Source organism: Olsenella sp. HMSC062G07 (assembly GCF_001811895.1).
GTDB lineage: Bacteria > Actinomycetota > Coriobacteriia > Coriobacteriales > Atopobiaceae > Olsenella_F > Olsenella_F massiliensis.
This window is the reverse complement of record NZ_KV806951.1, coordinates 774,877-832,547: the sequence shown is the minus strand read 5'-3', so window position 1 is coordinate 832,547 and position 57,671 is coordinate 774,877. Positions and strand designations below refer to the sequence as shown.

Genomic DNA, 57,671 nt, shown 5'->3' with positions numbered 1-57,671 from the left:
CTCGAGAGAGGCCTGTCGAGGCCGGGGGACGACACCTCGAGCGTGAACGGGCCCTCGATGGGGTCCGCCGCGTCGAGCGCGTCCGAAATCCAGCGGGTCTGCTGGGCCACCTCGTCCAGCGTGATGGCGGGCGACCCCTCGTCGGAGTGGTCAATGCGCACGCGCACGCAGGGCGCCTTGCGCGAGGCGGTCACCTCGAGGTCGACGAGGTCGACGCCATGCTCGGCGGCCAGCGGCTCGAGCAGTTCCAGCAGCCGCATCTCCAACTCGGACGAAGCCATGCAGTCCCCTTCCCGGCACAACGTACCTGCATACTAAAAGGAAGCGGGGCAAAGGTTCTGCCCCACTTCCTCGAACGATCACGATTAAGCTCCACATACTATACGTCAGCCGGACGACGAAGGCAAGCCGGGCGCGGCGCACACAGCTCCTGCACGTCCGCTGCGATTGGCGTCAGGGCGTCATACCGCGACGACGTTCACGAGCCTGCCCGGGACGACGATGACCTTCTTCACGTCCTTGCCCTCGATCTGGGCGGCCACGGCCTCGCGCGCCAGGAGCTCGAGCTCTTCCTTCGAGATGTCCGCAGGCACGGTGATGCGCGCGCGGTTCTTGCCCTTGACCTGGACGACGATCTCGACGCTGTCGCTCTTTGCCGCCTGTTCGTCAAACGCGGGCCACGGCTCGTCGTAGACGGAGCCCTCCCTGCCCAGCGCCGCGTGAAACAGCTCCTCGGCCCAGTGTGGGCAGATGGGGGCGAGCATGCACACGATGTCGTGGGCGACGCGGCGGCACACGGCGGCGTCGCGACCCGACGCATCGACCGCGAGGAGGTACTTGCTCGCGGCGTTCACGAGCTCCATGCAGGCCGAGATGGCGGTGTTGAACTGCCCGCGGTCAAAGTCGGCCGTGCAGCGCAGGCCGAGCGCGTGCAGGGTCCGGTAGAGCTCAGCCGCTCCGTCGTCGAGGGAGGAGGGGTCCACCTCGCCCGTAGCGCCTGCGGCGCTCAGCTCCCACACGACGCGCCAGGCGCGCTTGATGAAGCGGTTGGCGCCGGCGACGGCCTCCACGTCCCAGTCGAAGTCCTTCTCGGGAGGGGCGATGAAGAGGATGGCCAGGCGCATCGTGTCGGCGCCGTAGGGCTCGATGACGCTCGCCGGGGGCACGACGTTGCCCTTGGACTTGCTCATGACGTCGCCGTGCTCGTCCTTGACCATGCCCTGACAGAGCAGGTTGGTGAACGGCTCGTCAAAGCCGACCATGCCCTGGTCGCGCAGGACTTTGGTCCAGAAGCGCGAGTAGAGCAGATGCAGGATGGCGTGCTCGATGCCGCCGATGTAGTTGTCCACGGGCATCCAGCGGTCTGCGGCCTCGCGCGAGAAGGGCGCCGCGTCGTTGTGCGGGTCGCAGTAGCGCAGGTAGTACCAGCTCGAGCAGGTGAAGGTGTCCATCGTGTCCGTGACGCGACGCGCGGGCCTGCCGCAGCGCGGGCAGGTGGTCTCATAGAACGGCGCGTACTGGGCGAGGGTCTCCCCCGCGCCCAGGTCGAGGCCGTCAGGGAGCAGGACGGGCAGATCCTCGAGCGGCACGGGGACGTCGCCGCAGTCGTCGCAGTGAATCATGGGGATGGGGTTGCCCCAGTAGCGCTGGCGGCTGATGAGCCAGTCGCGCAGGCGGAACTGAACCTTCGCGCGTCCGCAGCCATGCTCGTCCATCCATGCGACGATGGCATCGACCGCCTCGGAGTGCTTGCCGCCCTTAAGTCCCGTGAACTCCCCCGACTGCACGAGGAACCCCTCGGCGCTCATGGCGCGCTCCCAGCTCACGGAGCGCACGCGCAGCTCGCGCTCGTCCTTGAGCTCGTCGTAGAGAGGGTCGTCCTTCTCGCAGATGATCGGGGCGATCTCCAGGCCGTACTTGCGGGCGAATTCAAAGTCGCGCTGGTCGCCGCAAGGGACGCCCATGACGGCGCCCGTCCCGTAGTCCATGAGCACGTAGTCCGCGACCCAGACGGGCACGGGGCGCCCGTTCACGGGGTTGATGACGAAGCGACCGGTGGGGACGCCGTGCTTCTCGCGGTCGGACCCCTGGCGCTCCACGGAGCTGACCTTCTCAGTGGCCTCCCTGAGCTTGCGGTAGGCCGGCTCGTACGCGGTGCCGGCCACGAGCTCGGCGGCGAGGTCGCTCTCGGGCGGCAGGACCATGAACGACACCCCGAAGATTGTGTCGGCGCGCGTGGTGAACACCGATACGACGCGGTCCGTGGGCGTCACGCCGTCCGACGCGGCCAGCCTGAAGTCGATCTCGGCGCCCTCGGAGCGCCCGATCCAGTTGCGCTGCTGCGCCTTGACGTTCTCGGGCCAGCCGTCCAGCTGGTCGAGGTCGTCCAGCAGCTCCTGGGCGTAGTCGGTGATCTTGAGGTACCACTGCGAGAGCTTGCGCTTCTCGGGGACGGAGCCGCACCTCCAGCACCTGCCGTCGACGACCTGCTCGTTGGCAAGCACGGTCTGGCAGGTGGGGCACCAGTTGACCGGGGAGGTGTCGCGGTAGGCCAGGCCCCTCTCCCACATCTTGATGAACATCCACTGGCCCCAGCGATAGTACTCGGGGTCGCAGGTGTTGAACATGCGGTCGTAGTCATACGAGAAGCCCATGCGCCGCATGGTCTTGACGGCCTGAGCGATGTTCTCACGCGTCCAGGCGCCCGCCTGAGTGCGGTGCTTGATGGCGGCGTTCTCGGCCGGCAGGCCGAAGGCGTCGAAGCCCATGGGATGCAGCACGTCATAGCCCCTCATGCGGGCCTGGCGTGCCATGGCGTCGCCGATGGTGTAGTTGCGGGCGTGGCCCATGTGCAGGTCGCCCGAGGGGTACGGGAACATCTCCAAGACGTACTTCTTGGGCTTGGAGGGGTCCTCGTCGGTCGCGTAGCGGCCCTCCCGGTCCCAGACCTCCTGCCACGTGGCCTCGATGGCCTGGGCGTCGTAGGTCGGACAGCCCGTGCTTTCGCTTACGCTCTCACTCATAGGGAAGACCTTTCCTACACGCGGACATACGCTGGTTGATTCTAGCAGGTATGCGCCGCGGGAGCGCCTGTGCGCGGCGGGACGAGAAAGACGGGCGCCGGCGGCTGCGACACGGGGCGACGCCCCGCGCGTGAGACGAGCGGGCTGAGAGCCCGTCCGCGGCGGGCATGGGGACCATAGGTAAGCGGATCGTCAGGCATCGGTACGGGTTTGGGCAAATGCGCTCATTTGACCCGAGTTTACCGACGGTACGCACGCAGTGCGCCTCCCCACCGCTACACTGATGTCACAAAAGCACGCGAGGTGCCCGTCGGCACCCGTCATCGGGAGGAACACATGTCAGACGCCTTTGAAGACATCAAGCTTGACGTCCCGGAGCCCGAGCTCGAGTTTGGCTCGCCGGCCGCGACGCCCTCCGAGCCCTCAGGCGCGGCGCCGACACGCGATGAGGCCCTCGTCTCGTCCCTCACACCAGAGGAGCGCGCCAAGATCAGCGAGTTCGCCCGTAAGATCGACGTCACCGACACGGCGGGCGTCCTCGCCTATGGGGTGGGGTCCCAGCGCAAGGTCTCGGAGTTCTCGGAGCGCGCGCTCGCAGGCGTTCGCGGACATGACCTGGGCGAGGTCGGCGACGACATCAACGCGCTCGTCGTGACGCTCAAGAACTTCGACCCCAACCAGAAGGACACGGGCCTCTTGGGGCTTTTCCACAAGGCCAAGAACAACCTCGAGGCGCTCAAGGCCCGCTACAGCGAGGTCGAGAAGAACGTCGACGGCATCTCGGGCATCCTCGAGACCCACCAGAGGACGCTCCTCAAGGACATCGCCCTCCTCGACCAGCTCTACGACCTCAACGAGGCCTATTTCAAGGAGCTGACGATGTACGTGGCAGCCGGCAAGGAGAAGCTCGCCACCGTGCGCAGCGAGGACCTCGCGGCGCTTCAGGCCAAGGCCGCCCAAAGCGGCCTCGCCGAGGACGCCCAGGCCGCCCGCGACCTCTCCCAGAAGTGCGACCGCTTCGAGAAGCGCATCTATGACCTCGAGCTCACGCGGCAGGTGGCGCTCCAGACGGCTCCCCAGATCCGTCTCGTCCAAAGCTCCGACGCCGTTATGGCCGAGAAGATCCAATCCACCGTGGTGAACACCATCCCCCTGTGGAAGAACCAGATGGTCATCGCCCTGGGCGTCGAGCACGCGAACCAGGCAGCCCGCGCTCAGCGCGCCGTGGCCGACATGACAAACGAGCTCCTCAGGAAGAACGCCGACCAGCTCAAGATCGCCTCCGCCGAGGCCGCCCGGGAGGCGGAGCGCGGCGTCGTTGACATCGAGACGCTGCAGCACACCAACGAGCAGCTCATCTCCACCCTCGACGAGGTGTCGCGCATCCAGACGGAGGGTCGCGAGAAGCGGCGTCTTGCCGAAGCTGAGCTCGCCAAGATAGAGGGCGAGCTCAAGACGAAGCTCCTTGAGGCGTCACGACACTAGCCTCGCCGCCGCCAAGGCGGCCACAAGCAACGGACCGGGCAGCAGGCCCGAAAGGCGTCGGCGACGCTCTAGGGCCGGGGCCTCAGGGCGCCGCCGTCATCGACGAGGCCGTCCTGCTCGAGCATCGTGCGCATGACGCTCATGTCACCGGCGAGATCCCACGACTGCTCGGTGAGAAGCTCGTCCGACAGCTTGGAGAGCCCGGCACCCACCTGTTTGAACGTGCCCTTGAGCTCGCCTAGGATCGTTCGCGCCGTCACGCTCTGGGCGCCGTGCGACTCCAGCTCGGCGAAGGAGTCCGCCAGCTTGAGCGTCGTGGGCAGGTAGTACGAGGCGACGCGACGCATTCGCGAGGCGGTCTGGGGATGCGCCCTCACGTAGGCGGTGATGCCCTCGACCCTGGCGGCTATCTGCCCCAGAAGCGCCCGTGCCTCCATGTCCTCGATGCGCTCGCCCACGGCCCGGACGCTTCGCACGAAGGAGGCGCACGCGCCCAGCACGTCCTCTGTGCCGCACGACTCGTCCCTGACGACATGAGCCTCGTCCCATGAGCGCGAGCTCAGGAAGAGGGTCTCAGCGCCCTGAAGCATGCCCAGGTGGCCCTGCGGGATGAAGCCGCGGTCGATGGCGTCGCTCACGAGCGGGCGCAGACGGTCCTGGGTGACCTCCACCCGTCCCGCCAGCTCCCTCAGCGTGATGAGCTCCGTGTCGCCGAGCTCGTCCGACATCGCCTTCAGCAGCTTGGTCATGCGGCGTCGGCCGACGCCGCGCCCGACGAGGGTCTTTGCCCCCCACCCGGCCAAGGCTCCGAGAACGATCGCCACGATCCCGGGGCCCCGCAGGCCGGCGGCAGCGAAGGAGATGCCCAGGGTCAGCAGGGGAAGCGCCACCAGACCCGCCATGAGGCCGCCCGCAATCTCACCGGTGCCGCGCAAGAGCGCGTCTCGCTCGCAGATGATGTAGGGAGAGGGGTCGCGCCTTGCCAGGCCCAGCTCCTGGGCGACGTCCGCCGCCGTCCTCGCGAGCGAGGCGGCCATGCCCTTGAAGTCGATCTGGGCGAGGGCGGCGTCAACCTCGTGGAGCAGGTCGACTTCCTCGTCGTCGTCCCAGCCGTTCGTGTCAGCCATCCCCACCGCCTCCCCCGTGACGTCGCCTGACCAAGGGCGCGCTAGGACCTGAACTGGACGTTGGAGTCGGCGTCCTTGAGAATCACATCGTGGGCGCCGCCCTCGACGAGCGAGGTGGCGGACACGAGGGTGATCTTGGCCTTCTCGCGAAGCTCTGGCAGGGTCAGCGCGCCGCAGTTGCACATGGTGGAGCGAACCTTCGTGAGCGAGGTGTCAACGTTGTCCTTGAGCGGGCCGGCGTAGGGAACGTAGGAGTCAACGCCCTCCACGAACGAGAGGCCCCGCTTCTCGTCCCCAAGGTCATAGCGCTGCCAGTTGCGCGCGCGGGCCGAGCCCTCGCCCCAGTACTCCTTCACGTAGGAGCCGTTGACGTTAAGGCGGCGCGTGGGCGACTCGTCAAAGCGCGCGAAGTAGCGTCCCAGCATGAGGAAGTCGGCGCCCATGGCAAGCGCGAGCGTCATGTGATAGTCGTAGACGATGCCGCCGTCCGAGCACACGGGCACGTAGATGCCGGTCTCCTCAAAGTACTCGTCACGCGCGCGGCACACGTCGATGAGGGCGGACGCCTGGCCGCGGCCGATGCCCTTCTGCTCGCGCGTGATGCAGATGGAGCCGCCGCCGATGCCCACCTTCACGAAGTCGGCGCCGCAGTCGGCGAGGTAGCGAAAGCCCTCAGCGTCCACGACGTTGCCGGCGCCCACCTTGACGCTCTCGCCATAGCGCTCGCGCACCCAGCCGAGCGTGAGCTTCTGCCACTCCGAGAAGCCCTCGGACGAGTCGATGCACAGCACGTCCGCGCCGGCCTCGACCAGCTTGGGGACGCGCTCGGCGTAGTCGCGGGTGTTGATGCCCGCGCCCACGACATAGCGCTTGCGTTCGTCGATGAGCTCGTCGGGGCGGGACTTGTGCGCGTCATAGTCCTTGCGAAACACGAGGGACGAGAGCCTGCCCTCGTCGTCGATGACGGGCAGCGAGTTGAGCTTGTTGTCCCAGATGATGTCGTTGCAAGTCTTGAGCGTGCTTTTTACGTTGGTCGTGATGCACTCCGCCGCGGGGGTCATGAACTCGCGCACGAGCTTGTTGCGGTCGTCGCGGGAGACCCGGTAGTCGCGGCTCGTGACGATGCCCGCGAAGCGGCCGTGGGGCCTCCCGTCGTCGGTGACGGGCATGGTGGAGTGTCCCGTGCGGTCGCGGATGTCCAGCACGTCCTGAAGCGTCATGTCGGGGGCGAGCGTGGAGTCGGACACCACGAACCCGGCCTTGTACGTCTTGACCTCGCGGACCATGGCGGCCTCGTCATCGGGCGACTGGGAGCCATAGATGAACGAGACGCCGCCCTCCTGGGCGAGGGCGATCGCAAGGCGCGGTCCCGAGACGGCCTGCATGATGGCCGAGACGAGCGGCACGTGCATGGTGAGGGCGGGCTTCTCGCCCTTGCGGAAGCGCACGAGCGGGGTGTCGAGCGACACGTTGGCGGGGACGTTCTCATGCGAGGAGTAGCCAGGGACCAACAGATACTCAGAGAAGGTGTGGGACTCTCCCTCGAAGAAAACCGCCATGGACGACTCCTTTGCCAGTCGGATGCAGGGGTGGGCTAGAGAGGATTCTAGCATCTATGGCTGGCGTGGGTCATGCCCCCGGGCTGCCGGAAGCTGACAACTTGAAAACCCGGTGCGCGACGACTGGCGCGCCCGCGCGGGCGCACGCCCTCCTTCGGACGAGGCCGCCCGGCGCCCTCCCCTACTTGGCGCCCTCCCCCACGACGTCATCAAAGTTCACGGCGATGTCGTGCTTGGTGGGGACCCACTCGACCTTCTTGAAGAGAGCGGCGATCGTGATGGGGATGTACGTCATCATGAAGATCGGGAAGGTGAAAAGGTTCGTGACGACGCGCCAGCGCTTGGTGACGTGAATGTGCTTGCGCTCGCTGATGGTCGTGATGAGGGCCAGGATGAAGAAGACAACGTACATGGAGGCAAATGTCATCACCAGCGACGCGACGCACATGGCGAGCTCGGCGTTCGTGGCGATGAAGCCGTGGCTGAGCGAGCCGATGACGAGGTAGGTGGCGTTGACGATGGCAGAGACCAGCGTGAGGATCATGCCGGGCGCCACGGTCATGAGCATGTCGTAGGAGGCAAACTGGCCTGAGCGAATGCCGTGCACAAGGTTGCCGCAGTATGAGAAGAACACCTGATAGAACCCCTTCGTCCATCTCATGCGCTGCGTCCAGGACGCGCGGAAGGTGACCGGCTGCTCGTCAAAGAACTCCGCGGGGGCATATCCGATGCGAATGCCGTGGGCGCAGCAGAAGGCGGAGAACTGGATGTCCTCGGTGAGGGTGTGGAAGCGCCAGCCGTGCATGCCGCGCACGATGCTCGCGGCCACCATCCAGCCCGACCCCGATATGGCGCAGCTCGTGCCCATGAGCATGCGCGCGTTGTTGAGGTATTTGGCCTCGCGCAAAAACCAGGTGGCATACGCGGAGCTGATCCAGCTGGAGTCGAAGTTCTTTGAGTTGCGGTAGCTCGTGCAGACCAGGTAGCCGGCGTCAAACGCCTGATTCATGATCTTGACGTAGTCGGGGGCGACGATGTTGTCGGCGTCCATGACGAAGAACGCCTCGTACTTGTCGCCGTACTCGTTGAGGATGCGGTCGAACGCATAGTCGAGCACCCAGCTCTTGCCCTTGCGCGCGAGGTCGTTGCGCTCCCAGGTGATGGCGCCCGCCTCCTTGGCCATCTGCGCCGTCTTGTCCGTGCAGGCGTCTGCGATGACGAAGCAGTCGATGAGCCCGTCGTAGCGCTGGGTGAGGATGGACCTCACGAGGTTGCCGATGACCGGCTCCTCGTTGTGCGCGGCGATCACGAACGCGTAGGAGTGGTCAATCTCGGCCTCGGGAAGGCGCACCTCGCCGTGCAGCCAGACGCGAATGATGTAGACGACCTGGTAGAAGTACGCAAAGGTGAAAAACACCCACATGACGGCGTTGAAGATGACGATGGGCGTGACGCCGACCTTGAGCATGTCCACAACGAGCCTCTTTCGCGAGCGGGCGCTACAAGACGCGTCTCGCGAGCCGGGGACAGATGTCCTGTCCCGCCCGGGTGCGCCCCATGGAACGTTCTGTCAGTGATTCTAGTACAGCGAGCAGGTCGTCGGGGAGCCGGTCGGCAAAGACCAGGTCCTTGCCCGTGACGGGGTGGGTGAAGGCGAGATGCCAGGAGTGCAGGAACTGTCGGGTCAGACCCAGGTTCCGGAAGGCGTTGCCCATGCCGTAGAGCGAGTCTCCCACCACGGGATGGCCGACGTGACGCATGTGCACACGAATCTGGTGGGTGCGCCCCGTGTACAGGTGGCACTCCAGCAGCGAGAAGCCCTCGTCGCGCCGGGTCGCCTCAAAGCGCTCGAGCGTCCTGAATGTGGTGATCGCCTGGCGGGCCAGCGGGTCGTCCGTGACCGCCATGCGCAGGCGGTCCCGCGTGGAGCGGGCGATGCCGGTGGTGATGGTCGCCTCCTCGACGGCCACGTAGCCCTGCACGAGCGTCACGTAGCGACGGTCGAGCGTGCGCAGACGTATGAGGTCCTGCAGGGCACGCTGGGTCGCGTCGTCCTTTGCTGCCACCATGAGCCCGGAGGTGTCCATGTCGAGCCTGTGGACGATGCCCGGGCGCTCGTCACCCTGGAGAAGCCCGAGCCTGCCGTAGCCGCAGCGGGCGACGAGGGCGTTGGCGAGGGTGTCGTCCACATGCCCCGGGCTCGGGTGGCACACGAGGCCAGCCTGCTTGGACAGGACGAGGAGATGATCGTCCTCAAGGCGGACGTCCAGGGCGATGTCCGGGTTGGGGGCGAGGGGGCCCGTGGTCTCGAGCACCGGCACGCGCGCCCGGACGCGGTCGCCCAGAAGCAGGCGTTCCGACTTTGACGCCGCGGCCGTGCCGTTGATGCTCACGTCGCCGGACTCGATGAGGCGAACGCAGGCCGAGCGCGAGGGAGCCCCCTCGAGCGTCGCAAGAAACGCGTCAAGGCGCAGGCCGTCCCCCTCGGGCCCCACCAGGCCCTCGACGAGCCTCTCTGCCATGGTTCACCTCCTGCAGCGTCGCGCAAGGGTCGGGCATGCGCCTGCGGGCGCGCCCTCACGCCTCGTCAGCCGCGCTCGTCCTGTCGGGCACGCCGCACGTCCCAGACCCACCAGCCCACGAGCGCGCAGCCGACGCCCAGCGTCACGAAGACGTCCGCGACGTTGAAGACCGGAAACGATACGAACGAGAGGGAGAGAAAGTCCGTCACGGCCCCCAGCGCAAGCCGGTCGATCATGTTTCCCAGGCCGCCGCCGGACACGAAGCCCAGGGCGATCGCGAGCGTCAGGGGCAGCTCCTGCGTCCAGACCAGATAGCAGCAGACGACCACCGTAAAAAGCGCGATGGCGACGAACAGCAGCCCCTTGCCCTCCCCCACGCTGAATGCGGCGCCTGTGTTCTGCACCCTCGTGAGGTCCACGACGCCGGGGATGAGCCGCGCGTGCGCGCCCTCGGGCACACGGGCGCGCACGGCAGCCTTCGTGGCCTGGTCGACGAGGACGGCCACGATGATGACGAGCCAGAAGCTGACGGCGCGCAGCCCCCGGACCGAGGCAGGACCGTGTCCCATGACCTCACTCACCCCCCTGCGCCCGGACGTCCGGGCAAACGCGACGCGGCACGGCGCTACTGCGCGCTGATGACATCGTGACACCTCTCGCACAGGCCGTCCTCGCCAAGCTCGTGCCAGGTCCAGCAGCGGGGGCACTTCTCGCCGCGGGCGGGCAGCACCTCGCAGGCGAGCTCCTCGCCCTCGCTCACGTTGACCTCGGAGCACACGAAGGCCTCGGCGAGGTCGGGCGCGGCGTCGCCACTCAGCAGCTCGAACATGTCATGCGGCAGCACGAGCTCGGCGCGTGTGGCGGAGCTGCTCTTCTCGGTGACGACGCCGGACTCGAGCGCCCGGTCGTACGCCTTCGTGAAGGCCGAGCGAGCCTGGCCGAGTGCCTCGTAGGCAGGCAGCAGCGCCTCGTATGCGTCCCTGCCGAGAGGCGCCTGGAACCAGTCGAGCAGGGCGGCGAACTCCTGCCCGTCCTTGAGCGAGGGGGGCAGGTAGGCCATGACCTCGTCGGTGGTGTAGGCGAGGATGGGCTGGAAGTCGTGGACGAGCATGGAGAGGATGTACGACCAGGCCGTCTGGGCGCTCCTGCGGCCGCGGGATCCGACGGCGTCACAGTAGGTGCGGTCCTTGGTCGCGTTGAGGTAGTCGTTGGAGAGCTCGGTGATGATGTAGTCGTAGAGCGTGCGGAAGACCACGTTGAAGCGATAGCCCTCGTAGGCGGCGGACACCTCGTCGTGCACCTGGCACAGGCGCGCCACGGCAAGCTTGTCCAGAGCAAGCAGCTCCTCCACCGCAAGGCCGTCCGCCGCGAGGTCAAACTGGCCCTCAAGCTCGCCCAGCAGGAAGCGGAAGGTGTTGCGGACCTTGCGGTAGGCGTCGCCCACATGCGAGAGGATCGCGTCGTCGCAGGGGACGTCGGCGGAGGTGTCCACGGAGGCCACCCACAGGCGCAGCACGTCCGCCCCGCGGGTGTCGCACTCCTTGTTGGGGTCGATGACGTTGCCCAGGGACTTTGACATCTTGCGCCCCTGGCCGTCGAGGGTGAAGCCCTGGCTCACGACGGCCTTGTAGGGAGCGACGCCGTAGGCGCCCACCGACGTCATGAGCGAGCTCATGAACCAGCCGCGATGCTGGTCGGAGCCCTCGAGGTACAAGTCGGCGGGGAAGGCGAGGTTGGGTCGGTGGCGGCACACGGCGGTGTGCGAGACGCCCGAGTCCCACCAGACGTCGAGGATGTCGCGGTTGGGCTTGAGGCGGTGCCCGCCGCAGGAGGGGCAGACGCAGGCATCTCCCAGGTAGTCCTTGGGGTCGTCCGTGAACCAGGCGTCCGAGCCCTTCTCGCGAAAGAGCGTCACGACCCTGTCGAGCGTAGCGTCGCTCATGACCGTCTCGCCGCAGTCCTCGCAGGTGTAGGCCGGGATGGGCACGCCCCAGTTGCGCTGGCGCGAGATGCACCAGTCCGGCCTGCCCTCGACCATGGAGCCGATGCGCTTGACGGCGTGCGCCGGATAGAAGGCGACGTGGGAGAGGGCCTCGAGGGCCTCGGCGCGCAGGTTGGTCTTGTCCATCGAGACGAACCATTGGCTCGTAGCGCGGAAGATGACCGGTCGCTTGCAGCGCCAGCAGTGCGGATAGCTGTGCGTGATGTCCTCGTGCAGGATGAGCGTGCCGCGCTCCTCGAGCCACGCGATGATCTTGGGGTTGGCCTCGTTGACCTCCATGGCGCCCCAGGGGCCTCCGCTGCCGATGGCGTCGCCCTTGAAGAAGACGCCATCGTCGTCCACGGGCATAATCACCGGGATGCCAAACTTGACACCGGCGACGTAGTCATCCACGCCGTGGCCGGGCGCGGAGTGGACGATGCCCGTACCGTCGTCGAGGGTGACGTAGTCGGCGAAGATGAACTCGCCCGTCTCGCCCGCGTCGCCGAAGACGGGCTGACGATAGCGATTGTGGGCGAGCTCCGCCCCGCTCATGCTCCAGACCTCGCCCGCCGCGTCGCGCGCGAGCTCAAAGCGCTCGTAGCCAAACTTGGCGCAGCAGCGCTCATGGAGGGCCTCTGCCATGATCTCGGCGCGGCCGTCCACCACGACGGCCACGTAGCGGGCCTCGGGATGGAGGATGACGGCGGCGTCGGCGGGCAGGGTCCAGGGCGTCGTCGTCCAGATGTCAACCCAGAGCCGGCCCGCCCAGCCCTCGAGCCCCTCGGGCACCGTCGTCATCTCGAAGCGCACGAATATGGCCGGTGAGACCTCGTCCGCATACTCTATCTCGGCCTCGGAGAGGGCGGTGTGGCAGTGGCTGCACCAGTGGACCGGCTTGCGTCCGCGATAGATGGCGCCCTTGTCGAAGATGGCCTTGAAGATCTCGACGTCCGTCGCGTCATAGTCGTTGACGTAGGTGAGATAGGGGTTGTCCCACTCGCCGAGGACGCCCAGGCGCTTGAAGCCCTGGCGCTGCGTGTCCACCTGCTCGACGGCCATCGTGCGGCAGAGCTCGCGAATCTTCTCGGTGGGAAGCTCGTTGAACTTCGCAGTGCCGAGCGTCTCCTCCACCTTGTGCTCGATGGGCTGGCCGTGGCAGTCCCAGCCGGGCACGTAGGGGGTCTGGAAGCCGCGCATCGCCCAGTAGCGGTTGATGATGTCCTTGGAGATCTTGTTCTGGGCATGACCCAGGTGGATGGGGCCGTTGGCATAGGGGGGACCGTCGTGCAGGACGAACTTGTCATGCCCCTCGTTCTTGGCCATGAGCTGCTCGTAGACCTTGTTGCGCTCCCAGTCCCGCAGCCGCGCCGGCTCGTTCTGGGCGAGGTTCGCCCTCATGGGAAACTTCGTCTTGGGAAGGTTGGTCGTGTCCTTGTACCTGTTTGCCACCGCGCGCATCCCTTCTGCCTGGGCGCCAAAAAGGCGCCCGTCCCTTGTTGCTGGGACGAAGCGCCCTGACGGTCGGACTTCGTTGAAACCACCCAGCAAGCGGCCATGTGCCGCAACTCGGCTGGCCTGTCTCGGCGGCCACTCCGTCGGCGCCTACTGACGTCGCCGGCGCCTGGGTGGGCGCGCTGACGCGTTGGGGCCGCAGCTCCGGGGTGATCTTCCTCGGGGGCCGCTGGCGGGATCTCACCCTCCCCGCTCTCTGTGCAACGGCCGGTCCCTCGTACTGTCCCCTTCACAGCATTGGGGAGCATGATAGCACGGCGGCGGGCTTCGTGCCTTGCTCCGACTTCCTGTTCCGACCTCTGCCGCGCCGACACATGCCACGCCGTGCGCCCCGCACTAGGCCCTGGCGCCCACTCCCCTCGGCGCTCGTCGGGACCCCTGGCACCTTTCTCAGCACTCATCTTGTGTTATTGCTCACTTTTGCGTCGATTCGGCCCCGATTGTGTGTCAAAAGGCAAGATGGGCATGGCAATTTGTTGTGACCTGCAACATCAAGACATGACGGCACGAGGACATCAAGGCAGTACGACATGACGCGCGCCTCGGGAGAGTGGCAAGGAGCGTGGGAGTCGCGACAGCTGCGCTCGCACGTGCCCACTATGATCGAGCCTGTCTCCAAGCACTTTTTTCGAAGTCTCTGTCATTGGGTCAGCGCAGCACAATGTGCCTGTTGAGCCAGTCAGACGCCAGCTTGCCGCATGTCACGCATGACGAATGTTCGCGTTCGTCGCCAGTTGATGTCGAGATGGTCCCATACTGAGAGGCCACATGGGCACGTAGGGGAGCATGTGCCAGAACGGAGGAGAAGCCGTCATGTCAAAAGTCGCTGATGCACGAGCCGAGGCCCTTCTTGACGAGGCGGAGGGCTCGAGAAGGGCTTGCATGCCTGCAAGCAGGGCTGACAGGGAGAAGATGCGGCGGCTGCGTGCCATGGGGACGGTCATCTCGCCTGCAAGAGGCATGTACGCACGGCTCGGCACTTGGCAGGGGCTTGACTGGCGCGATCAGGCGCTATGGCTGATGCGCGCCCTTTCGCTCAAGCATCCGTCCTGGGTGTTCTGCGAGGCGAGCGCGGCCATCGTGCACGGGCTCTCCGTGTCAGTCAGGGAGGGGAAGAGGCTCCATGTTGCCACGCCTCCCCGGCGTCCCGCGCAGAGCACGAGCCTGGTCTGCCGCCATCGCGTACCGGCACGTCACAACAACCAGCGGATAGATGGGGTCACGGTCACGAGCCTCGAGAGGACCGCATTTGACTGCCTGAGGCGGATGAGGCTGCCCGAGGGGTTGGCCCTGGCAGACTCCACGCTTCGCGCAATGGGACACGTAAGCCCCGGAAGCCTCATCGACCGCATGTGCGCGCTCCACGCAGGAGAGCGGGGGCTCAAGGGGGCGCTGGCAACGCTTCAGTTTGCTGACGGCAGAGCGGAGAGCGGTGGCGAGTCCATCGCGCGGGCGACCATGCTTGAGCTGGGCTTTTCTCCTCCCAGGCTGCAAGTTCCCCTACGCGACCCCTTTGTCCCAGGAGCGGTCTACAGGGCGGACTTCCTCTGGGACCTTCCCGACGGGAGTCGCGTCGTCGGCGAGCTGGACGGGCGCGAGAAGTACGTCAACCCCGCCATGACAGGTGGTCGTAGCAGCATAGACATCCTCGCGGACGAACGGCTCCGCGAGTCTCGGATCAGCGCCACAGGCGCCCGCGTCATGCGCTTCTCGTTCATGGATGTCCTTGACAGGGACTTCTTCTCTCGTCTTCTTGCCAGCTACGGCATCGAGCGCACGAGGGACGTCCGTGGCTATAGATGCGAAGCTCTCCGCATGACGTTGGGGGCGTGGCACCTCGAATGGGGTCGGGTGAGACCTCCCTATCGCCTGCGATAACGATGAGCGCTTGCCCTCGCGCCTTCTCACACGCTTGCCCTCCACGCTCATCTTGCCTTTTTACTCACATTAGGGGCGATTCGGCACTGATTCTGAGTCAAAAGACAAGATGAGCGCCTGCGGGCGGGCAGACGGGCGTCCGGGACTACAGGCGAACGTGCGAGCCTGCGCCGCCAGGATGGCCGCCAGCGGCCGCACGATGGGCACCTGCGATCGTGCCGTACGCCACCTTGCTACCACGCACGGAAATTCACAGCTTGCGCATTGAGACGGGAGGCCCGCTCTGTCACAAGTGGAAATTAGATAACGTGACGCATAGATAGACTCGTAGATAACGTGACGCATGGATAGACTCGTAGGTAACGTGACGCACGGGAATGACGCGTCCCGCCCCGCGCAAGGAGGACCACATGTCGCAGCATCCTCAGCACGACGACCCCGACCAGCTACGGTACCTACGGCTGCTCTCCCAGAGCTTCCCCACGCGCCAGGCCGCCTTCACCGAGATCATCAACCTTGAGGCCATCCTCAACCTTCCCAAGGGCACCGAGCACTTCCTGAGCGACGTGCACGGCGAGTACGAGGCCTTCGAGCACATCCTCAACAACTGCTCGGGCGTCATTCGCGAGCGCGTTGACGCGCTGTTCGCCGGCGAACTCGACGCCGCCGAGCGCGCCGACCTGTGCACCCTCATCTACTATCCCAGGCAGAAGCTGCGCCAGCTCCACGCACGACAGACGCTTGACGGCAACTGGTACGAGGCCCAGCTGCTGCTGCTCGTGCGCCTGGCGCGCACGCTCTCGGGCCTCTATACCCGCTCCAAGGTGCGCTGCGCCATGCCCGTGGACTATGCCTACATCATCGACGAACTCCTGCACGCCTCCGCGGCCGGCGAGACGAGCCGCCATGAGTACCACGTGCAAATCATTCGCTCCGTCGTGGGGACGGGCGCCGCAGACCACTTCATTCGATCGCTCGCCGCCCTCATCAAGCGCCTTGCCGTTGACCATCTCCACCTGATCGGAGACATCTTCGACCGCGGGGCGCATGCCGACAAGATCATGGACCGCCTCATGGAGTACCACTCCCTTGACATCCAGTGGGGCAACCATGACATCTGCTGGATGGGAGCGGCCGCGGGATCGCAGGCCTGCATCGCGGCGGTGGTCCGGACCAACGTGCGCTACCGCAGCTTCGACATGCTTGAGAGGGCCTATGGCATCTCCCTGCGCAATCTCGCCCTCTTTGCCGAGCGCACCTATCGGCCGGACGGGGGCATCTCCCCCATGGAGAAGGCCATCTCGGTCATCCTCTTCAAGGTCGAGGGCCAGCTCATCCTGCGCCATCCCGACTTTGACATGACGTCGCGGCTGCTTTTGGGACAGATGGACCTCGCGGGCGGCACGGTGCACGTGGGCGGTCGCGACCTGCCGCTCTTTTCGACCGACTTCCCCACCGTGGACCCCGAGCGCCCCTATGAGCTCTCGGCCGAGGAGGGCGACGTCCTCGCCGAGCTTGAGCAGGCCTTCTCGCAGAGCGAGCGGCTTCGTCGCCACGTGGGCTTCCTCTACGAGCGAGGCTCCGTCTATCAGGTGTCCAACGGCAACCTCCTCTTCCACGGCTGCATCCCGCTGGAGGCCGACGGCACCTTCTCCACCGTCATCTGCGAGGGCTACCCCTATTCGGGCAGGGGCTTCATGGACTTCTGCGACCGCATCGCGCGGCGCGCGTGGAACGTGGGCGACCAGATGGCGCTCGACTGGATGTGGTACCTCTGGTGCGGCAAGCACTCCCCGCTCTCGGGCCGCGTCGTCAAGACCTTCGAGCGGAGCTTCGTGAAGGACCGCTCGTCCTGGGCCGAGCCGCAAGACCCCTACTTCACGGCCACCCGCCTGGGGGCCGTCTGCGAGGAGATCCTGGAGGAGTTCGGGCTGGACGACGAGCACTCCCACATCATCAACGGCCACAAGCCCGTCAAGGCGATTGACGGTGAGAGCCCCATCAAGGGCGAGGGACGGCTGCTCGTGATCGACGGGGGCTTCTGCGAGGCCTATCACAAGACCACCGGCATCGCGGGCTACACGCTCATCTCCGCCGACGACGGCATGCGCATCAAGGCGCACCTGCCCTTCATGGGGGTCGACGCGGCGCTGGGCGACAACGCCGACATCCTGAGCGAGTCAACGACCATCGAGAGGGAGGTACCGCACCTGAAGATCAAGGACACCGACACCGGCGACGACATCAGGACCCAGATCGCGGACCTCAGGGCGCTCCTTGACGCCTACCGCTGCGGCACGCTCAAGGAGCGCAGCTAGGCGCCGTTGGCCCCGCAGGCTGCGACCGGGCACCGTTTGTCCCGCAGGCTGCCGCAGGTCTCGGCCGGACGGCGCCGACGACGGGCGGCCGGCGCGGGTTGTCCCCAATCTGCGCAGTTTGAGGACGCCGGCGTGCGAGTCCGGCCCAATGGGTATGAGTGACCCACGCGCCATCGCCACGCGACGGGCGCAGGGAGCAGACGACAAAGGAGCCAACACCGCAATGGAGATGGACGACAACAAGAAGCGCAAGTCAATGGCGCTCTATATCGTGATTGCCCTCATCGTGATGCTGACCGTGAGAACCTACCTCTATCCCAGCATCATGGCAACGCAGATCAAGGACGTCAGCTACAGCGAGTTCCTCGCCAAGGTCGACGCCCGGGAGGTGAAGAAGGTCACCTACGACACGAGCGCCAACCAGATCCGCTTCACCACCGGCACCGGCGCAGACTCCCAGGAGTTTCGCACCACCGCCTGGCCCAACGACGACAGCCTCGCCCAGAAGGTGGAGGCGTCCGGCGCCGAGATGGTCGCCGAGATACCTGACGCGAGCGCGGGCCTGTGGCTCTACCTCCTCATCAACCTGCTGCCCTTCGCCCTCATCCTCGGTGGCGGGTGGCTCCTCAACCGCCGTCTGCGCAAGTCCATGGGCGACGCCCCCTCCATGAACTTCGGCGGCGGGCTGGGCTTCGGCGGTGGGCTGGGACGCTCCGGCGCCAAGGAGGTCAAGGGAGAGGAGACGGGCATAACCTTCAGGGACGTCGCCGGGCAGGACGAGGCGAAGGAGTCCCTCGAGGAGATCGTCTCCTTCCTGGAGCACCCCGAGAAGTACAACGCCATCGGCGCGCGCTGCCCGCGCGGCGCCCTGCTCGTCGGCCCTCCCGGCACGGGAAAGACGCTGCTGGCCAAGGCGGTCGCCGGCGAGGCGAAGGTCCCCTTCTTCTCCATCTCGGGCTCCGAGTTCGTCGAAATGTTCGTGGGGCGCGGCGCCGCCAAGGTGCGCGACCTCTTTAAGCAGGCCAAGGAGAAGGCGCCCTGCATCATCTTCATTGACGAGATCGACACGGTGGGCAAGCGCCGTGACACGGGCCTCAACACCAACGACGAGCGAGAGCAGACGCTCAACCAGCTCCTGGCCGAGATGGACGGCTTTGACAACCACAAGGGCATCGTCGTGCTGGCCGCCACGAACCGTCCCGACTCGCTTGACGCGGCGCTCCTGCGCGCCGGGCGCTTCGACCGTCGCATCCCCGTGGAGCTGCCGGACCTCGCCGGACGCGAGGCCATCCTCAAGCTGCACGCCAACGACGTGAAGATGGAGGGCGGCGTGGACTTTGGCGCCGTCGCCCGCCAGACCCCCGGCGCCTCCGGCGCCGACCTTGCCAACATGATCAACGAGGCGGCGCTCAGGGCCGTGCGCCTGGGCCGCACCCGCGTCACCCAGCGTGACATAGAGGAGTCCGTTGACGTCGTCATAGCCGGCGAGAAGAAGAAGTCCGCGGTGCTCTCGGAGCACGAGAAGGAGATCGTCGCCTACCACGAGACGGGCCACGCCATCGTCGCCGCCGTCCAGGACGGCAGACAGCCCGTGTCCAAGATCACCATCGTGCCGCGCACCTCGGGCGCCCTCGGCTTCACGATGCAAACCGAGGAGAGCGAGCGTTACCTCACGACGCGCGAGGAGTACAAGCAGCAGATCGCCGTGCTCTGCGGCGGTCGCGCCGCCGAGGAGCTCATCTTTGGCCAGGTCACCTCCGGGGCGGCCAATGACATAGAGAAGGCGACCAAGATCGCGCGGGCCATGGTCACGCAGCTAGGCATGTCGGACACCTACGGCATGATGGCCCTTGGAGAGAGCCGCAACCGATACCTGGGCGGCGGCATGGAGCTCACCTGCTCGGAGGGCACGGCGCGCGACGTGGACGAGGAGGTCAGGGCGCTTGTCGAGGAGGGACGTCAGACGGCGCTCAAGACCCTTCGGGACAACCGCTTCAAGCTGCACGAGATCGCTCACTACCTCCAGAAGAAGGAGACGATCACGGGCGAGGAGTTCATGCGCATCCTCAGACGTGACGACGGGTTCGCGCCCACCCTGCCCACCCGAGCCTAGCGTCAGGACCCATGTCCCACCGCGTATCGTGTCGGTCGGGGACCCCCACGGGCCCCGACCGACACGGCGTTGAGGCCCTAGGGCCGCGACGCCGGGGCGTGAGGGCGCTCGAAGAGCTCCCAGCAGGCGACGGCGACTGAGGCGGCCACGTTGAGCGAGTCCACGCCGACGGCCATGGGGATGACGGCGTGGACGTCGCACGCCGAGAGGGTGCACGACGACAGTCCCGACCCCTCGCTCCCGAAGACGAGGGCCATCGGTCCGCGTGCCTGGGGCAGCCTTGACAGCTCGCCGAGCGGGCGCGCCTCGGGCGTGAGCGCCAGGGCGACGCGCCAGACGCCGAGCTCGGCCATCTGCGCGAACGCGCCCTGCGGCCAGGGCCCCTCCGCCCTCGCCCACGGCAGCTGGAAGACCGTGCCCATGGACACCCGCACCGCGCGGCGGTTGAGGGGGTCGGCACAGCCAGGGGCGAGCAGGACCCCGTCGGCCCCGAGCGCCGCCGCCGACCTGAAGGCGGCCCCGACGTTGCTGACGTCCGTCAGCCCCTCGAGCACGACGAGGCGAGACGCCGCGCGCAGCAGCCGCTCCTGAGGAAGGGGGCGGGGGCGTCGAGCTTCGGCGAGATAGCCGCGCGTGACGGAGAACCCGCAGATGCCGCTCAGGACCGCACGGCTCGCGCAGAAGACCTCCACGTCGGAACCGTCGAGCTCGGGGACGTCCGCGAGCAGCTTTTCCACGTGACGCTCGTCCACCAGCACCGAGCGGACCTGCACGCCCTCCCTGAGGGCCGTCCTGATGACGAGCAGGCTCTCGAGGATGACGACGCCCTCGTCGGGCTCGAGGCGACGCTGCAGCTGGCGGGAGGTAAGCCGGGCGTACGAGCGCACGCGGGGGTCCGAGATGTTCTCGATGCGTGATGTTGTCATCAGATGACACCCATTCCTTACGCCGACGGGGCATGGGTACTATAGTAACCACCTACGTACGTTGGATGGACGATGCGCCCTCGGGGCGCGACGGATAAGGAAGTGTCGAGTGAGCGACAGCACGAGCGACGAGGGCGGCAGGGACGTGCGCGACGAGGCGAATGACGCGCCCCGGGGCAAGCACGCGGCGCCGCGGGGCGAGAGGGGCGCGGCGGCGCGGGCCAAAAGGGACGAGCCGACCGACCCCGACGTCACCGCGGGCGCGCAGGCGGCGCTGTCCCCCACCGTGACCTGCGCGCCGTTGCCCGACGCCCCCCGTCCGGCGCCGGCCGGGGCGTCGCCGGACGGCTCCGGCACGTCCGGCCGCGTCAGGCTCGCGCTCAGGGCCGCGGCGGCCCTGCTCGGCGTCGTCGCCGTCATCTACCTCGTCGGCGTCGCAGTCTTCTCGCGACGCTACGTCCCAGGCACCACCATCAACGGCGACGACGTCTCGCTCAGGACCCCCGCGGAGGTTGCCGAGGGCTACAAGAGGGCGTCGGGCGGCTATGAGCTGTCCGTCTCGGGCCAGGGCGTCTCCTGCTCGATCTCGGCGGAGGACGTCGGTCTGAGCTATCGGTACGCCGACACCCTGGCCGAGTCGTCCCTTAGCTCCACGGCCTGGAGCTGGCCGCTGCTTATGGCAACGGGCAACGCCCTTAGCGTTGACTTCTCGCCCGTCTATGACGAGGGCAGGCTCGCCTCGGTCGTCCAGGGCGTCGTCGACGACGCCAACCGGGACGCCACCCAGCCCACGAACGCGACCGTCAGCTATGACGAGGACGGCTCCTCCTTTGAGATCGTGCCCGAGAGAACGGGCACCGCGCTTGACGACGCCATCGTCCTCGACAAGGTGAAAGAGGCGCTCTCGACGTCGGCACGCACGCTCGAGCTGGGTCCCGACAGCCTCCTGGCGCCCACGGTCCTCTCCACGGACCCCGCGCTGGCAGACGCCCGCGACCGGGCCAACGCGATGCTCGCCGCCACGCAGACCCTCACCGTCAACGGCACGACCGTCGCCACGGTCGCGGCCGCCCAGATCGCCGACTGGGTGCGGCTCGACGACGACCTGACCCCCGTCGTCGATGAGGGGGCCGTCACGGACTGGGCTCGGGGCGACTTCTCCGCCGCGACGGACACCGTCGGCGCGACGCGCCGCTACACCACGCCCTACGGAAAGTCCGTGACTGTCGAGGGCGGCACCTACGGCTGGGTCGTCAACGGCGCCGCGCTGGCCCAGACCATCGCGGCCAACATCACGGCCGGCAGCGCCGCCACCGTGGAGATTCCCTTCTCGTCCTCGGCGGGCAGGTACAACCCCGGCGGCGCCGACTGGCCCAGGCGCTACGTCGACGTGGACCTGTCCGAGCAGCACGCGCGCATGTATGACGACGACGGCAACCTTGCCTGGGAGTCAGACATCGTCACTGGCGACTCGACCAAGGGCTTCAACACGGCGACCGGCGTCTACGCCATGAACTCGTACCGCGGGACCAACCAGACCCTGCGTGGCCTCGATCTCGACGGGGACAACAAGCCTGACTACATCAGCCATGTGACCTACTGGATGCCCTTCGTCGGCAACCTGGTTGCCTTTCATGACGCGGGATGGCGCGGCTCGTTTGGGGGGACCATCTACCGGTCACGGGGCAGCCATGGCTGCATCAACCTGCCTTCTGCGGCCGCCCAGCGACTCTATGAGCTCACGCGCGTCGGTGATGTCGTGGTCGTCCACGACTGAGGGCGGCACACGCCATGACCGCGGGCTAGGCCCGCAAGGCCAGGCTCCTAGAAGGGCAGTCGGCCGCCGGGCGCACCGAGGTCGCCCATGCCCATGTTGCGCATCATGCCGCGCATCTGGCGCAGGGACTTCCTCGACCCGCCGCCCATCATCTGGCGCATCTTGCCCATCATCTTGTTCATCTCGCCCCACTGCCGCAGGACCTGGTTGACCTCCTGGACGCTGTGGCCGGAGCCCGCGGCTATGCGTCTGCGCCGCTGGCCGTTGATGGTCTTGGGCTTGAGGCGCTCCTCTCGTGACATGGAGCGGATGATGGCCTCGACGTCGGTGAGCTGCCGCTCGTCGAGCCCCGCGGCGCCACCTGCCTGCCGCATCATGCGCTCGCCGCCCGGCAGCATGCCGATCATCTTCTTGAGGCCGCCCATCTTGCGGATCTGTTGGAGCTGCGCGAGATAGTCGTTCATCGTGAAGCCCTGCGCGAGCATGCGCTCGGCGTCGGCGGCCTCCTGCTCGCCCGCCACCTTCTGGGCCTGCTCGATGATGCCGTAGACGTCACCCATCCCCAGGATGCGCTTGGCCATGCGGTCGGGATGAAACACCTCAAGCGAGCTGGGCTTCTCCCCCATGGACACGAACTTGATGGGCTTGCCCGTGACCTCGCGCACGCTGAGCGCGCCGCCGCCGCGGGCGTCGCCGTCGAGCTTTGACATGATGACGCCGTCAAAGTCGACGCGGCGGGCGAACTCCGAGACGACGTTGACGATGTCCTGGCCGGTCATGGCGTCGACGACCATGAGGATCTGGTCGGGCCTCACCGCGCCCTTGATGTCCACCGCCTCGGCCATCATCTCCTCGTCGATCTGGAGGCGGCCGGCGGTGTCCACGATGACGACGTCGTTGAGACGCGCGACGGCCTCCCTGACGGCGCCCTTGGCCACCTGCACGGCATCCTTGCCGTCGCCGCGAAACACGCGCACGCCGATCTCGCCGCCCAGGGTCTCGAGCTGGTCCGCCGCCGCGGGCCGATGCGTGTCGCAGGCGGCGAGCAGGGGGTTCTTGCCCTGGGACTTGAGGAGGAAGGCGAGCTTGGCCGCCGCCGTCGTCTTGCCCGAGCCCTGCAGGCCCACGAGCATGATGACGTTGGGCGTGCGGTTCTGGGCGAGGACCAGACGCGACTCGGTCGAGCCGAGCAGCTCCGTCAGCTGGTCGAGAACGACCATGACCACGTTCTGCGCCGGCGTGAGGGACCCCAGCACGTCCGCCTCGAGGCAGCGCTCCTTGCAGCTGGCGACGAACTCCTTGACGACGCGGTAGTTGACGTCCGCCTCGAGCAGTGCCATGCGGATCTCGCGCATGGCCTTGCTGATGTCGTCCTCGGTGAGACGCCCCTTGCCCCTGAGGCCGTCAAAGGTTTCCTGGAGTCGGTCGGAAAGGCTGTCAAACATGCGCTATCTCCCTTCGTCGCCGCCCACGAGCGCCTGGCAGAACGCATGCGCGTCAAACGGCTGGAGGTCGTCGATGGTCTCCCCGACGCCCACGCGAAAGATGGGGAGGGACAGGTCGTGGGCGATGCGGACGGCGATGCCGCCCTTGGCCGTACCGTCAAGCTTCGTCAGGATGATCCCGTCAAGTTCGAGGGCGTCGTTGAACTCCCTTGACTGGTTGAGACCGTTCTGGCCTGTGGTCGCATCCACCACCAGCACCACAGAGACGGGCAGGCTGGAGCGACGGCGCGTGACGTTGACCACCTTGGCGAGCTCGCGCATCAGATCCGAGCTCGTGTGCAGGCGCCCGGCGGTGTCAATGAGCACGAGCTCGGCCCCGTCGCGCTCCGCGCGTTCGCACACGTCAAAGCAGACGCTCGCGGGGTCGGCGCCACGCTCGCGCGTGACGACTTCGACGCCGGCGCGCTGGCCCCACACCTGCAGCTGCTCGATGGCGGCGGCGCGAAAGGTGTCGGCACCGCCGATGAGGCAGGACTGACGCCGCGAGGCGGCGACGCCGGCGAGCTTGCCGACCGTCGTGGTCTTGCCGGCCCCGTTGATGCCCACGAAGAGCACGCAGGAGGGCACGTCGTCAAAGGGGTCGCGCTCGGCCTCGGGAAAGCAGCGGGCGAGGCGCTCGACGAGGGCGCGGCGAAGCTGCGGCGCAGTCCTCAGGTTCGCGCGCGCGGCCTCCTCCCGAAGGTCGTCGGCGACCTGCAGCGCGACCTCGCCGCCCATGTCAGCCATGACGAGGCGGTCCTCAAGGTCCTCCCAGAACCCCTCGTCCACCTCGCCGCCCATGTAGAATATCTCGGAGAGCGCCTCACGGGAGCGCGAGAGGCCCCTTCTCAGTCGGTCGGCCAGCCCCATCAGGCATCGACCACCTTTCCGCTTTGCTTGTCCAGACGCTGGCTGACGACGTGACTCACGCCGTCGGCGCGCATGGACACACCATACAACACGTCAGCCTGCTCCATCGTCCTGCGCTGATGCGAGATCACGATGAGCTGCGTCGTCTCCTTGAGACGATCGACGGCGTCCAGCAGCTTCGAGAGGTTGGCGTCGTCGAGCGCCGCCTCCACCTCGTCAAACACGTAGAAGGGCACCGTGCGCGCACGATAGACGGCAAAGAGCAGCGCCAGGGCGGTGAGGGACTTCTCTCCGCCGCTCATGAGCGTCATCTTCTGGATCTTCTTGCCGCGCGGCTGGGCGACGATCTCGATGCCCGTCTCGTCCAGGCGCTCGGGGTCCACGAGCTCAAGGCGGGCCGTGCCGCCCGAGAACAGCAGGGAGAAGATCTCGGCGAAGTTGGCGTTGACCCTGTCAAAGACGACGACGAACTGCCGGCGCATCTTGCGCTCGATGGCGGACGTGATCTTGCGCAGCGCCTGGCGTGCCCGCTCGAGGTCCTCGACCTGCTCGGCTATGTAGTCCACGCGCCGCCTGAGCCGGGCGTACTCGTCCATGGCGACCTCGTTGACGGGCCCGATGCCCTCGATGTCGCGACGAAGCCCCTCAACGCGTCGCTCGACGGCCGCACGATCGTCCGGCGCGGGCAGCGAGAGGGCCTCCTCGAGCACCCAGCCCCCCTCCCTGATGCGCGAGAGGGCGTTCTCCACCTGGATCTCGAGCTTGCCCTTGCTCACCTTGACGTCCGAGAGCTGCGCCTGGGCGACCTCGAGGGCGGCGGCGGCCTCGCTGACCGCGGCGCGGGCGTCGCCGATGGTCCGCTTGAGCGAGTCGGAGTCCGCCTCGGCCAGCGAGGCGCGGTCCTTGAGACGAGCCGCCCAGGCGAGGGCACGCTCGTGGACGGCGTCGTAGCGGGCGTGCAGGGGCTCTACCCTCAGAAGGACCACGTCAAGCGAGGAAGCCGCCGAGAGGGCCTGGGCGCGGCGCCGCTCGCTGTCGGCGGCCGTGCGCCCAAGCTGCCTCTCGAGGGCGTCCAGATGGCTTGCGCGCTCCTTGACCGTGGCATGTCGGAGCTTGGCGGACGCCAGCCTCTCGGACAGCTCGCGCTCCTCGCGCGAGGCCTCCGACCGACGCTCGGTGAGTTCCCGGATCTGCGCGTCGAGCTCCCTCACGTGCGCCTGCGCCGCGTCGGCCTCCTCCTTGTGACGCCTGACCTCCTCGCGCGCCGTCGCGCAGCGCGCACGCGCCGCCTCGCGGCTCGTGATGACCTGCGCCTGCTCGGACTGGGACTTGCGCAGCTCCGCCTCGAGGCGTCCCTGCTCGGACGAGAGGGACTTGAGCTCGCCGGCGAGGCGCGCGACCTCTCCGCGGGCGGCGTCGTCACGCTCTCGCGCCTCGCCGAGTCGGCGCTCTATGTCGGCGAGGGCGTCGCCGGCCTGCCTGTGGTCGCGCTCGAGGCGCGCGAGCTCCTCGGCGCCGCGCCTGATGCGTCGCTTGCGCTCGAGGGCCCCCTGGTCGAGGTCGGCGGGGGCACCCACGCTCGTCCTACCGTCCGGTCTGACGATGACGCCCTCCCTGGTCGCGAAGCAGAGCGTGGGATGCGCCTCATGGGCCCGAAGCGCCTCGTCCAGGCTCTCGACGATGCGCACTCGGCCCAAAAGGCGCGCGGGGACGTCGCCGGCATCCGCGCGCAGGCGCAGGCGCGAGAGCAGGGAGAAGCCGGGCGCGTCCTCGGATGGAACCTGCGCGTCGGACGTCGGGAACACCATGGTCGCGCGGCCCTTGTCACCCACCGAGAGGCCTCGGCTCGTCAGGGCCCTGACGTCGTCGGCGTCGCGCGTCACGAGGGCGGCGAGGTCGTCGCCCAGCAGCAGCTCGACGATGCCCTCAAGCTCGCTCGGAGCCTCCACGAGGTCGCCGACGCGCGCCATGATGCGCGCCCGCTCCTCGTGGGCGAGGGCGGCGACGAGCTGGTTGGCGTTCTCGGCGCGCTCGTCGAGGGCCTTGAGCGCCGAATGCGTCGCTCGGGCGCTCGCGAGCCGGTCCCTGTAGGACGCCTCGCGCTCGCGCGCCTGCCCAAGCTCCTTCCCGAGCGTCGCCGTGGCGAGCCGCGCCTCCTGGGAGCGCTCGCGGGCGCAATCGAGCTCGCCCTCGAGACGCTCGCCGCGCGACCTGCAATCGTCGAGCGCCGCCTGCGTCGTGGCGAGCGAGTCCTCGATCTGCGCGAGACGGCTGCGGAACAGGTCGTCCTCGACCTCGGCGTTGTCGATCTGGTCCCTGAGCTTCGCGTAGGCGAGCAGCCCCTTGTCGGCCTCGCGCTGGCAGTCGCGCTGGTCAGCCGTCATGCGGGCAAGCCGGGCGCCCAGCGAGCGGCGGCGCTCGCCTGCGGCGGACGCCTCGGGACCGAGCCCCTTGAGCACGACGTCGAGCTCTCCCTCCTCACGACGGGCGTCGGCAAGCTCGCCCGACACCCGCCGGCGCTCCTGGGCGGTCTGCGCCTGGCCGCGCTCGAGGGAGGAGAGGCTCGCGCGCAGCTGCGAGACGCGCGCGACCATGTTCTTGCCCTTCTCCTCGAGCAGCCTCATGTCGGACTCCATGCGGCCCAGGACGCTCTGCATGCGGCGACGCTGCTCGCCCAGGTCGCCGACGAAGATGCCCTTCTGCTCGAGAAGCGACTGGTACTTCTCGAGGTCCTTCGTCTTGGCGTCAAGGCGCCACTGGGCCAGCTCGACGGCGGCGTCGGCCTCCCGCTCCTTTCCCTCGAGGCGGGCGTAGCCCTCCCTGAGGGCGCGCAGGTCGTCCACGGCCAGCACGCATGAGAGGCGCGAGAGCTCGTCGGCGAGCTCGCGGTGGCGGCGCGCCTTGTCAACCTGGCGCTCGAGCGGCCTGAGCTGCCGCGTGACCTCCCGCTGGATGTCCTTGGCCCGCGTCAGGTTGTCCTGCATGGACGCGAGCTTGCGCTCGGCGCGCTCCTTGCGCCGGCGATGCTTGGAGATGCCCGCGGCCTCCTCGATGAGCGAGCGACGCTCCTCCGGCCGGCTGGCGAGGATGGCGTCGAGCTTGCCCTGGCTGATGATGGAGTGGGTGTCCTTGCCCAGGCCCGAGTCGTGGAGGATGTCCGTGATGTCCCTCAGGCGGCACGAGGCGCCGTTGATGAGGTACTCGGACTCCCCCGAGCGGTACATCCGACGCGTGATCGCGATCTCGGCGAAGTCGATGGGCAGGGTGTGGTCCTCGTTGTCGAGGGTGAGCGTGACCTCCGCGAGGCCCACCGCCGGCCTGCCGGATGAGCCCGAGAAGATGACGTCCTCCATGGCCTGGCCGCGCAGCGTCTTGGCGCTCTGCTCGCCCAGGACCCAGAGGATGGCGTCGGATATGTTGGACTTGCCCGACCCGTTGGGCCCGACGACGACGGTGAGGCCCGGGTCGAACGACAGCTGCGTCCGGTCGGCAAAGGACTTGAAGCCCTTGAGGGTGAGGGACTTGAGATACACGCGTCTCGACCTTCCTACGTCTCGTCGCGCTCAAGGCGCTCGTCGTCGTGCGTCTCATCCGCGACGCGCGCGAGCGAGCCATGGGCTGCGCCCAGCCGCTCCAGGGCGTCAAGCGCCGCCGCCGACTCGGCCGCCTTCTTGCTGGCGCCGCTGCCGCGTCCCGTGCGGATGCCCCCCACCAGCACGACGCTCGTGAACGTGGGCCTGTGTGCCGGCCCCTTCTCGCTCACGAGCTTGTACTCGGGGCCGCAGTGGTAGTCGCGCTGGGTCACTTCCTGAAGTCGCGACTTGGGCGAGACGGGCCTCTCGGCGAGCTCGGGCGAGACATGGGGGCCCAGGGTGCGCCTCACGAACTCGTGGGTCGCCTCATAGCCGGCGTCGAGGTACAGCGCCCCGACGATCGACTCGTAGACGTTCTCGAGGGCGGAATGGAGCCCGCGGGCGCCGGTGCCCCTCTCCGAGTCGCCGAAGACGATGTGCTCCGCGATGCCCAGGGCGTCGGCGACCTCGCTGAGGGTCTTGCCCGACACGAGCGAGATCTTGAGGTTGGTGAGCTCCCCCTCGTCCATCCCGGGGAAGCGCTCGAAGAGGTCCGTGGCGACCAGGGCCCCCAGGACGGAGTCGCCCAGGAACTCGAGGCGCTCATAGGACGCCGACACGGGTCGCCCCTCCACCGCGGAGGGATGGGTCAGCGCGGCGGTGATGAGCTGCTTGTCGCCAAAGGCGTGTCCGACGATTTCCTCGACGGCGCGGACATGCTCCTGAAGTCCCACCATGCGGCCCCTCAGGCTCGTGCCGCTTCGATGGCTGCGACGGCGTCAGCGATGGTCACGATGGACTGAAGGCCCTCGTCGTCCAACGTCGCGGCAAACTCGTCCTCGAACGCCGACACGAGCTCGAGGAGGTCGAAGGAGTCCGCCCCCAGCGCCTTGAACTCGCTGCGCTCCCCCAGCGACGTCGGGTCGAGCTCGAGCTGCTCGGCGGTGAGCTCGATGACCTTGTCAAGAATGGCGTCATGGTCCATGCGTGCCTCCAATGACTTGCGACGGGTGCGAACGGCGCGTGCCGCCCGCACAATTGTACCCTGAGGCGCGTTGCCTAGCTGCCCGGGGAGATCTCATGCCCGATCTTGTCCACGAGCCGCGTGCGCACGAGGCGGGCACACGCGAGGGTGCCGTTCTTGACGGCGTCGGCGGACGTGGCGCCGTGGCCTATGAGCACGGGCGCCTTGACGCCCAGAAGCAGGGCACCGCCGAGCTCGTCGCCCGACAGACCCGCCGCCACGCCGCGAAGCGCGGGCTTGAGCAGCAGCGCCCCCAGGGCGGCGCGCCGGGAGTCATGGACGGCGCCCTTGAGCTCCCCGAGGATGAACCTGGCGCAGCCCTCGATGGCCTTGAGGGCGACGTTGCCCGTGAAGCCGTCCGTGACGATGACGTCGAAGGTCCCCGCCAGCAAGTCGGTGCCCTCGCAGTTGCCGCAGAACCATCCCCTTCCCGCCTCCGCCAGGGCGGCGTGCGCCGCCAGGGCCGCCTGGGAGCCCTTCGCCTTTTCGCTCCCGTTTGACAGCAAGGCCACGCGCGGCGCGGCCGCGCCGACGACCACCGTGGCATAGGCACGTCCCATCTGGGCAAACTGCACGAGCATCTCGGGGCGGGCGTCGGCGTTGGCGCCCATGTCCAAGAAGACCGTGGGCCTGCCGGAACTGCCGGGGATCGTCGCCGCGATGCAGGGGCGCCTGACGCCGCGGATGCGGCCGACGCCCAGGGTGGCCGCCGCGAAGACGGCACCGGTCGAGCCGGCGGAGAAGAAGGCGTCCGCCTCATGGGCGCCCACGCTGGCGAGGCCGCGGACGATGGACGAGTCGCGCTTGGCGCGCACGGCGTCCGCAGGATGCTCGCCCATGCCAATGACCTGGGTCGTCACGAGGGCGCGCGCCCGCTCGTGACGGGCGCAGAACGGTACGACGACCTCCTCGTCTCCCGCGACGAGGACGCGGATTGTCTCGTCCTGTGCGAGCGCCGCCTCGACGCCCCGCAGCACCACCTCGGGCGTCTCGTCGCCTCCCATGGCGTCAACGCAGACCGTGCACATGGCCCCTCCTTCGCAAGGGTCGCTTCATGTCCCAAGACGAAGGAAGGCCGACCCCCTGGGGCCGGCCTTCCTGGCCGTCAGTCGCTACCTGCTGTCTACTCGGTGACAACGACCTCGCGGTCCTTGTAATAGCCGCAGCTGGGGCACACGTGGTGCGGAAGCTTAGGGGCGCCGCACTGGGGGCACAGGGAGCGTGCCGACGCGGCGAGCTTGCTGTTGGCCGAACGGCGGGTGTGCGTGGCGCCGCGGCCCTTCTTCTGCTTAGGTACTGCCATGTTGAACCTCTCTTTTAAGCCTCTCACGCCCGAAACGCGCAGACGGTCGTTCCTGCAAACATACGAATTGGGACTATAGCACCTCCGTGACGTCCTCGCAAGCAGGACGCGCACGGCGTCAAAACACATAGGGCGCGCATATGGGGCCTAGGCGTCCGACGACTCCCCGCCGCCCTCCTCGGGCCTGAGCCTCCTGAGCGCCGAGAAGGGGCTCGCGTCCAGACGCTCGCGCTCCTCGCGTCGCAGGGCGAGCTCGGCGTGCCCGCAGTCCCCCTCGTTGAGGTTGGCGCCGCAGACGGGGCACAGGCCCTTGCAGTCCTCGTCGCACAGGACGATATAGGGCGTGTCCATGAGCAGGGCGCTCCGGACGGCCTCGGTCAGGTCGACCGTGTGGTCGTCACCGACGAGCGAGAAGTCCTCCTCGTCAGTCTCCGCGCCCTCCTCGGGCTCACGGAACAGGTAGTACTCGTCGAGCTCCCCCGCCACGTCAAAGGCGGCGGGCCCAAGGCAGCGGTCGCAGCTGCCCGTGACGCGGGCGCTCACGATACCCGTGGCGAGGATCCCGTCCCCGGCGTTGGTAAGCATGAGGTCATAGCTAAGGCCCGCAGGCAGGGCAAAGTCATGGCTCCCAAGACGGTAGCCGTCTTCGTCAAGATGGCCGGCGACCCTGAGGGAGTCGCCGGGGTTCTCAAGGCGCTCGTCGATGACGGCCCGAACCTGCTCCATGGCCTCTACCAAGGGACGTTGTTCGTCTGGTTGCGCGGACCGGAGTTCTCGTCGAGCGTCTGGCGCACGCGCCCGACCGAGCTCGTCAGGGACTTGAGGTTGTCCTCGAGGTGGGCCAGCACGGTGTCGGCATACTCCTCGGCGTTGTAGCGGGTGTCGCGCTCGTACTGGGAGGCCTGGTCCCGGATGTCATCGGCCTGCTGCTGGGCGATGCGGACGACCTCCTGGTCGCCCGCCAGGATCATGGCCTGCTGCTGGGCGTCGGCAATGATGGCATCCGCCTGCTGCTGGGCGCGGTCGAGGGTCTCGCCCTCCTCCTTGACGATGCGTCGGGCGTCGGCGAACTCCTGAGGGAACACACGCCTGATCTCGTCGAGGATCTCGTATACCTCCTGGGCGTCGACGATCCTCTTCTGACCGCCGCCGCCGAAGGGGACCTTGCCCTCGCTCACGATCTGCTCGAGCTCATCAACTAAGCTCTCGATTTCCTCACCCGGCTGCATGCGGGCTCCTTTCGAATTGCGATCGACCTCATGCGCCGACACGAAGTTCCAGCACAAGCGTAGCTCTCACATCGTAGCAGATTGATGTCGGGCGCACGCGGGTGCGCGTCCACGCGCACGTAAAAAGGGCTGAAAGCCCGCCCGAGCGCATGTCCCGGCAAACGTCGCCGAGGCTGGCCGCCACAGACGGCAAACGAGGCTAGGGCCTCGCGTGCTCCTTGAGCCGGGACTTGACGCAGTCCGTGACCAAGAACGAGATGTCGCCGCCCATGGAGGCGAGCTCGCGCACGATGGACGACGAGATGTAGCCATAGGTGGGGCTGCCCATGACGAAGATGGACTCGACCTCGGGCGCCAGGTGATAGTTGAGGTCGGCCTGGCCCAGCTCGTACTCGAAGTCGGTCATGGCCCTGAGCCCCTTGACGACCGCCCCGGCGCCCAGCTCGCGGCAGAGGTCCATGAGCAGGCCCGAGAAGGGCAGCACGTCCACGCCGTCGTCGAGGCCCAGCTCCCGCAGCGACGCGCTGACGAGCTGGACCCGCTCGTCCAGGGAGAAGATGGTGCCGGTGCCGTTCTTGGAGACTGACGCCGCGACGGCGACGGTCACCTTGGGAAACATGTTCCTCGTGCGCGCGATGACGTCAAGGTGGCCTAAGGTGACCGGGTCGAAGGTTCCCGGCACGACGACGTGCTCGATGATCTTACGCATGCGCATCCCCCATCTCGAGGAGCGTGACGGCCGTGATGCCCCGCTCCCTGTGTTTGACGACCGTGAGCCCCGGCAGGGCGAGCCCGGCGGCGTCCTTGCCCCGTTCGTAGAGTACCAGGGCCCCGGCGCTCAGGGATGAGGCGTCGCGCAGGTCAGAGACGAGCGTGGCGACGCGCTCGGCGGCGAGCGCGTACGGGGGGTCAAGGACCACCAGCGAAAAGGGAGCCCCCGGCAGGGGCCCGCGCGCCGCCGCGGCAAAGACGTCGCCGACGACGAGCCTCGCCCGGCTCCCGGCGCCCAGCTCGCGGCAGTTGCGTCGGACGACCTGCGCCACCCGGCGGTCGCGTTCCACGAAGGTGCAGCATGCCGCCCCCCGCGAGAGGAGCTCGAGCCCCAGGGCGCCCGACCCGGCAAACGCGTCGAGCACCCGCACGTCCGACAGGTCAAGGTCGAAGGCTGCCAGGACCATCGAGGCGAGCGACTCGCGCAGGCGGTCCGTCGTGGGTCTGGTTGCGCGCCCCTCGGGGGCCTCGAGGGCTCGCCCGCGCCAGCTGCCGCCTACGATCCTCATCCTTCCCATGCGCGCTCGACCTCCCCAAAGTAGGCCCCGAAGCGCCGGTGCGCCTCCAGGGCGAGCGGCGCGTGAAGCGCGTCCTGGAGGGCGGGGTCCTCAGCGGCGATGACGCGGGCGTCCTCGTGCGCCGCAGCCACGAGGTCCGCGTCGCCCGCCAGGTCGGCGATGCGCAGCGAGACGCCGCCCGACTGACGATACCCCAGCACCTCGCCCTCGTGACGCAGCCTGAGGTCGAGCTCGGCGAGCTCGAAGCCGTCGGAGCTCCCCTCGAGCGCGGCAAGGCGCCGACGCGCCGGCGAGCCCTTCCGGGCGGCGCAGCAGAGGTAGGCGACGCCGGGGGTCTCCCCCCTCCCCACCCGGCCGCGCAGCTGGTGAAGGGTGGCCAGACCAAACCGGTCGGCGTCGAGGACGACCATGACGGTGGCGCCGGGCACGTCGACGCCCACCTCGACCACCGTCGTCGAGACGAGCACGGCGATGCGACCGGACCGGAACTCCTCCATGGCGCGCTCCTTCTGCGCGGCGTCCATGCGCCCGTGAAGGAGCCCCACCGACAGGCCGCGCAAGGCGCCGCGCGCGAGGTCTCTGGCGGTCGTGGTGGCGGCATGGACCTGACGCGCCGCGGAGCGCTGGGACGCGGGGACGTCGTCGAGCTCGGAGCCGTCGTCGGCCTCGTCCACCAGAGGGCAGATGACGTACGCCTGCCTGCCCGCGTCGCAGGCCTCGCGGACGGCGCCCCAGGCCACGTCGAGGCTCTCGGGCGCGATGCCATGGGTGGTGACGCCCGCACCGGCGCGGGGGCGCGTGGCGATGCGCGAGCAGTCGAGATCGCCGTAAAGCGACAGGGCGAGGGTGCGCGGGATGGGCGTCGCCGTCATGGCCAGCAGGTCGGCGGCGGCCCCCTTGCGCCTGAGGGCGACGCGCTGGTTGACGCCGAAGCGATGCTGCTCGTCGATGACGACGAGGGTCAGGCGGCAGAAGGTCAGCGCGTCAGAGATGAGCGCCGTGGTGCCAAAGACCACGCAGGTCTCTCCCCGCGCGACCCTCTCCTCGGCGTCGGCGCGCTCGGCGGCAGGCGTCGAGCCCGTTATGAGCGTCCAGCTCACGCCGGCGGCGTCAAGGAGGGGGCCGACCTTCTCGGCGTACTGGCGCGCGAGGACCGAGGTGGGAGCCATCATCGCCGCCTGGGAGCGCGTGTCGCGCGCCGCGGCCAGGGCGAGCGCCGCGACGACGGTCTTGCCGGTGCCCACGTCGCCCAGCAGGAGCCGGTTCATGGGCTGACCGGACGCCATGTCGCCCAGGATGTCGGCGACGGCGGTCTCTTGCTCGGGCGTGAGGGCAAAGGGCAGCGCCGCGCGCAGCGCCCGCAGATGAGGCCCGTTGACGTCGTGCCGCGTGGCCCTCACGCCCCGCTGCTCGAGGGCCTGCCTCGTCCTGAGCGTGAGCTGCAGGCAGAGGAGCTCGTCAAACGCAAGGCGGCGATGCGCCTGGCGGGCCGTGGCGAGGGAGCGGGGAAAGTGCGTCTCGCGCAGCGCCCTGCCAAGGCCCATGAGTCCGTGCCGGGCGCAGAGGCTCGCGGGCAGGAAGTCCACCTGGTCTCCCGCGTCCGCGAGCGCGGCCGACATGATGCGACGCAGCCAGTTGGCGGACAGCCCCTCGCTGGCGGGGTGAACCGGCAGCACGCGCAGCAGCGAGGCCTGGTCGCGCCCCTCCTCCACCTTCTCGACGAAGGGGGACGTCATCTGCTTGAAGCCGAAGGAGAACCCCACACTGCCCGACAGCGCGAGAAGGTCGCCCACCTTGAACTGCTCGGCAAGCCAGGGCTGGCCAAAGAAGCTCGCGCGCAGGACGCCCGTGGGATCGACGAGGAAGAGCTCGACGATGGTGAGCCTGGGCCGGGGACGCTTGATGGTCACCTCGTCCACGGTGGCGAAGATGGTCGCGTCCTGCCCCACGACCGACCCCTCGACGGTGGTCACCCGCGTGAAGTCAAGGTAGCGATGGGGCACGTGCAACAGCAGGTCGTGCACGCAACGGACGCCCATGCGCACGAGCGCCTCGCGCCGGGCGCCGGACACGTAGCGCAGGCGCGAGACGGGCGCGTCCAGCAGCGCGGTCTCGTCAAGGCGCCGTCCCACCCCCGCGATGGAGAGCCCCGCCGCCCTCGTCGGCACGACGCACGTCCCCTATTCGAGGGAGAAGACGACCGGGTAAAGCGGCTGTTCGCCGCGGTGGGAGTCGATCTCGAGGTCGGGATGGGCCGCCCCGACGGCGGCGAGCAGATGCGCGAAGCGCTCATCGTCCAGGTCGCTGCCGGCAAGGATGGTGAGGGTGTCGCCCTCCTCCTCCGCCTGCATCCTGCCGATGAGGTCAAGGGTGACCTGCTCGACGTCGGAGCCGACGACGTCGATGGAGCCGCCGCAGATGCCCATGACGTCGCCCGTGTGGATGGGCGAGCCGTCCGCGGCGGCGGAGTCGCGCACCGCAGTGGTCACCTCGCCGTCCCTGACGTTGGCCGCGGCCTCGCTCATGGCCTCGACGTTGGACGCGAGGTCGGCGTCAGGGTTGGCGGCGAACATGGCCGAGAAGGCCTGGAGCACGGTCTTGGTGGGGACGACGGCGACTTGCGCGCTCTCGCAGGCCGAGGCCGCCGCCTCGGCTGCCATGCGGATGTTGCCGTTGTCAGGCAGCACGATGACGCGCTCCGCATGCGCGCGCTCGATGGCGGCAAGGATGTCCGCCGTCGAGGGGTTCATGGTCTGCCCGCCCGAGACGACGACGTCCACGCCGAGCGAGCTGAGGATCTCCTGCTGCCCGGAGCCCGCCGCGACCGCGACGAAGCCGAGCCCCTTGCGGGGGGCGTCGTCTGGCACGCCCGCAGCCTGCCTGTCCTCGCGGATGGCGTCGGTGCGCTCGGCGGCCTCGAGGTCCATGTTGTGGACGAACACGTTAAAGACCTGCCCGCGATGGAGCATGTGGCGCAGGACGCGGTCGGGGCGGTTGGTGTGGACGTGGCACTTGTAGTCGGGGTTGGTGCCCACGAGCAGCTCGCAGTCGCCCATGGTCGAGAAGTACCTGAGGCAGGCGTCCTCGTCGAACTGCGCGCTGTCCGCATGGAAGAGGAACTCCGTGCAGTACCGGTACTCGGAGCCCTCCCAGTCGTCGTTGATCTCGATGTCAACGGCGGCGGACACGTGACCCTTGGCGCCTGCGGTGTCAAGGGTCGTCTTGAAGTCGGTGAGCGCGCCGGAGTTGCCCTCATAGGCGTTGACGAAGCCCTCGATGAAGGTGGCCAGGCCGAAGGCGCCGGAGTCGACGACGCCGTTCTCCTTGAGGACGGGAAGCAGGTCGGGCGTGCGCGCGACCGACTCGTAAGCTGCGGCCACAAGTGCGTCGAGGGCCTCGCCGAGCGGGACCTTGGCCCTCTCGAGCTGGTCCGCCTTGGCCGACACGTCCTTGAGGACGGTCAGGATCGTGCCCTCGACCGGCTTGCGCACGGCCTTGAAGGCCACCTTCACGCCGTTGCGCAGGGCAGAGGCGACGTCCGCCGTCGTGGCGTCGGGACCCTTGGCACCCGCCAGCCCCTCGGCGACGCCCCGGAGGATCTGGCTCGTGATGACGCCGGAGTTGCCGCGCGCCCCCATGAGCGAGCCGTGGGTGATCGCCCGGGCGATGTCGTCCATCGAGGCGCCCGCCGGGAGCCCCTCGATCTCGTTGACGACCGTGCCCAGCGTCAGGGACATGTTGGTGCCCGTGTCGCCGTCGGGGACGGGAAAGACGTTGAGCTTGTTGATCTCGTCTGCCTTGTCTGCAACGACCTGGGCGGCACGGGGGAAGCAGCTGCGAACGGTGTTGGCGATCATAGTCTCGAGAACCTCGGTTCCTGTGAGGGGTTAGACGTGGTCGGGGCTACCTGGAGGTGCGCATGCCCTCGACGTGGATGCGGACGTCAACGTCATTGAGCTCCGCTATCTGCTGAAGCAGGAACTTGACGGCGCTCGTGAGGTTGGCGGACACGGAGGCCATGTTGACGCCCTGCTCGACGATGACGTGAAGGTCGATGACGACGGTGCCCTCCCGGGTGGAGACGCCGACGCCGCGGCGCAGACGGTAGGTGGGCAGCAGGCGCACCACACCCTCCTGCTCGTCGGTGGCGGCCATGCCTGTCACGCCATAGCACTCGAGGGCGGCGTAGCCCGCAAGGTCCGCTATGCAGTCGTTGGATACCTTGAGGCCTCCGGGTACTGCCTGAGCCATGGTTACTCCTCTCGCCCGACAAGGGAACGTCAAAGCATAAACGAGACCATACTAGCGTAGTTCGGCGCGCCGTTGGCCCGACAACCCCGCTGGCGCCCCGGGGCCTCGGGCACGTCGCCGCAGGGGCCAGCGTGGGCAGGAGGTGGGACCTTGACGATATAAAACCACCATAACGGCGTGACTTCGCACTTGTGGGGCACGTTTGCTGTGGTATAGTGTTTCGGCTTTGGAAATTGCGGGTGCGCATGAACGTGCCGCGCGCTGCCCTTTGGAGGTCGCATCATGTCGAAGGTTTGTGATATCTGCGGTAAGCACGCTGTTGCTGGTCGCTCGGTGAGCCACTCACACCGCACCGTCAATCGTACGTTCAAGCCCAACATCCAGCGCGTCACGGTCTTTGAGAACGGTCGCGCCGTCAAGAAGAACGTGTGCACCCGCTGCCTCAAGAAGGGTAACGTCGCCCGCAGCGCCGCCCAGGCCTAGCGCCTGCGTGCCCGTCGCATCGCCAGGGGACCCTGCGGGGTCCCTTTTTCATGGGGCGACTTCCATGGGGCGACGTCATGCGCGCATCGGCAGGGCGCTGCGCGGGGGCATCAGCGCAGCAGGAACGCCGCCACGACGCCCGCATGGCAGCTGACGCGCGCCGTGGCCGCCTCGACCACGTTGGACACGCCCTCGTCGCCCAGAAGCGGCAGCTCGCGCCGGTCAAGCTCCCACCGCAGGCCCTTCTCTGACACGCAGCTGCCCGGGGCCAGCGCGATGACGCTGAGGGTGCGTCCCACGGCGGCGTCTCCGAGCTCCCAGCAGGGGCTGCCCTGCGGCGAGAGGATGCGGCACTCCAGGTCGTCCTCCACGAGGCGCGCCCTGGCGCGAGCGTGGGAGGCGAGCAGCCCCAGCACGGCCAGCGCATGGTCCGCCCTTCCCCCCGAGGCGCAGGTGACGGTGAGCCTCAGGTCCTTTTCCCGACGCGCCGCCTCATGCGCGGCACAGTCGATGGCGCATGAGAGGTCCGTCGCGTACTTCTCGGCCGGGAAGGTGACGACGGTGCCCGCCCGTCCCAGCACCCAGGCCCGCGTCTCGTCGTCGATCGAGTCCGCGTCCCCGCAGAAGACGTCGGGCACGACACCGGCCGCCCGGGCGTAGCAGGCCCCCCGGTCGGCCGCGATCACGTGCTGCGCCTCGCGCGCGAGGGCGCTGACCAGCTCCGCCGTGCTGGGACGCGAGGACCCGTCGATCACGAGGACGTCCAGGACGCCCGAGGTCCCCCCACGGGGGCGCTCGAAGTCACGGATGAGCGCCAGGGACAGCTCGACGTAGCCGTGGGAGAAGATGTCCGCGACGCCCCGGCAGCCGTCAAGGGGACGGTGCCCTTGCACGTCATACACGCAGACCGTGGGGAACCCCGCCCTACGTGCCGTCCTGATGCCCACCGGGGAGTCCTCGAAGACCCAGCACGTCGCGCGACGGCCGCCCAGCCTCCTGTGAGCCTCGAGGTAGACGTCGGGCTCCTCCTTGCCCTTTCCCACCTCCGACGCGCTCAGGACAAACTCGAAGAGGCCGTCGAGGTCGTTGGCCCTGAGAGACAGCTCGACCATGTCCAGGGGCGACGCCGAGGCGACGCACAGGCGCACGCCCGCGCCGCGAAGCTCCTCCAGAAACGACCTGCAGCCGGGATAGGCCCTGATCGTGTGGGCGTACGCCTCGCGCATGCGGGCCTTGAGCGTCTTCTCGAGGGCCTCGGGGGCAGCGGGGGCGCCATAGCTGTCGTGGACGATTCGGCACAGGTTCTCGAGGGGCTCGGGCTCGAGGATGTCGAAGATCTCGTCGGGGTTCTCGACGCCCTGATCGGCAAGGACGCTGATCGTCTCGGCGCGCCAGGCGCCCATGGAGTCCACGATGGTACCGTCCAGGTCAAAAATGGCCGTCTCGATGCGCATGGTTCTCCGTTCCAGGGGGAATGTGCCTTCCTTATGGTAGCATCCCTCCCCCACCACGGGCTGCGGCCCCGTAGGCGACATGCGCCGACGAGGGCGGCTCACGCACGTCCCGACGCGGGGGCCAGCCTATGTCCCGCGCACGAGCCGCGCGCAGAAGTGCGCGTCGGGCCCGCCCAGCCGCTGACGAACGCAGAGGCATCCCTCGAGGTCGGTGGGCCCCGCCAGGTCACGCGCGAGGGTCACGGCGCGGGGTCCGAGGGCCGCCAGCCCCGCCGACTCAAGGACGTCCCGAACGGAAAAGTCCCCGCCCTCCGGCGATGCGAGGAAGGCCCTGATGACGTCCTCGTCCTCGTGCCGCAGGGGCGAGCAGGTCGCGAAGACGAGGGTGCCCCCGCGCCTGACCCTAGTCGCCGCGGCGCGCAGCAGGTCGGTCTGAAGCGCACCCAGCGAGCGCAGGGCCTCCCCCAGCGCATCGTCCGCCAACGACCACACAGCCTCGGGGTGGCGGCGCAGGGTTCCCACGCCCGTGCAGGGGGCGTCGACGAAGGCCGCGTCAAAGCCGCCCTCGGGAGCAAACGCGAGGCCTCCTTCCGCAACCTTCCTCCCGTCAAGGACCTGACAGCTCACGCGTTCCCCAAGACCGAGGCGCCCAAGGCGCCCGCGGGCGAGGTCAACCTTGAAGGGTGACGCGTCGATTGCGTGGATGCGGGCGAGGCCCCCGCGGGAGTGCACGCAGGATTCCATGAGCAGCGTCTTGGTGGCCCTCCCCTGGCCCACCTCCAGGAGGGACTCTCCCGGCGCGGGCGCGGCCGCGGCGGCGACGAGCTGCGACGAGAGGTCTGCGGGCACGACGCGCCCGTCGTCCACGAGGCCCGAGCGCGCGAGGCCCGCAGGTCTGCCGAGCGCGAATGACCCGCCCATCCCTACCGGGCGCGGGTCGAGACCGGCCGCGTCCAGCAGCCGGGCCGCCTCGTCATCGCCCTGGACGAGGTGATTTGCCGCCACGTAGACGGGAGCGGGCTCGGACAGGGACACGAGGAGCTCCCGCGCGAAGGGCCTCCCCCGGGAGGCGACGAGCTCGCGCACCAGGACCGGCGGGACCGCGGCGACGAGGGCGAGGTCCCCCTCGTCATTGCCGCCCACAGCCACCCGCCCGCGAGCCGCCTCGATGACGGGCAGGTCATGGGAGGCAAGGGCCCTGAGAAGGGCGTGCGCCACGTCGGCGGCATGAGGGTCCGCCCGGCGTGCGAGCTCCGTGCCCTGGCTCACGCAGACGTCCGTCGGCGTCGAGAGGTATAGAAGCTCGAAGGCGCTCACGCTCAGGGCGTCGCGCACGCGCGCACGCAGGCGCACGCCCGGTCGTCGCCTGGCCTCGATGAGGCGTCTCACGAGCCCCTCGGCCAGGACGGCGCCAAAGGTGAGGCGGGTGGCGAAGGCGCGGTCGCGAGGCCCCAGCGCGTCCAGGGCGGCGGAGCCGCGCATGAGCTCCCGCATGCGCGCGCCACGCAGGCGGCGCTCGACCACGAGCGAGAGCGCCACGCGGCGGGCGTCCGAGAGGCGCGCCATGCTAGCAGGCATCCCAGGACAGGTCGTTCCTGAGGCCGCGCGCCCAGGCGGCGGCGTCCATCTCGCACCGGCCGTCAGGCTTGACCCGCAAGAGCTCCAGCGCCCCGTCGGCGCAGCCCACGAGGAGCCGCCCCTTGGAGACGACGACGTCGCCGGCGGCGAGGGGGGCGTCCGCGGCCGCGCACGGACGCGCGGCAAGCACCCTGACGCCCTGGCCGGCGATGCGGCAGCGGGCGGGAGCGGCGTCGAGCGAGGCACGTACCAGCGAGAGGTTCCGCCGGGCGGGATATGCGGGCAACAGGAGCATCTCCGCCTTCTCGACCTTGGGCGCGAAGGTCACGAGCGCCTCGTCCTGCTCGACCCAGTCGATCGTGCCGGCGGCGAGGTCATCGAGGGCGCCTGCCAGCTCCCGGGCCCCCAGCTCGCCCAGGCGACGCGTGAGCTCGGCAGCACCGAGGTCGCCCACGGGCAGCGGGGCCTGCCGACAGTAGGCGCCCGCGTCGAGGTCGTGCACAAGGCGCATGATGGACACGCCCACGCGCTCGTCACCGGCCATCAGGGCGCGCTGGATGGGCGCCGCGCCGCGCCAGCGCGGGAGAAGCGAGGCATGGACGTTGACGCAGCCTCGCGGGGGCAGGGCGAGCAGCTCGTCGGGGAGTATGGCGCCAAAGGCCGCGACGGCGACGAGGTCGGGCCGCGCGTCCCTGACGGCCTGGACGAGGTCGGGCGTGACGCGACGGGCCTCGACGACGGGAATGCCCCGCCGCAGGGCCGCCGCCTTCACCGGCGAGGGGGCGAGCGTCCTGCCGCGACCGCGCACGGCGTCGGGCCGCGTGACCACGAGCGGCAGCTCGTGACCGTCAGCCAGAACGTCAAGGGACGGCACGGCGAAGTCGGGCGTGCCCATGAAGACGACGCGCATGTCGCCCCTCCTATTCGACGGCGGTCTCGCCCGGGCGGGCGCCGGCGGCGAGCGCCTCCTGATATGCGCGCAGAGCGTTCACGCGCCGCAGGGGGCTCAGGTGATCGACCATCGTGACGCCGCGCAGGTGGTCTATCTCGTGCTGCAGGCAGACGGCCAGAAGGTTGTCCTGGGCCTCGTAGCGCATGAGCTCCCCGTCGAGGTTGGTCGCCTCGACCACCACGTGGCTGGGACGGGTGACGCCGACGCTGATGCCCGGGAACGACAGGCAGCCCTCGCTCGTGGTGCGCTCGGGACCGTCGGCGACGATGATGCGCGGGTTCACCAGCACGTAGGGGTTCCTTGGCCCGTCGGCGTAGTCCACGTCGATGACGATCATCTGCACGAGCTCGCCGATCTGGGGGGCGGCGAGGCCGCAGCCGTCGGCGACGTACATGTCCTCGAGCATGCGCCCGGCAAGCGCCCGCGTCGCGTCGTCAATGGTCTCGACGGGGGCGCACGCGGTCGAAAGGCGCTCGTCCGGCGCGCAGACGATGTCGTTGAGTCCTGCCATGGGGGCTCCTCTCACCTGGGACCAGGCCTTGACGGGCGGCTGGTCCCATGATGTGGTGTCGTGTCATTCCTGTCCATAGTACTACCCAATGCGCAAGACGTCGTTGCCGCCGGTTCCGACACGCCGGGGTCACATGAGGTCGTAGGCGTCAACGTCCACCGACACGCTCACGCCCTTTGGCAGCCTGGCATCCGTGACGAGGCGTGAGAGCAGCCTTCCCACCGGCGCGTCCATGGGCGACTTGAGCAGAAAGTGCCGCCTGACGCGGTCCTTGACGCGCGCCTTGAGGCAGTCTGCGGGGCCGAGCAGCTCCCAGCCGTCCTCGTCGCCGACGCGCTCGCGCACCCTGGCCGCGACGAGGTCGGCGGCCGCCCTGACCGCGCGTGCGTCCAGGCCCCAGAACGTGACGTTGGAGAGCCTGCCATACGGTGGGTAGCGGCCCGCCTTGCGGTCCTTGAGCTCCGGCACGAGGAAGACGTCGCGATCATGTCGCAGGACGGCCTGGATGGCGGGATGCCCCGCCCAGTAGGTCTGGATGATGACCTGGCCCGCGGCCTCGCCGCGACCCGCCCGCCCCGCCACCTGCTCGAGCAGGTCGTAGCTAAGCTCAGCCGCGCGAAAGTCGGGAAGCTTGAGCGTCGTGTCGGCGTTGATGACGCCCACCAGCGTGACCGACGGGAAGTCGAGCCCCTTGGCGATCATCTGCGTGCCCAGCAGGACGGCGCAGGGCGCGGCGTCAAACTCCTCGAGCAGCCTCTGGTGCGCGCCCTTGCCGCGCGTGGTGTCGCCGTCCATGCGAATGACCTTGACCGTGGGGGGAAGCAACGACACCAGCTCGTCCTCCACCCGCTGCGTCCCCACGCCGTAGGCGCCAAGGTATCTGCTGCCGCAGTTGGGACAGCAGGTGGAGGGGTCCGGGTAGGCGCGCACGGGCCAGCTTCCGCCGCAGCTGTGACAGACGAGCTCATGCGTCCGCTCATGGTAGGTGAGGGCCTGGGAGCAGTGCGGGCACTCGGGAACCGCGCCGCAGGCGCGGCACATGAGGAAGCTCGCGAAGCCGCGACGGTTGAGAAGCATGACGGCCTTCTCGCCGCGACTGACGACCTCCTGGAGCGCGTCGCGCAACGGTTCCGAGATGACCGAGGCGCCGCCGCGGGCAAACTGGCCCTCCATGTCAACGACGCGGATGCGGGGCAGCCGCGAGGAGCCCGGGCGCTCCGTCATGACGACGCGCGTCCAGAGGGCGCCTCCCCACGAGCCCGCCGCGCAGCGCGCCAGGCTTTCGAGCGAGGGCGTGGCCGACCCCAGGACGAGAGCGCACCCGCGCTCGAAAGCCAGGCGCGCCGCCACCTCGCGCGCATGGTAGCGCGGGGAGCTGTCCTGCTTGTAGGAGGCCTCGTGCTCCTCGTCGATGACGATGAGCCCCAGGTCGGCGAGGGGGGCGAAGAGGGCGGAGCGGGCGCCCACGACCACGTGCGCCAGCCCGCGACGCACGAGGTCCCACTGGTCAAAGCGCTCGCCGGCCGAGAGGCGCGAGTGCAGGACGGCAACGTCATCGCCAAAGCGCGAGCGAAACCTCCCCACGGTCTGCGCCGTCAGGGAGATCTCGGGGACGAGCACGATGGCTCCTTTCCCCTGGGCGCGCGCGGCCTCGATGGCGGCAAGGTAGACCTCCGTCTTGCCCGATCCCGTGACGCCGTCGACGAGCACGACGTCGCCGCGCCCACGCACCCGCGCGCGCTCGATGACCGCGAGGGCCTCGCGCTGTCCTTCGGTAAGCGCCTCGGGGCGTCGGGCACACGCCGAGGAGAGCTCGGTGCGCTGCGTCCCCCGCAGGCGTCGGTGCTCCTCGACGGTCACGACGCCACGCCGCGCGAGGGCTCGCACGGCGGCGGAGCAGCCGGGCAGCATGGCGGCAAGCTCCGCCATGCGCACCGCCCCGTCCGCGAGGGCCTCTATGAGGCGCCGCTGCCTGCTGGCGCGAGGGGCGGGAACAAAGTCGCGACCGGCGGGAGTGAGCGAGACCCAACGCTCGTCAACGGGACCGCTCCTCTGGACGACGAGCTGCCACGGCTGCCCCTCGCCCACGCGACGCATGGTCATGGTCTGTCCCGGGGCGAGCAGCGGCCTCACGGCGTCCGCGAGCGGGCAGGCGTACTCATCGCTCACCCACCGAGCCAGTCGCGCCGCGACCTCGTCAAAGGCGGCGTCGGCCAGCACCCGGCGCACGGGCAGGAGTCGGCCGGCGTCAACGAGCGCGGGAGGCTCGTCCGACACGGCGAGCACGTAGCCGATGACGTCGCGGTGCGAGAGGCTCACGAGCACCGTGCATCCCACGACGCAGGCTTGCGCAAGCTCGTCGGGAACGAGATAGTCAAAGCAACGACTGACGGCGCGCGCCGGGATGTCCGGCACGACGGATGCAAAGCGCACCAGTCCCCCTCTCGACCTCGACCCTGTCGCCCGCTAGCCGACGAGGGTCCGGACGGCCTTTCTGAGCTCACGGACGCGGTTGGTCTTTTCCCAGCTGAAGTCGGGGTCTTGGCGTCCAAAGTGACCGTAGGCCGCCGTCTTCTCAAAGATGGGACGTCGCAGCCCAAGGTCGCGGATGATGGCGCCGGGACGCAGGTCGAAGACCTTGACGATTGCGGCGGCGAGGACCTCGTCGTCCACGGTCGCGGTGCCGAAGCTGTCGACCATGACCGAAAGGGGCCTGGCGATGCCGATGGCGTAGGCGAGCTGCACCTCGCAGCGGCGCGCCAGTCCCGCCGCGACGATGTTCTTGGCCACCCAGCGCGCGGCGTAGGCGGCCGAGCGATCGACCTTCGTCGCATCCTTGCCGCTGAAGGCGCCGCCGCCGTGACGGCCCATGCCGCCGTAGGTGTCCACGATGATCTTGCGACCGGTGAGGCCGGTGTCGCCCATGGGGCCACCGACGACGAAGCGGCCGGTAGGATTCACGTAGAGCGTGGCGGACTCCCAGGCGATGCCAACCTCGTCCAGGACCGGACGGATGACGTGCGCCACCATATCGTCGCGAATCTGGGGGAGCTCCGTCGTCGGGTCGTGCTGGGTGGAGATGACGATGGCCGTGACCGCGACGGGCCTGCCGTCCTCGTAGCGCACCGTCACCTGAGTCTTGCCGTCGGGTCGCAGATAGCCCAGCGTCCCGTCCTTGCGCACCTGCGCGAGGCGGGCGGCGAGGCGCTGCGCGAGATAGATGGGCATGGGCATGAGCACGTCCGTCTCGTCGGTGGCGTAGCCGAACATCATGCCCTGGTCGCCGGCGCCGATGCGCTCGGCCTCGTCGGCATCGCCCGCCCGGGCGAAGGTGCCGTCGACGCCCTGCGCTATGTCGGGGGACTGCTCGTGAATCATGTTGATGACGCCGCAGGTCTCGCAGTCAAAGCCATACTTGGCCCGGTCGTAGCCTATGCGGCGCAGGGTGTCCCGGACGATGGTCTGCACGTCCACGTACGCCTGCGTGCGCACCTCGCCGGCCACGATCACGGTTCCGGTGGTGACGAAGGTCTCGCAGGCGCAGCGGACGTTCTCGAGCTTGGCGGGGACGCCGTCGGGCGCGACGTAGCCATCTGCCTCAAGCTCGGCCTCCTTGGCCAGGATGGCGTCGAGGATGGCGTCGCTCACCTGGTCGCATATCTTGTCGGGGTGCCCTTCGGTAACGCTCTCGGAGGTAAAGTAGTAACTCTTCTGTGACATGCGTGCGCTTCCTTTCCTCAGCAGTCACCAATCCTTGCCGGGCAGGTCAGGCGCCCGACGATCGCACGCAACGAATACCCAAGAAGCGTGCGCGCTAAACCAAGGCGGCGCCGGCCCCGCCCGTGCGGCGCGCCTTGTCGGCCTTGAAGCCCTCGATGGCGGCCTTGGAGCCCATGCCGCAAACGAGAAGGTCGACCAGCTGGTCGGGGAGGCTCGCACGCTGCCCGCCGTCTTTTCCTGCCGAGCCCTCGAAGATGCCGAAGGTGAAGGCGCCCGCGATGGAGACGGCGCACAGGCGCGAGTCGATGTCAGAACGCGCGAGGCCCTCGACCTTGGCCCGGTCGACCTGCGCCTCGAAGATGTCGATGATTCGGGTGAGGCGGGACTCGACGGCGGGCAGAACGGCCTTCCTTGCCCCGATCAGCTCGCGCGTGACGGCGAGCGCCAGCGGGCTTTGGGGCAGCATGCTCGAGGCGAGCACGCCGACGAGCCCCCTGATCGACGTGAGCGCCGACGGCGCGTCGGCGACGGCCGACTCGACGCGGGCCACAAGCTCGTCGACCTCACGGTCGAAGATGGCCTCCACAAGCGCGTCCTTGTCGGAGAAGTAATAGTAGAGGGAGCCCTTGGACAGACGACATCTGGCGCTGACCTCGCTCATCTGGAAGTCGGTGCCGTTGTGCTCGGACATGAGCTCGCCCGCGGCGGCCATGATCCTCTCGCGGGTGGCCGCGGACTTGCGCGTCTTGGCCCTGGCGCGCAGACGGTCCTGGACGGCGGTCGTCACCCCCTCGCGGGCCGCGCGCACGCGGCGCACGCCCCTCCCTATGTCGATCGCGACGTCGCGGTCGTTAAGGATGCCCATACATGACCACTCCCTCCGCACAGGGCTCTAGCATCGCACAGTTACGGTCTAAGAAATTTGAGAGCATTTCAAAAAAGTTGAACTCCAACGGTTTTAAACAGCGTTCGAAATGGCTACATTCATACCTTGTCACACGCGGCATCGCACACGGCCACGTGCGGTAACACGGCTCGGCAAGGCAGGAAGGGGCGTCCGTGCGCAAGGTATGGCAGATTTTTGTCCGCGACCTCAGGCGGCTGCTCAAAAACCCCGTCGCCATCATGATCGCGATCGGCGTGGCCATCATCCCCTCGCTCTACGCGTGGCTCAACATCCTGGCCAACTGGGACCCCTACGAGAACACCTCCACGGTGCCCGTCGCCGTGACCGTCGAGGACAGGGGCGCCGACATCGGGGACCTCGGCCACGTCAACGCCGGCGACATGATTCGCGAACGCCTCGAGGAGAACACCCAGCTCGGCTGGACCTTCGTCGACGACGAGGACGAGGCCAGACGGGGCGTGGCGTCCGGCAGGTACTTCGCCGCCTTCTTAATCCCCGAAGACTTCACGGAACGCCTCTCCGACGTGCTCCACGGCGACGTCGAGAAGGCCCGCGTCGCCTACTACGTGAACGAGAAGGCCAACGCCGTCGCCCCCAAGGTCACCGACGCGGGATCGACCGCTCTGGAGAGCCAAATCTCCAACGAGTTCGTCAACGTCGTGGGCAAGACCGTTACCGAGAGGCTCAAAGGCTTCGCCGGTCGCACCGCCGCCGGGCTCGACGGCGCGCGCGACGCCGCCGCCGGCGACCTCGCCGACGCCTCCGCGAAGCTCAAGGACCTCGCCGGCGACATCGACGGCGCACAAGGCTCCATCGCGGGCGCCCGCGGCACCGTCGCCTCCGCACGCGACGCGCTCTCGCAGGTCAACGAAACGTGCGGCGGCCTCGGCGAGGGCCTCTCGTCGAGCCTCGACGCCCTCGCGGGCACGCGCACCAAGGCGAACACCTTTGCCGCGCAGCTCAACGGCGCCCTTTTGACCGGCGCCGCCACCATCGACTCCGTGAGCTCCACCGCCAGCTACGACGTCGGTCGCATCGCGGGCGACGTGGGCTGGGCCCAGGGCCGCATCGACGCCGCCATCGCCCAGGTTCGCGCGCTCGACGGCGCCACAACGAACGTCCGGACCGGCCTCGAGCGCGTCCGCACCTACACTGTGACGGCCGCCGGCAACGAATACGCCACGCAGCTCACGACCAAGGTCGACGCAAGCCTTGCGCTCACCGCCGAGCTCTCCGATTCGCAGAGACGGGCCTTGGACAGGCTCCAGCAGATCTCCGACAGCCTCAAGGACGCGACAAGCGGCGTCAGCGGGCTTTCCAACTCGGTGGGCAGCGCCGTCAGCGAGACCACCGGCGCCCTCGCCGACCTGCAGAACGACCTCGCCGCCACGACGATTCCGCAGCTCAATGAGGCGCTCGACGGCTTCTCGAACACCGGCGGCACGCTCGCGGGCACGGTCCTGTCGCTGCCCGCAATGCTCGCGCAGGCCGACAGCGCCCTGCTTGAGCTCGACGGCATCCTCGACCAGTGCTCGATCTCCCTTTCGACGACCGCGGACTCCATGCGCGGCGCCTCCGACAGGATCTCGTCCATCTCGGCCGACGTCGCGGCCGTCGAGTCCGCCGAGAGCTTCGACGGCATCAAGGACGCCCTCGACCTCGACGCCGAGAGCGTCGGCGACTTCCTCGGCTCGCCCGCCCAGCTCGTCAGCATGCCCGTCTACCCCGTCGAGAACTACGGCAGCGGCGTGACGCCCTTCTACACGAACCTCGCCCTGTGGGTCGGCGGCTTCGTCCTCGTGGCCGTCTACAAGCTCGAGGTCGACCGCGAGGGCGTCGGCGACTTCAGGCCTTGGCAAGGCTTCTTCGGCCGCTGGCTGCTGCTCAACCTCCTCGGTCAGGTTCAGGCCGCGATCTGCTGCCTGGGCGACATCGCGCTCGGCATCCAGTGCGCCTCCCCCGCCGCGTTCGTCGTCGCCGGCATGGTCGAGAGCTTCGTGTACGTCTTCCTCATCTACGCGCTCTCGGTCGCCTTCAAGCACGTCGGCAAGGCGCTCGGGGTCCTCATCGTCGTGCTCCAGATTCCCGGCGCCTCGGGCCTCTACCCGATTCAGATGCAGCCGGGCTTCTTCCAGACGCTGATGCCGTGGCTTCCCTTCACCTACGGCATCAACGCCATGCGCGAGGCAATCGCGGGCTTCTACGCCAACTACTACGCCCGCAACCTGCTCATGCTTCTTGCCTACCTGATTCCCGCTCTGCTTGTCGGCGTGACGGCGCGCAGACATCTGCTGAACATCAACAACCTCTTCGACCGCAAGCTCGGCGAGACGGACATGATGATCACCGAGCACACCGGCATGAGGAGCCAGTTCCGCCTGGCCACCATCGTCAAGGCAATCATGGACTCCGACAGCTACCGCGCGACCTTCCTCGCCGGCGCCGCCAACTTCGAGCTGCGCTACCCGGTGCTCGTACGCCGCGGATTTGCCGCCCTCGTCGTGGTGCCGCTCGTCCTTCTTGCCCTCATGTTCGCGACCGAGGCCAAGTTTGCCATGCTCGTGCTGTGGGTTCTGTCGCTCGTGGCCATCTGCGCGTTTCTGATCGTCTGCGAGTACCTGCACGAGCGCGTGATCGACAAGACGCACCTCTCCAACATGAGCAGAGACGAGCTCTTCGAGCTGCTCGACGACGAGCTCAAGGCCGAGTTCCTCGCGTTCGCACCCATCGAGAGGATGCGCCTCGCCGTGGGGAAAGGCGCATCTAAGCCCGCCGTCGGCGCGACCGCGCGGGCCGCCGAGAAGGCCACGACCGTGCGCGGACAGGACCAGAGAGGAGGCGATGAGTGATGCGGCCCTTCCTGGCATTTGTGAAGAGGGACGCCAAGCACGTCTTCGCCAACGTCATCAGCCTCGTCGTCTGCGTCGGCATGATCGTGGTGCCGAGCTTCTACGCCTGGTTCAATATCGCCGGCAGCTGGGACCCCTACGGCAACACCAGGAACCTCAAGGTGGCCGTCGCCAACGCCGACGTCGGCTACACGGGCGACCTCGTCCCCGTCACGCTCAACATGGGCGAGCGCATGACCTCGTCGCTCGCCGAGTCAACCTCCATCGGCTACACCGTGACGACCGAGGAACAGGCCGTCGAGGGCGTTCGGAGCGGCGAGTACTACGCGGCCATCGTGTTTCCTCGCGACTTCACGACCAACATGATGAGCGTGCTCTCCAGCTCGTCCACCAAGCCGACGGTGCTCTTCTACCAGAACGAGAAGGCCAACCCCATCGCCCGGATCGTGACCGACAAGGCCTCGACCGCCGTCCGACAGGACATCGACGAGTCCTTCGCTAAGTCCGTGACCAACGTGAGCGCGGTCGCGCTCGAGGAGCTGACGAGCTACCTTGACGACGACAGGATCGTCGAGCTCACCGGCAAGCTGAGCGCTGCCGTGGGAGACGCCCAGACGAGCCTCGCCGACGCGGCCGCGAACACGCGCGGACTCGCGAGCGTCCTCGACTCGACGGCGACGCTCCTTGGCGACGGCGCGTCGGGTGCGAGCGACTCCGTCGCGGTGACGGTTGGCGTGGGCGCCGCGCTGCGCGACACTGCGGGCAACGTCCGCACGCTCGGCGACGCGGTGGGCGGCGCGACCGACTCCGTGAACTCGGTGCTCGGGCGCAGCCAGGCGAGCATGGATGACGTGAAAACGTCAATCGACGCCGCCTTCGACCAGGCTGGCTCGGCCGCAGGGTCCTCGAAGACCGCGCTCGAGTCCGCCGCGAGCGCCGTAGACGACCAGATCGTCGAGCTCGACAAGCTCCGTGCGGCCCTCGGCGACTCCGACACCCTGGCACGCACCTGGTACGAGTCATGGGACAACGGCGTCGCGGCGGGCTCGAGCGGTCGCGTCGGCGTCGAGCGCGACGACGTCTATGCCGCCTACGTGACCATCGACGGCCTGAACAGCAGCGTGGAAAGCCTGCGCGCCTCCCTGCAGGACCTCTCCGACGGCCTGCGCAAGACCGCGGGCGACATCGGGAGCGCCGGCAGCGACGCTGCCACGTCAAAGCGGCGGCTCGAGGAGCTCGTCGACGCTGCCGAGGACGGCATCACGCAGGTCAGGGGCAATTTCGAGGGCGACCTCAAGGACAGCCTGACGTCACTCGCCCGTAAGATCGACACGGCCGCGACAGACGCCGACGCCATCGGCTCCTCCATCCAGATGACGCTCGACTCCGTGAACGGCACCACCCGCACGGCCGCCGGAAAGCTCGCGAGCGCCAGGGCCGGCGTCACGACCGCCGCCGACTCGCTCGACGCCGCCGCCGCGCGGCTCGGCAAGCTCAACGGCTCTCTCAAGGACGCGCTTGCCCTTGGCGACACGGACGCGATTCGCGCCATTCTCTCCGGCGGCTCGGCCGCCCTCGGCGACTTCGTCTCGAAGCCCGTGCGCGTTGACCGCCAGGCGATCTACCCCGTCGAGAACAACGGCAGCGCGATGACGCCGTTCTACACCACGCTCGCCATCTGGATCGGCGGCGTCGTGCTCGCGGCGCTCGTCAAGTGCAACCCGAGCGAGGACGCCGTTCGCGAGACGGGCGCCCGTCCGCGTCACTCCTACTTCGGGCGCCTCGTGTTCTTCGTGGTCATAGGGTTTTTACAGTCGATCCTCATCCTGCTCGGCAACCTGCTCTTCCTGGGCGTGCAGTGCGCGCACCCCGCGCTCTTCGTGCTCGCGGGGCTCATTGCGTCGCTCGTGTTCGTGAACGTCATCTACGCGCTCACGGCGAGCTTCGGCGACGTGGGCAAGGCCATCGCCGTCGTGCTCATGGTCATGCAGGTCGCGGGCTCGGGCGGCACCTTCCCGGTGCAGATGCTCCCCAGGGGCTTCTTCCAGGCGGCCTACCCCTTCCTGCCGTTCGTCCACGCCGAGAACGCCATGCGCGCGGCGATGTTCGGCATCTACGACGGCGACTTCTGGGTCGAGCTCACCACGCTCGCGGCCTACCTCGCGCCGGCGCTGCTGCTGGGCCTCGTTCTTCGCAATCCGGTCATGCGGCTGAACGAGTGGGGCGAGAAGAAGCTCGAGTCCACGAAGCTGATGTAGCAAGAAGTGCGTCCTCGACGGGCGGATGGGCCACTCTCGCCGTATACTTATGGCGTATGTGAATCATGACCACCTGACTTGAGGAGACCCCATGTCAGACAAGCACGTCCGCGTTCGTTTCGCGCCCTCCCCCACCGGCAAGCTCCATGTGGGCGGCGCCCGCACGGCCATCTACAACTGGGCGTTCGCCCGCGCGAACGACGGCGTCTTCATCCTGCGCATCGACGACACCGACCCCACCCGCTCCACCGAGGAGAACACCCAGGTCATCCTGCGCGCCCTACGTTGGCTCGGCCTTGACTGGGACGAGGGCCCCGAGGTCGGCGGCGACGTTGGCCCCTACAAGCAGACCGAGCGGCTCGACCTCTACCGCCAGGCCGCCCAGAGGCTCTGGGACGAGGGCCGCGCCTACCCCTGCTTCTGCACGCCCGAGCAGCTCGCCGCCGACAAGAAGGCCGCCCAGGAGCGCAAGGACCCCTTCCAGGGCTACCAGCGCCGCTGCCGCGACATCGACCCCGCCGAGGCCCGACGCCGCGTTGACGCCGGCGAGCCCTACGTCCTGCGCATCAAGGTGCCGCTTGACCGCGGCGATGTCGTGGTGCACGACGCCGTCCACGGCGACGTGACCTTCAACGCCCGCGAGCTTGACGACTTCGTCATCTTCCGCTCCGACGGCACCCCCACCTACAACTTCGCCACCGTCGTCGATGACGCCCTCATGGGCATCACGCACGTCATACGCGGAGACGACCACCTGTCCAACACCCCGCGCCAGGTCATGGTCTACGAGGCGCTGGGCGCGCCCGTGCCCACCTTCGCGCACATCTCGATGATCCTGGGCGCCGACGGCAAGAAGCTCTCCAAGCGCCACGGCGCGACCAACGTCGAGGAGTACCGCGACGCCGGCTACCTCTCCGACGCCTTCGTCAACTACCTGGCCCTTCTTGGCTGGTCGCTTGACGGCGACACGACCATCGTCCCGCGCGACGTCCTGGCCTCCACCTTCAGCCTCGACCACGTGTCCAAGAACCCGGCGACCTTCGACCCCAAGAAGCTCGACTGGGTGCAGGGACAGTACCTCCAGGCCATGAGCGACGAGACCTTCTCCAGGCAGGTGCTCGTGCCCCAGCTCGTGGCGGCGGGCCTTGAGGGCCCGCGCGTCAGGGAGGCCTACGAGGCCCGACCCGCCTGGTTTGACCTCCTCTCGTCAGTCCTGAAGCCGCGCTGCACGCTCGCGCCCGACGTGGTCGAGAAGGCCCGCTTCCTCTACGCGGGCGACGACCTTGAGCTTGACGAGGCGTCCGTCGCCAGGAACCTCACGAAGGAGGGGGCGCGCGCCAGCCTCGAGGCCGCGCTGGAGGCGCTGGGGGCGCTGGGAGACGACGCCTGGGACGCGGCGTCCCTCGACGCCGCCCTTGAGCCCCTTCCCGAGCGCCTCGGCACCACCAAGCGCAAGTTCTACGGCGCGCTGCGCGTGGCCGTCTGCGGCAACCAGGTCTCGCCGCCGCTCGGGGCGTCCCTCGAGCTGCTGGGCCGCGCGCTCACGCTGGGCCGCCTCAGGCGCGCCCTCCCGCTCTCCCGCTAGGGCGCGAGGCGGCGCCTCCCGTCATGCCAGGGCGCCTCAGCCGAGGCCGAGCCCAAGGCCCGCAGGCGCACGAGCAGGGCGACGAGCCAGGCGACGGCGCATTGGAACGCCACGACGCCCAAGGCCCAGCGCCCGCCCAACTCGCGCCTGATCGAGGCGATGGCCGCCACGCACGGCGTGTAGAGCAGGCAAAACGTCAGCAGTGCCAGGGCGGCCGCGGGCGTGAGCGCGGCGGCGAGCCCTGCCGTCGTTCCGAAGAGCACGCCAAGCGTCGAGACGACGACCTCCTTTGCCATGAAGCCGGCGATGAGCGACGTGACGATGCGCCAGTCGGCAAAGCCGAGAGGGGCAAAGACGGGGCTCATCCAGCTGGCGAGGAGGGCCAGGATGGAGTCCCTGGGGTCCGCCACCATCGACAGGTCGGGACCAAAGGTCTGGAGCACCCAGATGGCCACGGCCGCCACGAACACCACCGAGAAGGCCCGCCCCAGAAAGTCGCGGGTCTTGTCCCACACGAGCTGGACCATGCTACGGATGCTGGGCATGCGATAGTTGGGCAGCTCCATGACGAAGGGGACCGCCTCGTCCCGAGCCACCGTCGCGTGGCACACGAGCGCCGTGACGATCCCCGCCAGGATTCCCAGCGCGTAGAGCGAGCACATCACGAGCCCGCCGTAGCCCGGGAAGAACGCGGCGGCGACGTACGCGTAGATGGTCAGCTTGGTCGAGCAGCTCATGAACGGCACGAGCAGGACGGTGAGCTTGCGGTCGCGCTCGGAGGGCAGGGTCCGCGTCGCCATGACCGCCGGGACCGAGCAGCCGAACCCCACCAGCAGAGGCACGATGGAGCGGCCTGACAGCCCAAGCCTGCGCAGGGGCTTGTCCATCACGAAGGCGACGCGCGCCATGTAGCCGGTGTCCTCCAGCAAAGACAGGAAGAGGAACATCGTTACGATGACGGGCGCGATGGGCAGGATGGTGCCGACGGCGCTCAAGACGCCGTCCATGACCAGGGAGCGCGTGACGGGGCCGGCGCCCAGAGCGACGAGACCGGCGGCCACGGCGCTCGTCGCCCAGCCCACTAGACCCTCGACGAGGCCGCTCAGGAAGGGGCCCACCACGTCAAAGGTGAGGACGAAGACGGACAGCATGATGAGCGCGAAGGCGGGCACGGCCGTCCAGCGTCCCGTCAGCACGCGATCGATGGCCGCGCTCCTCGTCCGCTCCCTGCTGACGCGCGGCTTCACGACGCACTGGGCGACGACGCGCTCGATGAAGGAATAGCGCATGTCGGCGATCGCGGCGGCGCGGTCAAGCCCGCGCTCCGCCTCCATGTTGCGCGCGATCGCCTCGATGGCCTGTCGCTCGCCGGCACCGAGAGCGAGCTTCTCTTCCACCAGCGCGTCACCCTCGACGAGCTTCGTGGCCGCAAAGCGCAGGGGCACGCCAGCACGCTCGGCGTGGTCCTGAACGAGATGCATGACCGCATGGAGGCAGCGATGAACCGCGCCGCCGTGGTCGGCGGGCGAGCAGAAGTCCTGCCTGCCCGGGCGCTCCTGGTAGCGGGCGACGTGCAGGGCATGGCTCACGAGCTCCTCGACGCCCTCGCCGCGAATGGCGGCGATGGGCACCACGGGGATGCCGAGCAGATCCTCCAGGCGATTGACGTCAACCGAGCCACCGTTGCCCTGAAGCTCGTCCATCATGTTGAGGGCGAGCACCAGCGGTCGGTCAAGCTCCATCAGCTGCATCGTGAGGTAGAGGTTTCGGTCGATGTTCGTGGAGTCGACGATGTTGATGATGCCCTCAGGGCGCTCGTCCAGGATGAAGCGACGGCTCACCAGCTCCTCCGCGCTGTAGGGGCTCATGGAGTAGATCCCGGGCAGGTCCACGACCTCGGCGCCGTCGCATGACCGGATGGGCCCGCTCTTGCGGTCCACCGTGACGCCCGGAAAGTTGCCCACGTGCTGATTTGCTCCCGTGAGCTGGTTGAACAGGGTCGTCTTACCGCAGTTCTGGTTGCCGGCGAGCGCAAAGGTCAGCCTCGTCGTCGCGGAGAGCGCATGGGTGTGGTCGCTCGTGCGCACGTCCTCGTCGCGGCTGCGCCCGCTCTCCCCCAGACCGGGATGCCTGGTTAGGCCAGGGGCCGGTCCCAGGCTCGACGACGCGCGTCCCGACATGCTCGTCGCAGCCACGGCAGAGACCTCGATGCGTCCGGCATCTGCCGCGCGCAGCGTGAGCTCATAGCCGTGCAGGAGAAATTCCAGGGGGTCGCCGAGAGGCGCCCGCTTGACGAAGCGCACCCGGGTGCCGGGTATGATGCCCATGTCCAGAAAATGCTGGCGCAGCGCGCCGTCGCCACCCACCCGCACGACCGTCGCCACCTCGTTCGGCCGCAGGTCGCGCAGCGTCTTACCTGCCTCCATGCGCCTTCCGTCACCTTGGGCCGCGCTCGGCGCCGTCAGGCATTCGCTCAGGCGACTTCTGACGGGGCAGGCGGCCCTTGAGCTTGCTGCCCCCGAGCACCACGGCGCCATGGTCGCGGCGCCGCCTGGACGCCAGCGCGGCCAGCCGCTGGCGGAGCCGCTGCACGCGCCGATATATGCTGGGCCCTCCCGCCTGCGAGCGCAGGCTCATGAGCGGAGCCGCGATCAGGGTGGGGCCAAAGAAGGTCACGATGCGCCAGATGAGGAACCCGGCCGTGGTCGCGGCGCCAAAATGTATGCCGTAGAACATCACGAAGCCTCCCTCGGCACCGCCCGTGCCGCCCGGCAGCGGCACCGCCGACGCCACCATCTGGACCATGGAGGCGGAGGCGAGGCAGTCGATGAAGTCGGCGTCCTGGCCGAAGGCGCGCAGAACGAACCAGGGGATCATGTAGAGGAACGCAAGCTGAAGCATGGTCACCAACAGCGTGAGCAGCATGTCGGGAACGTCCCGGGCGGCGCGCATGAACGCGGACGAGAACTCCCTCACCTGGACGTTGACCACCTCGTCCCAGTGCGCGCGGTCCTTGAGCCAGCCACGCCTGTCGAGCGCGTCGATGACGCGCCCGCCGACGCGGGACACGAAACCGGGGCAGAGGCACACGAAGAAGAGCCCGGCGAGCTCCAGGAAGTGGACGCCGAAGACCACGAGGTTGAGGATGATAATGTCTCCGAAGGTCGCGAAGAAGTACGAGAGCCGCGCCACGAGCATGAGGGCCGCAAAGAGCACGACGCCCAGCTGGAACATGATGAACCGCGTGAACTCGGTGGCGCTGGCCTCGCCCACGTCCAGCCCCGTGCGCGTGAGGCGGAAGATCTGCGAGGGGACCGCGCCGGCCATCATGGGAGTGAGGTTGCCGAAGAAGATGCCTGACGCCTCGACGCTCACGAGGTCGCGCACGCCGACGGGCGAGTCGTGATCAAGGTAGACGGCGATCACGTACGCCAGGACGCCGAGGGCGAAGTAGAGGCAGTAGCATCCCGCCGCCTTGAGCACCCAGCCGACGTCAACGGACGAGAGCGCCGCCAGAAAGGTCGCCATCTGACCTGAGACGACGAGGAATACCACGTAGAGGCCCACGACGGCACAGAGGAAGAGCGCGCCCTTTCGCGCCTTTCTGTCGCGCTCGCCCCCCTCGTCGAGCGCCGAGGGGGGCGCGCCCTCGGCCCGCGGGGGCACGTGGGGCGCCGAGACCCTGACGACGACCTTGGGCTTCCTTGTCTCGTCCGAAGCGTCTGACATCCTGCTCCATCCGTGCGTCGCGACGCCCATGAGGCCACGGAGGCCCTCGGGGCCCGTGCCCGCCAGCGTCGTGCCCCTCAGTGTACCGTAGTGGACGTCCGCGTCTTGAGGCGGAACCGCTCGCCTCGCCGCGCGCCTCCCCTTTCTGCGCAAGCGCCGCGATTCGTCACAAATTCTCCCATGGCACAAAGTTCTTTGGCCTTCTGGCTTGCACGCATTCCGCTCATGACGTATAGTTCTTGCTTGCGCTCACGCGCAGGACACGTTCTTGAGCCGTCGTCTAACGGTAGGACAGCGGATTCTGGTTCCGTCAGTGGGAGTTCGATTCTCTCCGGCTCAGCCATGTGCCCTTGGAGTGCCTGCATGGCCCGTTCGTCTAGCGGTTTAGGACGCCGCCCT

At 68.4% G+C, this 57,671-nt stretch carries 41 protein-coding genes and 1 tRNA gene (1 of these 42 running past the window's edge); 10 read left to right on the top strand and 32 right to left on the bottom strand.

All coding sequences use genetic code 11. The features are described 5' to 3' along the window. Together rimP and leuS are read right to left on the bottom strand one after the other, a co-directional pair. Nucleotides 1-281: the 5' portion of a ribosome maturation factor RimP gene (gene rimP, locus HMPREF2826_RS06845; RefSeq protein WP_070640458.1), read on the bottom strand. It extends 190 nt beyond the left edge of the window; only the first 281 of its 471 coding nucleotides appear in the window; its start codon is at nucleotides 279-281; its stop codon lies off the left edge, out of view. Nucleotides 282-461: 180 nt separating this feature from the next. Then, nucleotides 462-3,023 carry a leucine--tRNA ligase gene (gene leuS, locus HMPREF2826_RS06840; protein WP_070640455.1) on the bottom strand — a complete coding sequence of 854 codons (2,562 nt, stop codon included), beginning with the start codon at nucleotides 3,021-3,023 and terminating at the stop codon, nucleotides 462-464. A 336-nt stretch (nucleotides 3,024-3,359) separates the two neighbouring features. Between leuS and HMPREF2826_RS06835 the strand changes: the two genes are divergently transcribed. Further along, the gene (locus HMPREF2826_RS06835) at nucleotides 3,360-4,508 is read left to right on the top strand and encodes a toxic anion resistance protein (protein WP_070640453.1); all 1,149 of its coding nucleotides are present in this window, start codon (nucleotides 3,360-3,362) and stop codon (nucleotides 4,506-4,508) included. 68 nt (nucleotides 4,509-4,576) lie between these two features. Here the strand turns inward: HMPREF2826_RS06835 and HMPREF2826_RS06830 are convergent, their stop codons facing one another. The 6 genes from HMPREF2826_RS06830 to ileS all read right to left on the bottom strand — a co-directional run bounded on the left by HMPREF2826_RS06830 (nucleotide 4,577) and on the right by ileS (nucleotide 13,149). Beyond that, nucleotides 4,577-5,635, bottom strand: a complete 1,059-nt coding sequence (locus HMPREF2826_RS06830) for a 5-bromo-4-chloroindolyl phosphate hydrolysis family protein (RefSeq protein ID WP_070640451.1) — start codon at nucleotides 5,633-5,635, stop codon at nucleotides 4,577-4,579. A gap of 41 nt (nucleotides 5,636-5,676) precedes the next feature. Continuing rightward, nucleotides 5,677-7,194 (bottom strand): IMP dehydrogenase, encoded by a 1,518-nt coding sequence (locus HMPREF2826_RS06825; RefSeq protein ID WP_058270459.1) that lies wholly within the window; start codon nucleotides 7,192-7,194, stop codon nucleotides 5,677-5,679. A 181-nt stretch (nucleotides 7,195-7,375) separates the two neighbouring features. After that, the gene (locus tag HMPREF2826_RS06820; RefSeq protein WP_070641237.1) at nucleotides 7,376-8,662 is read right to left on the bottom strand and encodes a glycosyltransferase family 2 protein; all 1,287 of its coding nucleotides are present in this window, start codon (nucleotides 8,660-8,662) and stop codon (nucleotides 7,376-7,378) included. Nucleotides 8,663-8,693: 31 nt separating this feature from the next. After that, nucleotides 8,694-9,716: an RluA family pseudouridine synthase gene (locus HMPREF2826_RS06815; protein WP_070640449.1), complete on the bottom strand. Its 1,023-nt coding sequence runs from the start codon at nucleotides 9,714-9,716 to the stop codon at nucleotides 8,694-8,696. Nucleotides 9,717-9,781: 65 nt separating this feature from the next. Beyond that, the gene (gene lspA / locus HMPREF2826_RS06810) at nucleotides 9,782-10,285 is read right to left on the bottom strand and encodes a signal peptidase II (RefSeq protein WP_083307322.1); all 504 of its coding nucleotides are present in this window, start codon (nucleotides 10,283-10,285) and stop codon (nucleotides 9,782-9,784) included. A 56-nt stretch (nucleotides 10,286-10,341) separates the two neighbouring features. Further along, nucleotides 10,342-13,149: an isoleucine--tRNA ligase gene (ileS, locus tag HMPREF2826_RS06805; protein ID WP_083307411.1), complete on the bottom strand. Its 2,808-nt coding sequence runs from the start codon at nucleotides 13,147-13,149 to the stop codon at nucleotides 10,342-10,344. A gap of 876 nt (nucleotides 13,150-14,025) precedes the next feature. Here ileS and HMPREF2826_RS06800 point away from each other — a divergent pair. The 3 genes from HMPREF2826_RS06800 (at nucleotide 14,026) to ftsH (ending at nucleotide 19,521) form a co-directional block, all read left to right on the top strand. Next, a complete protein-coding gene (locus HMPREF2826_RS06800; RefSeq protein ID WP_070640445.1) occupies nucleotides 14,026-15,090 on the top strand; it encodes a type IV toxin-antitoxin system AbiEi family antitoxin domain-containing protein in 1,065 nt (354 codons plus the stop codon). A 410-nt stretch (nucleotides 15,091-15,500) separates the two neighbouring features. Continuing rightward, nucleotides 15,501-17,408: a fructose-bisphosphatase class III gene (locus HMPREF2826_RS06795; protein ID WP_070640444.1), complete on the top strand. Its 1,908-nt coding sequence runs from the start codon at nucleotides 15,501-15,503 to the stop codon at nucleotides 17,406-17,408. Nucleotides 17,409-17,631: 223 nt separating this feature from the next. Further along, complete coding sequence (gene ftsH / locus HMPREF2826_RS06790) at nucleotides 17,632-19,521, top strand: ATP-dependent zinc metalloprotease FtsH (protein WP_070640442.1); 1,890 nt, start codon at nucleotides 17,632-17,634, stop codon at nucleotides 19,519-19,521. A gap of 77 nt (nucleotides 19,522-19,598) precedes the next feature. Here the strand turns inward: ftsH and HMPREF2826_RS06785 are convergent, their stop codons facing one another. Next, the gene (locus HMPREF2826_RS06785) at nucleotides 19,599-20,447 is read right to left on the bottom strand and encodes a TrmH family RNA methyltransferase (protein ID WP_070640440.1); all 849 of its coding nucleotides are present in this window, start codon (nucleotides 20,445-20,447) and stop codon (nucleotides 19,599-19,601) included. 109 nt (nucleotides 20,448-20,556) lie between these two features. Between HMPREF2826_RS06785 and HMPREF2826_RS06780 the strand changes: the two genes are divergently transcribed. Next, nucleotides 20,557-22,224, top strand: coding sequence for a L,D-transpeptidase family protein (locus tag HMPREF2826_RS06780; protein WP_070640438.1), 1,668 nt, complete (start codon nucleotides 20,557-20,559; stop codon nucleotides 22,222-22,224). A gap of 47 nt (nucleotides 22,225-22,271) precedes the next feature. Here the strand turns inward: HMPREF2826_RS06780 and ffh are convergent, their stop codons facing one another. The 14 genes from ffh to HMPREF2826_RS06710 all read right to left on the bottom strand — a co-directional run bounded on the left by ffh (nucleotide 22,272) and on the right by HMPREF2826_RS06710 (nucleotide 37,246). Further along, a complete protein-coding gene (ffh, locus tag HMPREF2826_RS06775; protein ID WP_070640436.1) occupies nucleotides 22,272-23,669 on the bottom strand; it encodes a signal recognition particle protein in 1,398 nt (465 codons plus the stop codon). A gap of 3 nt (nucleotides 23,670-23,672) precedes the next feature. Beyond that, nucleotides 23,673-24,578 (bottom strand): signal recognition particle-docking protein FtsY, encoded by a 906-nt coding sequence (gene ftsY / locus HMPREF2826_RS06770; protein ID WP_070640434.1) that lies wholly within the window; start codon nucleotides 24,576-24,578, stop codon nucleotides 23,673-23,675. Then, nucleotides 24,578-28,111 (bottom strand): chromosome segregation protein SMC, encoded by a 3,534-nt coding sequence (smc, locus tag HMPREF2826_RS06765; RefSeq protein ID WP_070640431.1) that lies wholly within the window; start codon nucleotides 28,109-28,111, stop codon nucleotides 24,578-24,580. Before smc ends, ftsY begins: the two co-directional genes overlap by 1 nt. Nucleotides 28,112-28,125: 14 nt before the next feature. Then, nucleotides 28,126-28,887, bottom strand: coding sequence for a ribonuclease III (gene rnc / locus HMPREF2826_RS06760; RefSeq protein WP_210388982.1), 762 nt, complete (start codon nucleotides 28,885-28,887; stop codon nucleotides 28,126-28,128). Nucleotides 28,888-28,895: 8 nt separating this feature from the next. Then, nucleotides 28,896-29,135, bottom strand: a complete 240-nt coding sequence (locus HMPREF2826_RS06755) for a phosphopantetheine-binding protein (RefSeq protein WP_058270472.1) — start codon at nucleotides 29,133-29,135, stop codon at nucleotides 28,896-28,898. Nucleotides 29,136-29,209: 74 nt separating this feature from the next. Next, entirely contained in the window at nucleotides 29,210-30,202 is a 993-nt protein-coding gene (gene plsX / locus HMPREF2826_RS06750) for a phosphate acyltransferase PlsX (protein ID WP_070640429.1), read from the bottom strand. A 95-nt stretch (nucleotides 30,203-30,297) separates the two neighbouring features. Beyond that, the gene (rpmF, locus tag HMPREF2826_RS06745) at nucleotides 30,298-30,477 is read right to left on the bottom strand and encodes a 50S ribosomal protein L32 (RefSeq protein WP_070640427.1); all 180 of its coding nucleotides are present in this window, start codon (nucleotides 30,475-30,477) and stop codon (nucleotides 30,298-30,300) included. Between the two features lie 147 nt (nucleotides 30,478-30,624). Next, nucleotides 30,625-31,203, bottom strand: a complete 579-nt coding sequence (locus tag HMPREF2826_RS06740; protein ID WP_070640425.1) for a YceD family protein — start codon at nucleotides 31,201-31,203, stop codon at nucleotides 30,625-30,627. Nucleotides 31,204-31,208: 5 nt separating this feature from the next. Further along, nucleotides 31,209-31,706, bottom strand: a complete 498-nt coding sequence (locus HMPREF2826_RS06735) for a hypothetical protein (protein WP_058270475.1) — start codon at nucleotides 31,704-31,706, stop codon at nucleotides 31,209-31,211. Between the two features lie 199 nt (nucleotides 31,707-31,905). Next, nucleotides 31,906-32,415, bottom strand: a complete 510-nt coding sequence (coaD, locus tag HMPREF2826_RS06730) for a pantetheine-phosphate adenylyltransferase (protein WP_058270476.1) — start codon at nucleotides 32,413-32,415, stop codon at nucleotides 31,906-31,908. Beyond that, the gene (rsmD, locus tag HMPREF2826_RS06725) at nucleotides 32,408-32,995 is read right to left on the bottom strand and encodes a 16S rRNA (guanine(966)-N(2))-methyltransferase RsmD (RefSeq protein ID WP_246824708.1); all 588 of its coding nucleotides are present in this window, start codon (nucleotides 32,993-32,995) and stop codon (nucleotides 32,408-32,410) included. The genes coaD and rsmD overlap by 8 nt, the downstream gene beginning before the upstream one ends. Then, nucleotides 32,983-35,163 (bottom strand): ATP-dependent DNA helicase RecG, encoded by a 2,181-nt coding sequence (locus HMPREF2826_RS06720; RefSeq protein ID WP_070640424.1) that lies wholly within the window; start codon nucleotides 35,161-35,163, stop codon nucleotides 32,983-32,985. The genes rsmD and HMPREF2826_RS06720 overlap by 13 nt, the downstream gene beginning before the upstream one ends. 12 nt (nucleotides 35,164-35,175) lie before the next feature. Continuing rightward, nucleotides 35,176-36,852 (bottom strand): DAK2 domain-containing protein, encoded by a 1,677-nt coding sequence (locus HMPREF2826_RS06715; RefSeq protein WP_070640422.1) that lies wholly within the window; start codon nucleotides 36,850-36,852, stop codon nucleotides 35,176-35,178. A gap of 46 nt (nucleotides 36,853-36,898) precedes the next feature. Then, entirely contained in the window at nucleotides 36,899-37,246 is a 348-nt protein-coding gene (locus tag HMPREF2826_RS06710; RefSeq protein ID WP_070640420.1) for an Asp23/Gls24 family envelope stress response protein, read from the bottom strand. A 282-nt stretch (nucleotides 37,247-37,528) separates the two neighbouring features. Here HMPREF2826_RS06710 and rpmB point away from each other — a divergent pair, with 282 nt between their 5' ends. Continuing rightward, nucleotides 37,529-37,729, top strand: coding sequence for a 50S ribosomal protein L28 (rpmB, locus tag HMPREF2826_RS06705; protein WP_058270481.1), 201 nt, complete (start codon nucleotides 37,529-37,531; stop codon nucleotides 37,727-37,729). A 110-nt stretch (nucleotides 37,730-37,839) separates the two neighbouring features. Here rpmB and HMPREF2826_RS06700 read toward each other — a convergent pair whose 3' ends face one another. The 7 genes from HMPREF2826_RS06700 to HMPREF2826_RS06670 all read right to left on the bottom strand — a co-directional run bounded on the left by HMPREF2826_RS06700 (nucleotide 37,840) and on the right by HMPREF2826_RS06670 (nucleotide 46,809). Then, on the bottom strand, nucleotides 37,840-39,183 hold the full coding sequence (locus HMPREF2826_RS06700) for a thiamine diphosphokinase (protein ID WP_070640418.1): 1,344 nt from the start codon (nucleotides 39,181-39,183) through the stop codon (nucleotides 37,840-37,842). Nucleotides 39,184-39,309: 126 nt separating this feature from the next. Then, on the bottom strand, nucleotides 39,310-40,761 hold the full coding sequence (locus tag HMPREF2826_RS06695) for a transcription antitermination factor NusB (RefSeq protein ID WP_083307319.1): 1,452 nt from the start codon (nucleotides 40,759-40,761) through the stop codon (nucleotides 39,310-39,312). Continuing rightward, the gene (gene fmt, locus HMPREF2826_RS06690) at nucleotides 40,751-41,671 is read right to left on the bottom strand and encodes a methionyl-tRNA formyltransferase (RefSeq protein WP_070640414.1); all 921 of its coding nucleotides are present in this window, start codon (nucleotides 41,669-41,671) and stop codon (nucleotides 40,751-40,753) included. The genes HMPREF2826_RS06695 and fmt overlap by 11 nt, the downstream gene beginning before the upstream one ends. A 10-nt stretch (nucleotides 41,672-41,681) precedes the next feature. Beyond that, nucleotides 41,682-42,224, bottom strand: coding sequence for a peptide deformylase (gene def / locus HMPREF2826_RS06685; RefSeq protein WP_070640411.1), 543 nt, complete (start codon nucleotides 42,222-42,224; stop codon nucleotides 41,682-41,684). A 129-nt stretch (nucleotides 42,225-42,353) separates the two neighbouring features. Next, on the bottom strand, nucleotides 42,354-44,657 hold the full coding sequence (gene priA / locus HMPREF2826_RS06680) for a replication restart helicase PriA (protein WP_070640409.1): 2,304 nt from the start codon (nucleotides 44,655-44,657) through the stop codon (nucleotides 42,354-42,356). A gap of 33 nt (nucleotides 44,658-44,690) precedes the next feature. Beyond that, nucleotides 44,691-45,944 (bottom strand): methionine adenosyltransferase, encoded by a 1,254-nt coding sequence (metK, locus tag HMPREF2826_RS06675; protein WP_070640408.1) that lies wholly within the window; start codon nucleotides 45,942-45,944, stop codon nucleotides 44,691-44,693. A gap of 94 nt (nucleotides 45,945-46,038) precedes the next feature. After that, nucleotides 46,039-46,809: a TetR/AcrR family transcriptional regulator gene (locus HMPREF2826_RS06670; protein WP_070640406.1), complete on the bottom strand. Its 771-nt coding sequence runs from the start codon at nucleotides 46,807-46,809 to the stop codon at nucleotides 46,039-46,041. Nucleotides 46,810-47,003: 194 nt separating this feature from the next. Between HMPREF2826_RS06670 and HMPREF2826_RS06665 the strand changes: the two genes are divergently transcribed. From HMPREF2826_RS06665 to gltX, 3 genes are all read left to right on the top strand, one after another. Further along, entirely contained in the window at nucleotides 47,004-49,700 is a 2,697-nt protein-coding gene (locus HMPREF2826_RS06665) for a YhgE/Pip domain-containing protein (RefSeq protein ID WP_070640404.1), read from the top strand. After that, nucleotides 49,700-51,958, top strand: coding sequence for a YhgE/Pip domain-containing protein (locus tag HMPREF2826_RS06660; RefSeq protein ID WP_070640402.1), 2,259 nt, complete (start codon nucleotides 49,700-49,702; stop codon nucleotides 51,956-51,958). Before HMPREF2826_RS06665 ends, HMPREF2826_RS06660 begins: the two co-directional genes overlap by 1 nt. A gap of 91 nt (nucleotides 51,959-52,049) precedes the next feature. Beyond that, nucleotides 52,050-53,543 (top strand): glutamate--tRNA ligase, encoded by a 1,494-nt coding sequence (gltX, locus tag HMPREF2826_RS06655; RefSeq protein WP_070640400.1) that lies wholly within the window; start codon nucleotides 52,050-52,052, stop codon nucleotides 53,541-53,543. Here gltX and feoB read toward each other — a convergent pair. Next, complete coding sequence (gene feoB, locus HMPREF2826_RS06650) at nucleotides 53,540-55,969, bottom strand: ferrous iron transport protein B (RefSeq protein ID WP_070640398.1); 2,430 nt, start codon at nucleotides 55,967-55,969, stop codon at nucleotides 53,540-53,542. The two genes, gltX and feoB, sit on opposite strands and share 4 nt — an antisense overlap. Before the next feature lie 10 nt (nucleotides 55,970-55,979). Beyond that, a complete protein-coding gene (locus tag HMPREF2826_RS06645; RefSeq protein WP_070640396.1) occupies nucleotides 55,980-57,272 on the bottom strand; it encodes a lysylphosphatidylglycerol synthase transmembrane domain-containing protein in 1,293 nt (430 codons plus the stop codon). 269 nt (nucleotides 57,273-57,541) lie between these two features. On the opposite strand from HMPREF2826_RS06645, the gene HMPREF2826_RS06640 reads away from it, so the two are divergent. Beyond that, nucleotides 57,542-57,615, top strand: a tRNA-Gln gene (locus HMPREF2826_RS06640). Nucleotides 57,616-57,671: the final 56 nt, after the last annotated feature.

Coding starts and splice junctions, on each gene's coding strand:
- HMPREF2826_RS06660 (WP_070640402.1), top strand. CDS start 49,700: ATGCGGCCCTTCCTGGCATTTGTGAAGAGGGACGCCAAGCACGTCTTC.
- HMPREF2826_RS06695 (WP_083307319.1), bottom strand. CDS start 40,761: ATGCCTGCTAGCATGGCGCGCCTCTCGGACGCCCGCCGCGTGGCGCTC.
- HMPREF2826_RS06740 (WP_070640425.1), bottom strand. CDS start 31,203: ATGGAGCAGGTTCGGGCCGTCATCGACGAGCGCCTTGAGAACCCCGGC.
- leuS (WP_070640455.1), bottom strand. CDS start 3,023: ATGAGTGAGAGCGTAAGCGAAAGCACGGGCTGTCCGACCTACGACGCC.
- HMPREF2826_RS06755 (WP_058270472.1), bottom strand. CDS start 29,135: ATGGACCATGACGCCATTCTTGACAAGGTCATCGAGCTCACCGCCGAG.
- rpmF (WP_070640427.1), bottom strand. CDS start 30,477: ATGGCAGTACCTAAGCAGAAGAAGGGCCGCGGCGCCACGCACACCCGC.
- HMPREF2826_RS06825 (WP_058270459.1), bottom strand. CDS start 7,194: ATGGCGGTTTTCTTCGAGGGAGAGTCCCACACCTTCTCTGAGTATCTG.
- coaD (WP_058270476.1), bottom strand. CDS start 32,415: ATGCGTAAGATCATCGAGCACGTCGTCGTGCCGGGAACCTTCGACCCG.
- HMPREF2826_RS06715 (WP_070640422.1), bottom strand. CDS start 36,852: ATGATCGCCAACACCGTTCGCAGCTGCTTCCCCCGTGCCGCCCAGGTC.
- HMPREF2826_RS06800 (WP_070640445.1), top strand. CDS start 14,026: ATGTCAAAAGTCGCTGATGCACGAGCCGAGGCCCTTCTTGACGAGGCG.
- def (WP_070640411.1), bottom strand. CDS start 42,224: ATGGCAGGACTCAACGACATCGTCTGCGCGCCGGACGAGCGCCTTTCG.
- rsmD (WP_246824708.1), bottom strand. CDS start 32,995: ATGGGAAGGATGAGGATCGTAGGCGGCAGCTGGCGCGGGCGAGCCCTC.
- HMPREF2826_RS06645 (WP_070640396.1), bottom strand. CDS start 57,272: ATGTCAGACGCTTCGGACGAGACAAGGAAGCCCAAGGTCGTCGTCAGG.
- HMPREF2826_RS06700 (WP_070640418.1), bottom strand. CDS start 39,183: ATGCGCATCGAGACGGCCATTTTTGACCTGGACGGTACCATCGTGGAC.
- HMPREF2826_RS06815 (WP_070640449.1), bottom strand. CDS start 9,716: ATGGCAGAGAGGCTCGTCGAGGGCCTGGTGGGGCCCGAGGGGGACGGC.
- HMPREF2826_RS06830 (WP_070640451.1), bottom strand. CDS start 5,635: ATGGCTGACACGAACGGCTGGGACGACGACGAGGAAGTCGACCTGCTC.
- HMPREF2826_RS06785 (WP_070640440.1), bottom strand. CDS start 20,447: ATGACAACATCACGCATCGAGAACATCTCGGACCCCCGCGTGCGCTCG.
- rnc (WP_210388982.1), bottom strand. CDS start 28,887: ATGGTGGGACTTCAGGAGCATGTCCGCGCCGTCGAGGAAATCGTCGGA.
- HMPREF2826_RS06795 (WP_070640444.1), top strand. CDS start 15,501: ATGTCGCAGCATCCTCAGCACGACGACCCCGACCAGCTACGGTACCTA.
- gltX (WP_070640400.1), top strand. CDS start 52,050: ATGTCAGACAAGCACGTCCGCGTTCGTTTCGCGCCCTCCCCCACCGGC.
- metK (WP_070640408.1), bottom strand. CDS start 45,944: ATGTCACAGAAGAGTTACTACTTTACCTCCGAGAGCGTTACCGAAGGG.
- HMPREF2826_RS06835 (WP_070640453.1), top strand. CDS start 3,360: ATGTCAGACGCCTTTGAAGACATCAAGCTTGACGTCCCGGAGCCCGAG.
- lspA (WP_083307322.1), bottom strand. CDS start 10,285: ATGGGACACGGTCCTGCCTCGGTCCGGGGGCTGCGCGCCGTCAGCTTC.
- ffh (WP_070640436.1), bottom strand. CDS start 23,669: ATGTTTGACAGCCTTTCCGACCGACTCCAGGAAACCTTTGACGGCCTC.
- HMPREF2826_RS06670 (WP_070640406.1), bottom strand. CDS start 46,809: ATGGGCATCCTTAACGACCGCGACGTCGCGATCGACATAGGGAGGGGC.
- fmt (WP_070640414.1), bottom strand. CDS start 41,671: ATGCGCGTCGTCTTCATGGGCACGCCCGACTTCGCCGTGCCGTCCCTT.
- ftsY (WP_070640434.1), bottom strand. CDS start 24,578: ATGGGGCTGGCCGACCGACTGAGAAGGGGCCTCTCGCGCTCCCGTGAG.
- rpmB (WP_058270481.1), top strand. CDS start 37,529: ATGTCGAAGGTTTGTGATATCTGCGGTAAGCACGCTGTTGCTGGTCGC.
- HMPREF2826_RS06820 (WP_070641237.1), bottom strand. CDS start 8,662: ATGCTCAAGGTCGGCGTCACGCCCATCGTCATCTTCAACGCCGTCATG.
- plsX (WP_070640429.1), bottom strand. CDS start 30,202: ATGTGCACGGTCTGCGTTGACGCCATGGGAGGCGACGAGACGCCCGAG.
- feoB (WP_070640398.1), bottom strand. CDS start 55,969: ATGGAGGCAGGTAAGACGCTGCGCGACCTGCGGCCGAACGAGGTGGCG.
- HMPREF2826_RS06735 (WP_058270475.1), bottom strand. CDS start 31,706: ATGCAGCCGGGTGAGGAAATCGAGAGCTTAGTTGATGAGCTCGAGCAG.
- ftsH (WP_070640442.1), top strand. CDS start 17,632: ATGGAGATGGACGACAACAAGAAGCGCAAGTCAATGGCGCTCTATATC.
- HMPREF2826_RS06710 (WP_070640420.1), bottom strand. CDS start 37,246: ATGGCTCAGGCAGTACCCGGAGGCCTCAAGGTATCCAACGACTGCATA.